The organism is Pseudomonas sp. A-1 (assembly GCF_004801855.1).
GTDB lineage: Bacteria > Pseudomonadota > Gammaproteobacteria > Pseudomonadales > Pseudomonadaceae > Geopseudomonas.
Window position 1 is genome coordinate 1 of record NZ_SSTC01000041.1, and the last position, 41,010, is coordinate 41,010.

The window sequence follows — 41,010 nt, forward strand, 5'->3', positions numbered from 1 at the left end:
AAGCTCTCTTCCGGCTCCAGGTTGCCGAGCATCGAGCAGCCGGTGCGCATGACGTCCATCGGGTGGGCGCTGGCCGGAATGCGCTCGAGCACTTCCTTGAGGGCCTGGGGCAGGTCGCGCTGGGTCTGCAGCTGAGTCAGGTAGGCGTCCAGCTGGGCCTGGGTGGGCAGTTCGCCGTAGAACAGCAGGTGGGCGACTTCCTCGAACAGGCAGTCCTTGGCCAGCTCGCGCACGTCATAGCCGCGGTAGGTCAGGCCGGCACCTTCCTTGCCGACGGTGGACAGGGCAGTCTGTCCGGCGATCTGACCACGCAGACCAGCGCCACTCAGTACTTTTGCTTCAGCCATTGCGTTGTTCCTCTTTTCGAATTTTTAGACGGATACAGCAACCAACAACAGGAGTCTCAATCGGGAGACTCGAATCCTTCCATGCTGCTTTAGTTAGCATTCCCGCGGTTGGATCTTTTCCTGCTTCTTCTGGGCGAACAGCTCGTCGAGCTTGTCCTCGTAGGCGTGGTAGCCGAGGTATTTGTACAGATCGGCACGGGTCTGCATGATCTCGACCACGTTCTTCTGGGTGCCCTGCTCGCGGATCGCCTGGTAGACCTTCAGCGCCGCGGCGTTCATCGCCCGGTAGGCGCCGCAGCAGTACAGCACCATGTCCACGTCGACCGAGGCCAGCTCGTCGCAGGTGAACAGCGGGGTGTGGCCGAACTCGGTGATGTTGGCGAGGATCGGCACGTTCACCGCGGCGCGGAACTGCTTGTACATCGGCAGCTCGGTCATCGCCTCGGGGAAGATCATGTCGGCGCCGGCCTCGACGTAGGCGCAGGCGCGGTCGATGGCGGCCTGCAGGCCCTCACCGGCCAGCGCGTCGGTACGCGCCATGATCACGAAGCTGTCGTCCTGACGGGCGTCGACGGCGGCCTTGATGCGGTCGACCATCTCCTCGGTGCTCACCACTTCCTTGCCCGGACGATGGCCGCAGCGCTTGGTGCCGACCTGGTCCTCGATGTGCACGGCGGCCACGCCGACCTTCTCGAACGAGCGGATGGTACGGGCGATGTTGAAGGCGCCGCCCCAGCCGGTGTCGATGTCGACCAGCACCGGCAGGGTGGTGGCATCGGTCAGGCGGCGGGCGTCGGTCAGCACGTCTTCCATGGTGCTGATGCCGAGATCGGGAATGCCCAGCGAGTTGGCGGCCACACCGCCCCCGGAGATGTACAGCGCCTTGAAGCCGGTGGCCTCGGCCATGCGCCCGGCGTAGGCGGTGATGGCACCGACGATCTGCAGCGGGTTCTCGCTGGCGACGGCGTCGCGGAACTTCTGGCCGGGAGTCTTCTTGGTCATGACTTACCTCGTTGCTTGGCGTTCTTGGGGGAAGCGTCCTGGAAGTGACGCTCGACGTTGCGCTTGGATGCCGCGATGTGCCGGCGCATCAGCAGCTCGGCCAGCTCGCCGTCACGCTCGGCGATGGCGTCGAGAATGCGATGGTGCTCGGCGAAGGCCTGGCGCGGCCGGTTCGGCATGGTGGAGAACTGGATGCGGTACATGCGCACCAGCTGGTACAGCTCGTTGCACAGCAGATTGGCCAGGGTGCGGTTGCCGCTGCCCTGGATGATCCGGTAGTGGAAGTCGAAATCGCCTTCCTGCTGGTAGTAGCCGCGGCCCGCCTGGAACGCCTCGTCGCGCTCGTGGGTGTCGAGCACCCGGCGCAGCTCGTCGATCTCCGCCTCGCTCATGCGCTCGGCGGCCAGGCGGCAGGCCATGCCCTCCAGCGACTCGCGGATCTCGTACAGCTCGAGCAGCTCGGCCGGGCTCAGCGACACTACCCGCGCACCGGCATGCGGCACGCGCACCAGCAGGCGCTGGCCTTCCAGGCGGCGGATCGCCTCGCGCAGCGGGCCGCGACTGATGCCGTAGGCACGCGCCAGCTCCGGCTCGGAAATCTTGCTGCCCGGGGCGATCTCGCCGCGCACGATGGCCGACTGGATGCAGCGGAACACGTGGTCGGAGAGAGTTCCGGACTCCTCGTCCGCCAGCAGACTTTCGGCAAGGGCTTCGCTCATGATTGTCGACATATCAACGATTCGGATGACCAAAAACTAGGGCAAACCCCATTTCATGTCAAACCCACTTAGACGATTGTCGACAATTTTGTGATGGGCGCCCATCCCGTCACGATTCTTGCGTGCCCCTGTCACAGGCCGTGCCAGAGTGGGCAGTCAGCCGGTACCGGCTGTCGCCCACCCCAGACCCGCGTGCTAGAATGCAGCCCGCCCGCGCGGCAGCCGGCCGAGCATCGCCGCCCGCTGCCGCCCCGCCCTTCGGCCCCATCACGCGCCATCGCACAGGACCTATGAGACTCAAGCCCCTCGTCTTGCTACTCAGCCTGCTGATGCCCTGCAGCCTTAGCCTGGCTGCCGAAAAGACCGTCTACGGTCTCAACGAATATGCCCAGCTGCCGGAACTCGGCAGCGTTCTGGCTGCCAAACTCGACACCGGCGCCAAGACCGCCTCGCTCAGCGCGCGCAACATCAAGCGTTTCAAGCGCAACGGCGAGGCCTGGGTACGCTTCAACCTCGGCACCGACGAGGACAGCGCGGCGCCGCTCGAGAAACCCCTGGCCCGCATCAGCAAGATCAAGCGCCGTGCCGGCGACTTCGATCCCGACGAGGGCAAGACCTACACGGCAAGGCCTGTGATCGAACTGGATGTCTGCATGGGCAACACGCTACGCACCATTGAAGTGAACCTGACCGACCGCAGCGCCTTCCAATACCCGCTACTGATCGGCTCCGAGGCGCTCAAGCGCTTCGGCGCCCTGGTAGACCCCAGTCTCAAGTACGCAGCCGGCAAGCCCGCCTGTTCCAACGTTGCACACTCGAACGAGTAAACTCGATGCGCTCTCTCACACTGCACCTGAAAGTCCTCATCGCCATATTGGTGAGCCTGGGCGTGGCGATCACCGCCTACCAGATTTTCGTTCTCGGCATCCCGGTGACCGAGGCGGAAACCGACAATGTCTGGAACATCGACGCCAAGGTGGAATTCCAGGCCAACCCGCGCAACCCGGTCAAGGTGCAGATGTTCGTGCCGCCGCTGGGCCAGGACTTCGTCAGCCTCAACGAGAGCTTCATCTCCAACAACTACGGCGTCAGCGTCAACAACGTCGACGGCAACCGCCGGGTGACCTGGTCGGCGCGCCGCGCCAACGGCCCGCAGACCCTGTACTACCGCATGGTGCTGACCCAGCGCTACAGCACGGAAAAGCCCAAGGAAACCGGGCCGATCTACCGCGAAAGCCTGCCGATCGCCGGCCCCGAGCAGATCGCTGCCGAAGCCCTGCTGGCCCCCATCCGCCAGCACTCGGCCGACGTCGAGACCTTCGTCACCGAGACCATCAAGCGCGTCAACAACCTGAATGACGACAACGTCAAGCTGCTGCTGGCCGGCGACACCTCCATCGAGAAGCGCGCCCGCGTGATCGACCTGCTGCTGTCCATCGCCCACGTGCCGCTGGAGCAGGTCCGCACCATCCGCCTGATCGAGAACCAGGCGCAGACCCCGGAGCTGTGGCTGCGCAGCTTCAACGGCGAGAACTGGCTGTACTTCAACCCGGCCAACGGCCAGCAGGGCCTGCCGCGCGACCGCCTGATCTGGTGGCTGGGCGACGCCCCGCTGCTCAGCATCGACGGCGGCAAGCAGGCGCAGGTCAGCTTCACCCTCAACACCAGCGAGCTGAACGCCATCCGCCTGGCCAAGCAGTCCGACGAGTCGGCCGACGCCGGCTTCCTCGAGTACTCGCTGTACGGCCTGCCGCTGCAGACCCAGCAGACCTACCAGATCATGATCATGATCCCGATCGGCGTGCTGGTGATCCTGATCCTGCGCAACCTCGGCGGCCTGCAGACCCTCGGCACCTTCACCCCGGTGCTGATCGCCCTGGCCTTCCGCGAGACCCAGCTGGGCTTCGGCATCGTGCTGTTCACCATCATCACCGCGCTGGGCCTGTCGCTGCGCTCCTACCTGGAGCACCTCAAGCTGCAGATGCTGCCGCGCCTGTCGGTGGTGCTGACCTTCGTGGTGGTGCTGATCGCGGTGATCAGCCTGTTCAGCCACAAGCTCGGCCTCGAGCGCGGCCTGTCGGTGGCGCTGTTCCCGATGGTGATCCTGACCATGACCATCGAACGCCTGTCGATCACCTGGGAAGAGCGCGGCGGCAGCCATGCCTTCAAGGTCGCCGTCGGCACCCTGATCGCCGCCACCCTGGCGCACCTGCTGATGAGCATCCCGGAGCTGACCTACTTCGTGTTCACCTTCCCGGCGGTGCTGCTGATCCTGGTGGGCTTCATGCTGGCGATGGGTCGCTACCGCGGCTACCGCCTGACCGAACTGTTCCGCTTCAAAGCCTTCCTCAAGGACTGATGCCATGTTCGGCCTGATCAAAACCTGGAAGGCCCTGAGTGCCAAGGGCATCATGGGCATCAACCGGCGCAACGCGGACTACGTGCTGAAGTACAACAAGCGCAGTCTGTACCCGGTGGTGGACGACAAGATCCTCACCAAGGAGCGCGCCATCGCCGCCGGCATCCACGTGCCGGAGATGTACGGCATCATCTCCACGGAGAAGGAGATCGAGAACCTCGACAAGATCATCGGCGAGCACAACGATTTCGTGATCAAGCCGGCGCAGGGCGCCGGCGGTGACGGCATCCTGGTGATCGCCGACCGCTTCGAGGGGCGCTTCAAGACCGTCTCCGGCAAGATCGTCAGCCGCGACGAGATCGAGCAGCAGCTGTCCAGCATCCTCTCCGGCCTGTACTCGCTGGGCGGCGGCCGCGACCGCGCGCTGATCGAGTACCGGGTGACCCCGGACCCGATCTTCAAGAGCATCAGCTACGAGGGCGTGCCGGACATCCGCATCATCGTGCTGATGGGCTACCCGGTGATGGCCATGCTGCGCCTGCCGACCCGCCAGTCCAACGGCAAGGCCAACCTGCACCAGGGCGCCATCGGCGTCGGCGTCGACCTGGCTACCGGCCTCACCCTGCGCGGCACCTGGCTGAACAACCGGATCACCAAGCACCCGGACACCGCCAATGCGGTGGACGGCGTGCAGCTGCCCAACTGGGACGGCTTCATGAAGCTGGCCGCCGGCTGCTACGAGCTGTGTGGCCTCGGCTACATCGGCGTGGACATGGTGCTCGACGTCGACAAGGGCCCGCTGATCCTCGAGCTCAACGCCCGCCCCGGCCTGAACATCCAGATCGCCAACGACTGCGGCCTGACCCATCGCGCCCACGCCGTGGAAGCGCGTCTGGAGGAGCTCAAGGCCAAGGGCATCAAGGAAACCCCGGAACAGCGCGTGCGCTTCTCCCAGGAAGTGTTCGGCCACGTCAAGCCGGTCGAACTCTGACCTGCCAGGCGGGTAGCCTCCGGGCCACCCGCCTGCCCTCCCCCCGTTGCCGGGCGCCAGCCCCGGCACCGCCCTGCGACGCCTCCTGTGCAAACCACACACGCCACAGCGGCCGGAGTTCCGGCAGGCCTGCCGACGGCAAAAGGCGCCTCACGGGCGCCTTTCCTTCTGCGGTGGCGGTCAGGCGATCAGCGCCTCGATCTGCTCCTGCGCCGCGGCGAAGGCCTTGTCGACACCGACCGCTCCCATGGACAGGCCTTCGGCATAGACGAACTCGACCTCGGTCATGCCGAGGAAGCCCAGCATCGTCTTCAGGTACGGCACCTGGGAATCGGCCGGGGTGTCGCGGTAGATGCCGCCGCGGGCCAGGGCGACGTAGACGCGCTTGCCCTTGAGCAGGCCTTCCGGGCCGTTCTCGGTGTAGCGGAAGGTCACCCCGGCGCGGGCGATGGCATCGAACCAGGCCTTCAGCTGCACCGGCACGCCGAAGTTGTACATCGGCACGCCGAGCACCACGACGTCGGCGGCCTGCACCTGGGCGATCAGCGCGTCGTCGAGGGCCACGCGGGCGGCCTGCGCGGCGTCACGCTGCTCGGCGGGCGTGAACAGCGCGCCCAGCGCGGCCTCGTCGAGGACGGGATGCGGCTCGCTGGCCAGGTCGCGCAGCTCGACCACGGCGGCCGGGTGCTGCGCCAGCAGGCGCGCGACAATCGCATCGGCCAGGCGGGTGGAGTTGGCGCCGGCGGAGCGGGCGCTGGCGTTAATCTGCAGGATTTTCATGGTCATTTCTCCTCTGGGGTTCAGTACATCGGCAATTCGTGGGGACGCAGGTCGAACAGCAGCACCTCGGCGTTCTCGCCGGCGCCGAAATCGATCGCGCGGACATCGCGCAGGCGGGCGCCATCGCCGGCCGCCAGGCGCCGGCCGTTGACGGTCAGCACGCCGCGGGCGACCTGCACGTAGGCGTGGCGGCCGGCCGGCAGCTCGAAGCGCTGCGCCTCGGCGCCGTCGAACAGCCCGGCGTAGACGCGCGCGTCCTGGTGGATCGACAGCGAGCCCTGGGCACCGTCCGGCGAGATGATCAGGCGCAGCCGGCCGCGCTTCTCCGCGGCGGCGAAGTGGCGCTGCTGATAGCGCGGGGCGACGCCGCGCCGGCTGGGCACGATCCAGATCTGCAGGAAGTGCACCGGCTCCTCGCGCGAGGCGTTGAACTCGCTGTGCCGCACGCCGGTGCCGGCGCTCATCACCTGCACGTCGCCGGGACGGATCACCGAGCCGTTGCCCATCGAGTCCTTGTGCTCCAGCGCCCCGTCCAGCACATAGGAGAAGATCTCCATGTCGCGATGGGGATGGCTGCCGAAACCGCGTCCCGGCCGCACGCGGTCGTCGTTGATCACCAGCAGGTCGGAAAACCCCATGTGCTCCGGGTCGTAGTAGCTGCCGAAGGAAAAGCTGTGCTGGGAGTGCAACCAGCCGAAGTTGGCGAGGCCGCGCTCCGCGGCAGGTCTGATGTCCAGCATGTCGATCTCCTCTGTATCGGTTCGATACGCGCCGCGCCGAGCTTCGGGGCCTGGCGCTGCGTCATTGGCGATGGAGTCACTCTACCTGCGCACACTGATGCCAAATAGAGGACAATCAAGAACACTCTGTTGCCATTGGAATCAACAATGAACCGACTCGAGGCCATGAGCCTGTTCGCGCGGGTGGCCGAGCTGGGCAGCTTCACCGCGGCGGCCAGCCAGCTCGGCGTGGCGCGCTCGGTGGTCACCCGCCAGATCGCCGCACTGGAAGAGCACCTGGGCGCCAAGCTGATGGTGCGCAGCACCCGGCGCCTGTCGCTGACCTCGGCGGGCAGCGCCTACCTGGAGAAATGCCGGACGATTCTCGCCCTGGTGGAGGAAGCCGAAGCCGGCGTGATGGAGGAGCGCCTGACGCCCAGCGGCCAGCTGCGCATCAGCCTGCCGCTGAGCTTCGGCCTGCGCCGGCTGGCGCCGCTGCTGCTGGAGTTCACCCGCAGCTACCCGGCGATCCGCCTGGCGATGGACTTCAGCGACCGCCAGCTGAACCTGATCGAGGAAGGCATCGACCTGTCGATCCGCATCACCGGCCAGCTCGCCCCGGGGGAGATCGTGCGCCGGCTCGGCAGCAGCCGCCTGCTCACCGTTGCCGCCCCGCAGTACCTGGCCGAACATGGCCGGCCGCAGCACCCCGGCGAGCTCGCCGGCCATGCCTGCCTGGGGTACTCGCCGCAGGCCAACAACCGGCCATGGACCTTCCAGGTGGAAGGCCGCCCGGAGTCCTTCTACCTCCCCTTCCGTCTGCAGGCCAACAACGGCGATGCCCTGGCCGCGGCCGCCGTGGAGGGACTGGGCATCAGCATGCAGCCGGACTTCATCGTCGCCGAGCCGCTCGCCGCGGGAAGGCTGGTCACCCTGCTGGACGACTACGCCCCGCCGCCGCTGGGCATCTACGCGGTGCTGCCGAGCAACCGCTACCTGCCCCACCGCGTGCGGGTGCTGATCGACTTCCTGTCCAGCCGGCTGGCGGATGCCCCGGCCGCGGCCGGCGGCTGAGCCGCCGACGCCCGGCCTGGGGTAGAATTGCGCCGGCCTGCGTTCTTCCGAGCCACACCATGCCCACCTGCGTCATCCATCCCCTGCCCTATCACGCCGACCCGCGCCCGCGTTTCGCCCGCGTGCACGCCGCACCCGGTGCCTGCCTGTTCGACGGCGGCCGGCCGACCAGCCAGCGCAGCCGCTTCGACCTGCTCAGCGCCTGGCCCGAACGGACCCTCGGCCCCGCCCGCGACGAGGACGGCCGTGCCTTCCTCGGCCGCTGCCGGGAGGCGCTGGCGCAGCTTGGCCGCGCCGAGGCGCCGGCGGGCGTCGACCTGCCGTTCACCGGCGGGCTGCTCGGCTATCTGGCCTACGACTTCGGCCGGCGCCTGGAGCGCCTGCCCGAACAGGCCGAGGACGACCTCGCCCTACCCGATGCCGCCCTCGGTCTGTACGCCTGGGCGCTGGTCAGCGACCACGTGCGGCGGACCTCGCAGCTGGTGTTCCACCCGAGCCTCGCCGCCGAACGGCGCGCGGAGCTGATCGCCCTGTTCGAGGCCGATGCGGCCGGCCCGGCCGGCGACTTCCGCCTGCTGGCTCCGTTCGCCGCGGCCATCGATGCCGCGCAGTACCGCGCCGCCATCGGCAAGGTGCAGGACTACATCCGCGCCGGCGACTGCTACCAGGTCAACTTCACCCAGCGCTTCCAGGCGCCCTGCCAGGGCGACCCGTGGCTCGCCTATACCCGCCTGCGCGACGCCTGCCCGACCCCATTCGCCGGCTACCTGGCGCTGGACGACGGCGCCGTGGTCAGCCTGTCGCCGGAGCGCTTTCTCAGCGTGCACCAGGGACAGGTGGAAACCCGGCCGATCAAGGGCACCCGCCCGCGCGGACGCGACGAAGCGGAGGACCGGCTGCTGGCCGCGCAGCTGCAGGCCAGCACCAAGGACCGCGCCGAGAACCTGATGATCGTCGACCTGCTGCGCAACGACCTGGGGCGCAGCTGCCGAATCGGCTCGGTGAAGGTGCCCGAGCTGTTCGCCCTGGAGAGCTACCCCAACGTCCACCACCTGGTGAGCAGCGTGACCGGCGAGCTGGCCGCGGGCCTCGACGCCTTCGACCTGCTGGCCGGCGGCTTCCCCGGCGGCTCGATCACCGGCGCGCCGAAGATCCGCGCCATGCAGATCATCGACGAGCTGGAGCCGACCCGCCGCGCGATCTACTGCGGCTCGCTGCTGTACGTCGACTGCCGCGGCGAGATGGACAGCTCGATCTGCATCCGCACCCTGCTGATCCGCGGCGGCCGCGCCAGCTGCTGGGGCGGCGGCGGCATCGTCCTCGACTCCGACTGGCAGGCCGAATACGAGGAGTCGAAGACCAAGGTCCGCGTGCTGCTGGAAACCCTGCAGGCTACCCTGCCCGCCTGAACACGCCGCTCAGGCGCGCCAGCAGCCAGGGCCAGCGCAGCGCCAGCAGCAGCGCCGCCGCCGCGGCATAGACCAGCCACTCGCCGAGGTCCGAGCGCACCACCCAGAGAAAATGCAGCAGGGCCAGCACGAGGGCCAGGTAGACCAGCCGGTGCAGGCGCTGCCAGCCAGCGCCGAGGCGGCGCATGCTGGCGCGATTGGAGGTCAGCGCCAGCGGCAGGAGCAGCGCCCAGGCGGCGAAGCCGACCAGGATGTAGGGCCGCTCGGCCAGCTCCGTGCCCAGCGCGCCCGGATCGAAGCCGAGCAGGAACGCCAGCCAGGCGAGCAGGTGCAGGCAGGCATAGGCGAAGCACCACAGGCCGAGCTGGCGCCGCAGGCGCAGCCAGCCGGGCCAGCCGCTCAAGCGGCGCAGCGGCGACAGCGCCAGGGTCAGCAGCAGCAGGCAAAGAGCGCCCTGCCCCAGTCGCTCCAGCAGCACCTTGCCCGGATCGGGACCGAGCAGCCCGCCCAGCGCCTGATACAGCCAGAACCCCGGCACCGCCAGGGCGGCGGCGAACACCGCCAGACGCACGGCCAGCAACATGCTCAGTACTCCCGGTGCAGGTCCATGCCGGCATAGAGGCCGGCGACCTCCTCGGCATAGCCGTTGAACATCAGGGTCGGGCGGATGTTCGGGCTGAACAGACTGCTCGGCAGACGCCGCTCGCGGGCCTGGCTCCAGCGCGGATGATCGACCTGCGGGTTGACGTTGGCATAGAAGCCGTATTCCTGCGGCGCCATGCTCTGCCAGGTGGTGACCGGCTGCTCGGCCACCAGGCTGATCCGCACGATCGACTTGATGCTCTTGAAGCCATACTTCCAGGGCACCACCAGGCGCAGCGGCGCGCCGTTCTGGTTGGGCAGGATGCGCCCGTACATGCCGACCGCCAGGATGGTCAGCGGATGCATCGCCTCGTCCAGGCGCAGCCCCTCGACGTAAGGCCAGTCGATCCGCGCGAAGTTGGACGTCACGCCGGGCATCACCCGCTCGTCGACCAGCGACTCGAAGCGCACGTAACGCGCATTGGCGGTCGGCTCCACCTTCTTCAGCAGCGCGGCCAGCGGAAAGCCCAGCCAGGGGATCACCATCGACCAGGCCTCGACGCAGCGCAGGCGGTAGATGCGCTCCTCCAGCGTCTGTTCGGAGAACAGCTCCTCCAGGCCATAGCGCCCCGGCCTGGCCACCTCGCCGTCGACCTGCACCGTCCAGTCGGCCGTCGACATCCGTCCGGCATTGGCCGCCGGATCGCCCTTGTCCGGGCCGAATTCGTAGAAGTTGTTGTAGTCGGTGGCCGCCGACCAGGGCGTCAGCGCCTCGTCTTGCGGCGCGTCCTGCCAGCGCACGCCCTGCAGCTGGCGGGCGAACCATTCCGGCGCCGCGGCTTCCGGCACCTGCCCGTAGCGCGCCGTGCCGGCCAGCAGCCAGTCCGGCAGCAGGCTGCCGGCGAGCAGCACGCCGCTGGCGGCCATGAAGCGTCGCCGCTCGCGGTAGACGACTTCCGGGGTGATTTCCGAGGATTTGCAGTCCGCGCGGGAACTTCGTCTGATCAGCATGCGGCACTCCGAAGAACAGTAAGAATCACCGGCCGATGGTAGCCAAGCCCACCCGGCCGCGCATCCGCCGCCGCGAATCCCGGCGATGAGACGAACAGCATTCCCCCCGCGCCGGCGGATGCCTAAAATCAGTGCTTTTGCCGCCCAGCAAGGGAGCTGCATGCCCAGCCTCAACCGCATCATCCTGATCAACACCCACCTCGCCGGCGTGGTCGAGCTGCTGGTCGACGACCACACCAACATCTGCGGTACCAACGCCTCCGGCAAGACCACCCTGCAGCGCCTGGTGCCGGTGTTCTACGGCGAATACCCGAGCCGCGTGGTGCCGGCCACCCGCGACAGCTTCGAGCGCTGGTACCTGCCGACCGAGCAGAGCTTCATCGTCTACGAATACCAGCGCATGGACGGCGAGGCCTGCCAGACCATCCTCGCCGCCAGCAGCGACGGCCGCGGCGTCGACTACCGCCTGGCGCACAAGGCCTTCGAGCTGGACGACTACATCAGGAGCCGCCAGGGCGATGTCGTGGTCTGCCGCAGCATGGCCGAGCTGGGCCGCCACTTCCGCCAGAGCGGCGTGGCGGTCAGCAACCAGCTGAACACCCGCCAGTACCGGGCGATCATCCAGAACGACCGCAGCCTGCTGGCCGCCGACAGCCAGCGCGGCGAGCTGCGCCAGCTGGCCCGGCAGTTCTCGCTGTGCGCCGGCGAGCACAGCCTGCGCCACATCGAGAAGCTGGTGCGCGCCGTGCACTCGCGCGAGGGCAAGATGGAGACGGTCAAGTCGATGGTCGCCGCCATCCTCGAGGAGGACGGCGTGGCGCCGCCGACCACCGGGCTCAGCCCGCAGCGGGTCGAGGACTGGATCCGCGACAGCCAACTGATCCAGGGCTTCGCCGCGCTGCGCCCGCAGTTCGCCCGCCTGGAGCACGACTTCGCCGAGCTGCAGGCCGGCGAGACGCGCCTGGCCGGCCTGCTGCAGGCCTTCCAGACCGACCAGCCGCTGCTGTTCGCCCGCCAGGAGCAGCTGCGCCTGGCACTCGAGCAGAGCGGCTTCGAACTCAAGCTGCTGGAGGACGACTGGAAGGACCAGCGCGATGCCCTCAGCCTCGAGCTGTCGCAGGTACAGGCACGCATCGGCAGCGCGGAAACCCAGCTGCAGCACATCGAGGAGCAGTACCAGCAGTACCTCGACGCCGACATCGACCAGGCCAAGGCCGACCTGGAGAAGCTCGACGGCTGGCGCCTGGAGCTGGACAACCACAAGGAACGCCTGCGCCTGCTCACCGAACAGCACGCCGATGTGCAGAACGCCTACCTGGAGCGCAAGCAGATCGTCCAGGAGCGCCAGCAGGAAGCCGTCGACCGCCTGCACGAGCAGGAAAGCCGGGTGCGCGACGAACTGGCCGAGCGCACCCAGCACAAACACGAGGCCCTCGCCCAGCTCGACCGCGCCTTCGCCAACCGCCGTCAGGAGGCGGAAAGCGCCAGCCGCGAGCGCCGCCACGCCCTCGAACTGGAGAAGAGCCGCCAGGAACAGCTGATCGCCAGCTTCGCCTACAGCGAGGAGGAAGCGCTGAGCCTGGAGATCCTCGACCGCCGCCAGGAGGAGGCCGAGGAGCAGCGCGACGCCGCCGCCCAGCAGCTCGACGCCCTGCAGCAGCAGGAGCGCCTGCAGCTGCGCCAGCGCGAGGAGGCTGCCCGGCAGCTCGCCCAGGCCAGCCGCCGGGTCGCCGAACGCCAGCGCGAGCTGGACGACGCCGAGCGCCTGCTCTACCCCGGCCAGCACAGCCTGCTGGAGTTCCTGCGCCGCGAGCAGCCGGGCTGGGAGCAGCAGCTCGGCAAGGTGATCGAGCCGAGCCTGCTGCAGCGCAGCGACCTCAAGCCGGCCCTCAGCGAGGCACCGGCCGACAGCCTGTACGGCGTGCAGCTCGATCTCGCCGCGCTGGCCACCCCGGAGCACGCCGCCGGCGAGGCCGAACTGCGCCATCGTGTGCAGTTGGCCGGCGACAACCTGCAGGACGCCCGCAACCAGCAGGAGCAGGTGGAGAGCCAGCTGGGCGAACACGGCGCCGCGCTGGAAGAGCTGAACACCCGCCTGGTGCTGGCGCGCACCGCCGTGCAGACCGCCAAGGACAACCGCCAGCGCCTCAGGGAGGAACGCGCCGCCCTCAAGGAGCGCCTCGACGCCGCGCTGGCCGAGCGCCGCCAGATCGCGCGCCAGCAGCTCGCCGGCCTGGATGCCGCCCTCGCCCAGCTCAAGCTGGAGCACGCCAGCCTGCTGGAGGAGCTGGACAGCCAGCACCGCGAGGCGCGCCTGGACACCAGCGCGCACTGGCAGCAGGTGATCGGCGACCTGGAACAGCGCCTGGCCCAGCTGCGCGGCCAACTGGAGGAGCAGCGCGCCCAGGGCAAAGCCGAGCTGGCCGCCTGCGAGAGCTGGTACCGCAACGAGCTGAAGTCGCGCGGCGTCGACGAGGCGCAGCTGATCCAGTTGAAGAGCGGCATCCGCGAGCGCGAGCAGCGCATCCGCGACACCGAGGCGCGGCGTGCCGAGGTGCACCGCTTTGATGAGTGGTACGCGCTCACCTGGCTCAAGCGCAAGCCGCAGCTACAGGAGGATCTGATCGAGCACCGGCGCGAAGCGACCGACCTCAAACTGCGCCTGGACACCGCCACCCAGGCCTTCAAGAGCCGCCGCGACGCACTGGAGCAGCAGCGCCGCGAGGCCCTGCAGGCCCAGGGCCGGCTCGGCGAGCAGCTCGACAGCCTCAAGGGGCTGATCAAGCGCCTCGGCGAACTCAAGCTGCCGCGCGACGGCCAGACGCCGGCCGGCGAGCTGGACGAGCGCCTGCGCCTGGCCCAGGAGCTGCTGCACGGCCGCGAGAACCTGCTCGCCGCCATCCGGCAGCACGTCGAGCGCTTCGACAGCCTGATCGCCGGCAAGGCCGGCTCCAGCCTGACCGAGACCTGGGAGCGCAGCCGCGAGGAGTGCAGCCTGGTCAGCGAGCGCGGCGTGCCGACCCTCGACTACCGCCGCCTGGTGCCGGCGCTGGCCCAGCTGCTCAACGTGCTGGTGCCGCAGAGCATCACCGCGCTGCGCGAGCAGGGGCGGATCTTCGGCAAGGACCTGTTCGACTACTTCGCCGTGCTGGCCGACATCGACCAGCGCATCGCCAGCCAGAGCGCGCGGATCACCCGCGAGGTCGGCGAGGAGCTGTTCCTCGACGGCGTGTCCAACTCGGCAGTGACCATCCGCTCGAAGATCACCGAACTGGAGTTCTGGCCGGAGCTGCGCGCCTTCGTCGCCGCCTACCGCGAATGGGAGGACAGCGGCTTCAGTGATCTGCCCGGCGAGGACTACACCGGCAGCATGCGCCGCGCCCTCGAGGTGCTCGGCCGCTCGGCGCTGACCAGCGGCATCGCCGGCCTCTTGGAGATCGAGCTGCGCCTGCGCGAGGGCAACAGCGACCTGGTGATCCGCACCGACCGCCAGCTCAACGAGTCGTCCAGCCACGGCATGGCCTACCTGATCCTCTGCAAGTTCCTGCTCGCCTTCACCCGCCTGCTGCGCGGCCGCGCCCCGGCGACCATCCACTGGCCGATCGACGAACTGGGCACCCTGCACCACAGCAACGTGAAGAAGATCTTCGACGCCTGCGCCAGCAACGCCATCCGCATCCTCGGCGCCTTCCCCAACCCGGACTCCGAGGTGCTCGCGCTGTTCAAGAACCGCTACATCGTCGACAAGCAGAGCCGCCGGCTGCAGGTGGTCAAGCCGCGCCTGGACGTGATCGGCGAACGCCTGAAAGCCCGCCTGAGCGAGGAGACCGTCTGATGCTGTCGAACAAGGGCAAGGTCATCGAGCGCCTGCTGCAGGGCGCCTTCATCTGCCGCACCAGCGACGAGGAAGGCTGGCGCTTCTTGAAGAATCCGGCCAACCGCGAGCAGGTCGACGACTACCTGGCCACCCTCAACCGCAGCGTGGCCGCAGTCGGCGCCGGCAGCGAGGCCGAGGTGTTCTACTGCGCCTATCGCCAGCTCGGCGAGGCCGAGCGGCGGGTGGTCGGCCAGCAGTTCCGCGACGTCTGCAACGCCCTCACTCCGCTGGTCGAGTGGCTGCTGCTGGTCCAGCAGGCCGGCGCCCAGGACGCGCCGCTCACCGAGGGCAGCCCGATCCGCCTCAACGAGCTGCAGAGCATCGTCGAGGACACCCCGGCGTTCCGCGAGCAGCTGGCGCGCATCAGCCACTACCGGCTGTTCGGCTCGACCAGTTCCAGCGTCGACGCGCAGATCAAGCAGGTGTTCAAGCGCCTGTGCGAACTCGGCTACCTGCTGCGCCCCAACCCGGAGAAGCAGATCTACCTCGGCACCGGCAAGCTGGACTACCTGTACGAGGTGATCCGCTTCATCGACGAGGCCGAGGGCCTCGCGCTCGAGGAGCGCGCCGAGCTGGCCAGCCAGGGGAGCCTGCTGTGAGCGGCAACCTGCACCAGGCCGGGGTGCGTTTCCTGCGCCAGCTGGGCCGCCACGCCGAGACCATCATGGACGCCTACCTGGCCGGCGCGGTCGGCGACGACGCCCTCGAGCCCGGCGTGCAGGAGCGGCTGGTCAAGGACGGCGTGCTCTACCGCCCGGAGCCGGGCGCCGACCTGCACCTGCGCCGGGTGGTGCGCGCCCTGCTCGAGGAGGCCCTGCGCGACGACCGCAACCGGCAGATCGACGCCAACACCGGCAGCACCCTGGCCACCTTCAAGACCCTCGCCGCCCACTACAAGGAGGCGCGCCACCAGGGCGACTTCGCCGCCGCCGACGCCTACCTGGCCGACCTGCGCGAGCACGTCTACAGCTTCTGCGAGGGCCTCGGCCACAGCGTGCGGGTGCTGTGGGGGCGGATCAACAACGAGTTCGGCTACGTCGGCAGCCTCGGCGCCAAGATCCGCGAGAACGAGCTGGCCCAGGCCCAGGTCAGCGAGCTGCTGGCCGGCCTGGAGCTGATCGACTTCAGCGAACTGGCGGAAACCGCCGGCGAACTGCGCGAGCTGCGCCGCCTGCTGGTCACCCGCCTGCAGCGCCAGGTCAGCGGCTGCTGCCAGGAGCTGGGCGTGGTGCAGGCTCGCCTGCTCGAACTGCTCGGCCGCTTCCGCAAGATCCAGGGCCGCACCCGCCTGCTGCGCGGCTGGCTGCTGCACGCCGAACAGCAGCCCGACTACCGCCCGGGCAGCCACACTGCGCGCCCCGAGATGCCGCAGCTGCTCAACCTCGCCGAGGCGCTGATCGCCCCGGCGACGGCCAACCTTCACGACGGCAGCCAGGAGGCCGAGCTGCTCGCCCTCGCCGCGCAGATCCGCGCCCAGCGCGAGGAACGCCCGGCCGCGCCGCTGGCCGAGGCCGGCGAGCTGACCCTGGGCGAGGTGGAAAGCTTCGAGGTACAGCCGAGCCCCATCCAGCTCGCCGTGCAGGAGTACCTCTGCGCGGTGATCGAGAGCGGCCAGCCGGTGTCGGCGCTGACCTGGTGGCGCGAGCACGAGCTGTCCTGCGATCCCGAGAGCTGGCTGTACCAGGTGATCGGCGGCTACGAGGCGCTGCCCGACGAGCAGCGCGCCTGCTTCCAGCTCGACCCCGACGGCGAGCCGCACCCGGTGTTTTCCGGCAACTTCATCGTGCGGGACCTCTCGCTGTGGCTGGCCTGAGCCGCAGCCACCACAACGCCGTGCACCGCCTGCTGCGCGAGCGTCTGGACAAGGTGGAACTCAACCGCACCTGGCAGCAGCTGCACGCCCACTTCGAGCTGGGCCGCCCCTCGGGCAAGTGGCTGCACTTCGACGCCGAGACGCGCCGGCTGCTGCAGCGCCTGGCGCGGGACGAGTGGGGCTTCGATCCGCTGGCGGGCGTACCGGAGGGCAGCCGCCGCGAGGTCGCCTCGCGCGCCGTCGACGAGAAGATCGCCCGCCGCCGCCCCGACGACGACTTCGTGCTGGTCAAGGGCACCCTGCCCGCGCCGCTGCCGACCCTCGCCCGCGGCCTGAGCCTGCGCGTGGCGCTGCCGCAACTGGACACCGCGGCCATCGCCCGGCTGGTGCTGATCGAGAACCTCGACAGCTTCGACGACTGGGAGGACTACCCGGCAGCGGCCGAACTGGCCGGCAGCCTGATCGTCTACCGCGGCCATCGCGGCCTGGCCCGCGGCGCCCGCCAGTTGCTGGAACGGCTGCCGGCGGCCACGCCGGTGGTGGTCTTCCCCGACTACGACCCGGCCGGCCTGGCCATCGCCGCCAGCCTGCCGCGCGCCGATGCACTGCTGCTGCCGGAGCTGGACGAGGCACTGCTGGCTTGCGGCAGCCGAGCCCACTTCGACCGCCAGTTCCGCCAGGCACTCCAGCTGGAGGAAGCCGAGCTGGGCGGCTGGCGGGCCGTATGGGAGGAAATGAAGGGGCAGCGGGTCAGCATCAAGCAGCAGCACATGCTGGCGCTGGAGGTCAGGTTGCGACTGGCATGGCGACATCAGAGGGCAGGCAACGCTCCCTTACTGCATACGGCTGACTTCGGCAGCTAGCTAGCAGGTCCACAATCGTCATGGTGCATTGTGCGGGCATGGCAGCTATTCCTGCGCCGCGAGTACGGGACTTTTCACACGCTGTGGTAACCAGACATTGAGTGCCAGCCCGCCCAGCACTATGGCCCCGCCAAGCAGGACGCCCGTACTCGGTGTTTCGCCCAGCAACCACCAGACCCACAGCGGGCCCAGGACAGCCTCGAGCAGGATCAGCAAGCCAACCTCGGCCGGGCTTATGCTCTGCGGCCCCAGCTGGACCAGCATGAAGCCCAGCGGCAGCAACACGCCCGCCATCACCAGCAGGACCAGCCACTGCTGCCCATCCAGACTGGCTGGCTCACCTCCCCCCCAGGAGAAGGCCGCAGCCATGAAGGCTCCCAGCATCAGGCCCGGACTCATGTCGACGGCCGGCCGGCTTCTGGCCAGCGTCAGGTTGCCCGCCAGCAGCAGAGCCGCCAGCAACGCCAGCAGGCAGCCGGCCAGGCTGGCGCCCTGCAGGTCGTCACCGACGATCAGCAGCACGCCGACCATGCACACCCCTATGGACAGCAGCGTTTGCCGGGGCAAACGTTCGCCTAGGCAACACCAGGCCAGCAGGGCGGCGAACGCCGAAGAAACGCTGAACAGCAGCAGGGTGACGGCGGCGCCAACCTTCTGCATCGCCGCCAGGAAGCACAGGGTGCTGCTGGCATAGCACAGTCCGCACCACAGCCCCGTGGAGCCGCAAGCCCTGAGCTGCGCCATGAAACCGCCGCGGTAGCGCCAGACCAGCAACAGCGCCAGCCCCACCCCCATCAGCAGGCCACGCCAGGCCAGCAGGGCCATCGCCTCGAGATTCAGCCAGCGTTGCACCAGTGCATCGGGAGACAGCAACAGCACACCGGTTGCCGTGAGCAGCAGCCCCTTGCTTCTCGCATCCATGATCAACTCTCCACTCCACCCACGGGTGACTGGTCCGCCAGGAGTCTGCCGAAACCGGGTACCGGGCGCGCGAAGCCGACGCTCCGGAGCGCATGCCAGAACATCGCCTGGTTGCTGGATACCACCGGAATCTGCAGCTCGGCTTCCAGCTCCTCAAGCACGTCGAGGGTCCTCAGGTTGGTGCAGGCGAGGAACAGCGCATCCACCTGCTCCATGGCCAGCAGCACGCGAGCGGCGGCCACGATATCGTCCGCGCCTATCCTGGGGATCGCCGCATCCTCGAGTACGGCAAAGGTGCCGCAGCAGGCCACGGCGAAACCGGCCTCCTCCAGACCCGCGCACAGCGGCTGGTTGACCGCCGCGATGTAGGGGGTGAGCACCGCGATCCGCCGTGCGCCCAGATGGCGCAGGGCCGCCTTCACCGCCGTCCAGGGATTGCTCACGGCGATACCGGGACGGGCACTGCGCAGCAGGCGCGCCACCTCGCCCTCGCCGATCAGCATGCTCCCGGAGGTGCAACCGAAGACCAGCACATCCAGCTCCAGTCCCGGCACCAGCAATTCGGCCGAACTGGCCAGGCCGTCCGCCAGACCGCGCAGCTGCTCAGGAGCCACAGTGGGGCTGCACGGCGTGCGCGTGCTGTACAGTTCCAGGCCATCGACCAGCAGCTGGCGCCACTCGTTCTCGAGGGTGAAGTCGCTGGCCAGCTGGATCAGCCCCAGGCGCAACGGCCGTCCAGCAGCTGCCGGGCGGTGCCGGAACACCCGCTGCCAGGCCTCGAAATCCTCGGCGACGGCGCTCATTGTCCGTCAACCTCGAGCCGGCTTGCCGCATAGTTGGCGATCGCCGTGTCCTGCACCCCGGTGCCGGTCAGGTCGCAAACCGTGATCTGTTCCACGCTGGTGCGCAGATGCCGCTCCTCGGCGATCAGGGTGCCCAGCTCGAACACCTCGCGCTGCAGCGCCGGCGCATGGTGAAGCTCGCCCAGCGCGCGGGACTGGCTGAGGCGGTCCACCACCACGACGTCGGCGCTGGCCAGGATGGTCGGCTCCAGTTCATTCTTGTGCGGGTTGTCCGCCCCCATGGCGGTCACATGGATGCCCTTGGGCAGGTCGCTCCACTGGAGCACCGGGGTACGCGACGGCGTGGTGGTCACCACGATGTCGGCCAGGGCGCATGCACTGGCGGTGCTGTCATGGACGATCACCGGCAGGCCGTGGACCTCGCCCATGCGTTGGGCATAGGCTTCGGCCTTGGCACTGTCGCGGGCGTGCACATGGACCTCCTCGATACCACGCACCAGGCGCAGCGCCGCCACCTGCAACTCGGCCTGCAGGCCCGCGCCGATCACCGCCACGCTGCGCGCGTCCTCGCGAGCCAGATGCTTGGCGGCGATCGCTCCGGCCAGGGCGGTGCGGATGTCGGTCAGGTAGCCTTCGTCGAACAGCACCGAGTCGACCAGTCCGGTCTTGGCCGAGAACAGCAGCATCAGGCCGTTGAGGCTGGGCAGACCAAGCCTGGGATTGTCGAAGAAGCCGGGACTGATCTTGATGGCGAAACGCTGCCAGCCCTGGATGTGGGCGGTCTTGACGTCCACCTCGCCGTTGCTCTCGGCGATGTTCATGCTGAGGATCGGCGGCATCACCACCTCGCCACGCCCCAGGGCGGCGAAGCCGGCCTCCACCACCTCGAGGGCGGCGTGATCCAGTCTGACCTTCTCGGCAATCTGCTGACGATCGTAGATTTTCACAGGGACTCTCCGGCGAGGCGGCAAGCCTCGGTAAAGGTGGCGGTGGACAGGTTCTGGCCGCTGATCACGAAGGCCACGCGACGCCCCTGCAGGTCCAGTCGATGCTGCTCGACGGCAGCCACGCCGACGGCGGCGGCGCCCTCCACCAGCAGTTTTTCCTCGCGCAGCAAATGCAGCATCGCCCGGCCGATGTGCGCCTCGTCGACCCTGTAGCCACGATCCATGTAGCGCCGGGTCATGCCGAAGGTCCAGGCGTTGTCCAGGCCGATGCCGCCGCCCAGGCTGTCGGCCAGGGTCGGCACTTCCGGCACCTGCACCGGGTGTCCGGCGGCCAGGCTTTCCAGCATCGCGGCGCCCTCGGCCATGCTCACGCCGACCACTTCCGCGGCAGGGTTGATGCTCTTGACCGCCAGGCCGATGCCGGCAACCAGGCCGCCGCCGGAGAGGCCGGCGAACACCAGATCGATGTCCGGCTGCTCCTCGAGGATATCCAGCCCGCAGGTCCCCTGGCCGGCGATCACCAACGGGTGGTCGAACGGTGGAATGTAGGCCAGTCCCTGCTCACTACTCAGCCGCCGGGCCTCGACGTCGGCCTGGTCCTGGGACTCGCCACAGATCACCAGGGTGGCGCCGCTGTCGCGCAGCGCCTGCACCTTGTTGTCCGGCACCAGGTGCGAGATGCACACGGTGACCGGGATGCCGATCCGCCGGCCGGCCCAGGCCAGCGCGCGACCGAAGTTGCCGGTCGACATGGTCACCACGCCACGCGCCCGCTGCTCCTCGTCCAGGCCGAGTAGCGCATTCAGCGCACCACGCAGCTTGAAGGAGCCGGTCGGCTGCAGGTTGTCCAGCTTCAGCCACGCCTCGCAGCCGAAGCGCCGCGACAGGGATTCGGAGCGTACCAGCGGGGTACGCAGGACCTGCCCGGCGATGCGCCGACGGGCCCGGAAGATGTCCTGCAGGGTCAGTTCTTGTTGTTGCATGCCAATCCCCCAATCGGTCGATCACCAGGGGGCCGGCAACCTGATCGGTCACGGCCCCCTGGCGCTGGCTTACTTGGCCTGCCAGGCGCCGCTGCTGATCAGCTTGTCGGTAACGCGATTCACGGCACGTTCGGCGCGGGCGACGATGTCGTCCACCTCGTCACGGGTCACCACCAGCGGCGGAGCGAAGCCGAGGATGTCGCCGTGCGGCATGGCGCGGGCAATCAGACCCTCCTCGAGGCAGGCCGCGGAGATCTGCGGGCCGACCTTCAGGCTGGGGTCGAAGTGCTGACGCTTGGAGCGGTCGCTGGAGAACTCCAGGGCAGCCAGCAGGCCGATGCCGCGCACCTCGCCGACCAGCGGATGGTTGGCGAAGGTCTCCTGCATGCGCTGCTGCAGGTAGGCGCCGGTGTCGCGCGCATTGCCGGTGAGGTTCTCGCGCTGGATGATGTCCAGGTTGGTGAGCGCCGAGGCGATGCCCATGGGGTGGCCGGAGTAGGTGTAACCGTGGCCGATCGCGCCGTAGGTGTCGGTGCCCTGCTCCAGCACCTGCCAGACGCGCTCGCCGACGATCACCCCGGACAGCGGCTGGTAGGCCGAGGTCAGGCCCTTGGCCACGGTGATCAGGTCCGGCTTCATCTCGTAGTACTGCGAGCCAAAGTCGACGCCCAGCCGGCCGAAACCGCAGACCACCTCGTCGGCGATCAAGAGGATGTCGTACTTGTCCAGCACCTTGCGGATCTCCGCCCAGTAACCCTGCGGCGGCGGCACGATGCCGCCGGTGCCGAGCACCGGCTCGCCGATCATCGCAGCCACGGTGTCCGGTCCCTCGGCGAGGATCATTTCCTCCAGCTTGGCGGCGCAGTAACGGGAGAACTCCAGCTCGCTCATGGCGTCGTCGGGACGACGGTAGTAGACCGGCGCCACTGTGTGCTTGATGCGCTCGAGCGGCAGATCGAAGTGGGCGTGGAACAGCGGCAGGCCGGTCAGCGAGCCGGAGGCGATGCTCGAACCGTGGTAGCCGCGGTCGCGGGAGATGACCTTCTTCTTCTCGGGGCGGCCGAGGATGTTGTTGTAGTACCAGACCAGCTTGAGCTGGGTTTCGTTGGCGTCCGAGCCGGACATGCCGTAGTAGACCTTGCTCATGCCCTGGCCGGCGAGCTTGACGATGCGCTCCGAAAGCATGGCCAGCCCCTCGGTGGTGTGACCCACGTAGGTGTGGTAGTAGGCCAGCTGCTTGGCCTGCTCGTAGATCGCCTCGGCCATCTCGGTGCGGCCGTAGCCGATGTTCACGCAGTACAGGCCGGCGAAACCGTCGATCAGCTGATTGCCCAGCGAATCCTCGATGCGGATGCCCTTGGCGCCGGTGATGATGCGGGCCGGGCTCTCGCCGTGGGCGTGCTGCTTGAGGTGGGTGGACGCGTGGAAGACGTTCTGGCGGTCGATCTCGATGATCTTCTGGGTGTCGATAGTCATGGCATTGCCCTCGTTGCAATAGATGCGGATAGGTTTGGCGCAGCTGTGCGGAAATCAGCTGCCGCTGGCGCTGGGCAGGCCACCCAGGCAGTAGTACTTGATCTGGCTGTATTCATCGAGGCCGTGACGCGAGCCTTCGCGACCGAGGCCGGACTGCTTGACGCCACCGAAGGGCACCGGCGGGCCGGTCATCTTCACCGAGTTGACGCTGACCATGCCGTACTCCAGACCGCGCAACAGCTTCCACACCAGACGGATGTCGTAGCCGTAGACGTAGGCGGCCAGTCCGTACTCGGTGTCATTGGCCTGGGCGATCAGCTCCTCGAGGTCGCTCCAGGCCAGCACTCCGGCGACCGGCGCGAAGTTCTCCTCGCGGTACACGCGCATCGCGGGGGTCACGTCGGCCAGCAGGGTCGGCATGAAGAAGTTGGCGCCCGGCGCCTCGCTCTGGTCGCCGACCAGCAGGCGGGCCCCCTTGGTCACGGCGTCCTCGACCAGCTCGCGCGCCTTGGCCACCGCCCGGGCATTGATCAGCGGGCCCTGATTCACGCCACGCTCCAGGCCGTCGCCCACGGTCAGCTCGCCCATGCGGCGGGCGAACACCTCGAGGAACGGCTCGTAGAGCGAGCTGTGCACGAAGATGCGGTTGGCCGCCAGACAGTCCTGGCCGGTGGTCTGGAACTTGGCATCGATGGCCGCCTGCGCGGCCTGCTCCACATCCATGTCCGGCAGCACGATGAAGGGCGCATTGCCACCCAGTTCCATGGAGCACTTCTTCACGGTGGGCGCAGCCTGCTCGAGCAGCAGGCGACCGACGCGGGTCGAGCCGGTGAAGGACAGCGCCTTGACCTTGTCGCTGGCGCAGAGCACCTGGGAAACCATCACCGGCTCGCCGGTGATGACGTTGAACACCCCGGCCGGAAAACCGGCGCGCTCGGCCAGTTCGGCCAGCGCCAGCGCCGAGAACGGCGTCTCGCCAGCCGGCTTGACCAGCACGGTGCAGCCGACGGCCAGGGCCGCGGCGGCCTTGCGGGTGATCATCGCGCAGGGGAAGTTCCACGGTGTGATCAGCGCGGCGACACCGATCGGCTCGCGGACGCTGCCGAGCTGGGCGTTGCGGATGTGGCTGGGGATGGTCTCGCCGTAGGCGCGGCGGGCCTCCTCGGCGAACCAGCGGATGAAGGAGGCGGCGTAGTCGATCTCGCCGCGCGCCTCGTCGAGCGGCTTGCCCTGCTCGAGGGTCATCAGCCGCGCCAGGTCTTCCTTGTTGGCCAGCAGCAGATCGTGCCAGCGGTGCAGGATGGCGCCACGGGCGTCCACCGACAGAGCACGCCAGGCCGGGAACGCCGCTTCGGCCGCATCGATGGCGCCACCCACTTGCCCTTCGTCGAGCAGCGTGCAGCGGCCGAGAATCGCTTCGCTGGCCGGATTGCTGACCGCTTCGTCGCGGCCATCGTTGCCAGCCACCCATTTGCCGTTGACGTACGCCAACTGGCGGAACAGGCGCGGATCGTTGAGGTTGTTCATGTGTGCAGCTCCCCTGAGCGGACCGGTTGCGTCACGGGGTGGCAACCGATTGTTCTTGTTGACGGCTCTACTTTAGGGGGGTGGGTGAGGTGATGTTTTCTCTTCACCAGCACGCGGAAAGCGCTTTTTTCTGTTGTCCCGGGAGTCTCAGGCGCTTTTTTCGGCAGGGCCCGCCGACTCGACGTCCAGGGGTGGTTCACTCTGCTTGATCGTCTTGGTGACGATGTAGGTGAAGTAGCGCTCGATGCCCAGATCGGCCATCAGCCACTGGTCCACGAGCCGCTGGTACTGATCGATGTCACGGGTCATGACCTTGACGATGTAGTCCACGCCTCCACCGGTGGCGTAGCACTCGGTGACCTCGGCACAGGCCTCCATGGCCCTTTCGAAGCGGACGAAGGCTTCGCGATTGTGCTGCTTGAGGGTGACCTCCACCAGGACGGCCACCCGTTTGAGCAGCACCTCAGTGTCGATCCAGGCACCATAGCCGCGGATGATGCCTGCCTCCTCGAGGCGCTTGACGCGCTCCCAGCAGGGGCTGACCGACAGGTTGATCGCCTCGGCCAGGCTGGATTTGGTGATGCGTCCGTTCTGCTGAAGGATGCGCAGAATCTTCAGGTCGTAACTGTCCAGGCGCATGTTGCAACTCCTGCGCGGACGGGGCCGCGCCAGATGAAAAAAAGGCCGGCGAACTGCATCGCCGGCCAAAGTCAGGATCGGTTCGAGCTCTCGGGCAGCGACTGGTTGCGCGCCCCCGTCATCCCACTCAGCGCTTTTCCAGTGCGGCAATTTCCTCCTCGATCTGGTCGAGCATCGCACGGGTTTCCTGGCCGGCCAGCTTGGTTAGGGTGTCACGCAGCGGCTGGCTGGCCTTGCGGAACGCCTCCTGCTCTTCGGCCGAGAGCCTGACCAGGCGGATACCCGGCTTGGTCTGCTGGATCTTGGCCAGACGCTCGTCGCTGTAGCGGGCCTGGACGTCGAAGATATAGGGCGACAGCTCGGCGATGGTCTCGTCGATCAGCTTGCGGCGTGCCTCGGGCAAGCCTTGGTACCAGGACTCGCTGGACAGTACGCCGACCGTGAACTGCTGGTGGCCCGGCCAGGTCAGCACGTCAGTCACCTCGTAGAACTTCATCTCCTCGATGGCGAAGATCGGGTTCTCCTGACCGTCGATCATCTTCAACTGCAGAGCGCCATAGACTTCCGAGTAGGGCAGCGGAGTCGGGACTGCGCCGAATGCCTTGTAGGTCTCGACCAGCATCGGCGAAGCCATCACCCGCATCTTGAAGTTGGCGAAATCGGCAGGTTTGCGGATCTCCTTGTTGGTGGTCCAGACCATCTCCCCTTCCGGATACATGCTCATCAGCCGCAGGTTGCGCTGCTTGAGCTTGTCGGCCAGGGGGCCGTAGATAGTCGGACTGGAAGACAGCACCTGTCGATTGACCCGGTTATCCTGGGAAAGCAGGTAGGGCACCGTGAACAGCTGCATTTCCGGCACAGTGGAGCCGAGGATGCCGGTGGAGCCATGGGCGAACTGCAGCACCCCGTTGGCGACCAGTTCGGTCAGATCCTCGGACTCGCCGAGCGCCCCATAGGGATAGACGGTGACCTTGACGTCACCACCGCTCTTCTCCTCGATCAGCTGCTTGAACTTCTGTGCGTAGGCGTCCTGCACGCTGCCGCTGACCTCCTCCAGGGCGAACTTCCATTCCTCGGCCGCAGCCAGGCCAGCCTGCCCCAGCAGCGCCAGTCCCATCCCGGCGACCAGTGCTGCGCGCTTGAAGCGACTAACGATCTTGCTCATCGTGATGCCTCCACAGTTCTTGTGTTTTTCTTGTTTTTCCGGACGCGTGGGGGGTGCGACCCTTACGCGTCACAGCACATCGGCAATCACAGCCACCGTATCGCCGATGGCGACCAGGGCGGGAAAACGCCGGGCGACCAGCACGCCGTCCCGCTCGGCGCGATACTCGGCCGGCGACACGCCGGTGCGCTCGAGGGTATGCACACGAGCGACCAGATCGCCGCGCCTGACCCGCTGACCGAGACTGCAGGTCAGCTCGAGAATGCCCTCATGGATGCTCTGCACATAGCAGCTGGCATCCGGCATGTCGAGCTGTAGCGGCGCCTCGTCCGGCAGCTCCGGCTCCCCCTCGATGATGCCGGCGAAGCGCAGGAAATTGCGCACGCCGCGATCGGCGATCGCCATGGTTTCCGGCGTGGTGGTGCCACCGCCGCGCAGCTCCGTGGTCACGAACACCTTGCCCTGCGCCTCGACCGCCGTGTCGTACAGCGAGGCGGCATCCAGCTCGAACAGCACCATGCAGGCCGGTGCCCCGAACAGGCGGGCGCCCTCGATGCAGCGCGCCTCCTGGGCGGCATCCGGCAGGCGATGAGCCGCCGCGAAGGGCACGAAGTCCAGCGTCTTGCCGCCGGAGTGGATATCCAGTGCGTAGTCGCACATCGGTACCAGATAGCGCTGGAAATAGTCCGCGATGCGCTCGGTGATGCTGCCGTGCGGGTGGCCGGGGAAGGCGCGATTGAGATTGCCCTTGTCGATCGGCGAAGTACGGCTGCCGTTGCGCGCCGCCGGGAAGTTCATCGCCGGGACGATGATCACCCTGCCCTGCACGTCCTCGGCGCGCAGCTCGGCGGCCAGCTTGAGCAGCGCGGTGATGCCTTCGTATTCATCGCCATGGTTGCCGCCGGTCAGCAGGGCCGTCGGCCCGCTGCCATTCTTCACCACGGTGACCGGCAGCATGATGCAGCCCCAGGCGGACTGGTCGTGGGAGTACGGCAGCTTGAGGAAGCCGTGCTGGACACCGTCACGTTCGAAGTCGACCGTCGCGCTGATGGTCGTGGCCGGCAGAGCGGCGCCTCCCAGCGCCGCCAGACCTGCCTTGTTGGATGTAGTCATCGCACACTCCACTCAGGGCTTGACGAACAGTTGTCGCGGGAAATCGCAGAGGGTTTCCACGCCCGTCTCGGTGATCAGGATGCTCTCCGTGGTTTCCAGCCCCCAGTCGTCCAGCCAGAGTCCCGGCATGAAGTGGAAGGTCATCCCCGGCTTGAGCACCGTCTGGTCGCTTTCACGCAGACTCATGGTGCGCTCGCCCCAGTCCGGCGGATAGCTCAGACCGATGGGGTAGCCGCAGCGATTGTCACCGCGGTCGTAGCCGTAGCGACGCAGGGTGCTGTTGAGCTCGCGGGCGATATCGCCGCAGGTGTTGCCGGGCTTGGCCACCGCCAGGCCGGCCTCGAGACCGGCATTGATCGCCTCTTCGGCCCTGCGGAACGCCGCCGGCGGCTCGCCCAGGTACAGCGTGCGCGACAGCGGGCAGTGGTAGCGCTTGTGGCAACCGGCGATCTCGAAGAAGGTGCCCTCACCCTTGCGGAACGGACGATCGTCCCAGGTCAGGTGCGGCGCCGAGGCATCCTTGCCGGAGGGCAGCATCGGCACGATGGCCGGGTAGTCGCCGAACTTGCCGTCGTGCCCCTCACAGGCCACCCGGTAGATCTCGCCTACCAGAACGTTCTTGGGCAGGCCCGGCTCGACCATTTCGATGATCGCCCGATGCATGTTCTCGACGATGCGCGCAGCGACGCGCATGTACTCCACCTCGGTCGGCGACTTGATCGCCCGGCACCAGTTGACCAGGCCGGTGGCGTCGACCAGGCGAGCCTCGGGCAGGCCGCGCAGCAGCGCCTGGTGCGAAGTGGCGCTGTAGTAGTAGTTGTCCATCTCCACGCCGATCGTGCCCTGCGTCCAGCCGCGACCGGGCAGAACTTCCTCGCAGAGGTAATCGAGCGCGTGATGCGGCGGATTCATGACATAACGGTCGCTGTAGGAGGCGATATCCTCCTCGGGCAGATAGACCGTGCGGCGCGCGCCATTGGCATCGATGCCACGGCCATACCACAGCGGATTGCCCGACTGACCGACCACCACGCACTGCGGGGTGTAGAAGGACCACCCGTCATAGCCGGTGAGCCAGGCCATGTTGGACGGGTCGTGCACGATGAGGACGTCCAGACCGCGCTCGACCATGGCGCGGCGCACCTTGGCAAGGCGTTGGGCGTACTCCTCCCGACTGAAGCTCAGAGTCGTTTCATTCATGACTACATCTCGGAATGGACATTTTGTTCACTGCATTGTACTGAGATGGGCTAGAATGATTTTCAAAAAGACAAGTCAATCCGGCCTGGTGCGCAGTATTCATACCAGTACAAATTGCCGTCAAGGAAAATATTGAACCATGACAATTGACCTGAAGCCCTTCATCCGCAATGGGCAGCCCAAGTACCTCGCCATCGGCAACGCACTGACCGAAGCCATCAACAGCGGCGCACTGCAACCCGGCAGCCGCCTGCCCACTCATCGCGAACTGGCCGAACAACTGGGCGTGAGCGTACAGACGGTGAGCAACGCCTACGCCCATGCCGAGAAGGAGGGCGTGATCTACGCCCAGGTCGGCAACGGCACCTTCGTGCGCAGCCGCACCCTGAACAGCGAGGCGGACTACCTATCCACCGACGAGCAGGACAACCCGCATCGTGGCATCGACCTTTCCACCGCCCATCCGGTGTGCACGCCTCGTCATGTGCGCCTCTACCGCGAGTCACTCGAGCGCCTGGCACGCGAGGGACGCGAGGACTTCATCACCTCGTTCCATCCCACCGAGGGCCTGAGCCGGCATCGCGAGGTGGTCTGCGACTGGCTGAGCCACCAGCAGAAAATGCCAGCCAACCCGGACCACATGCTGTTCTGCAACGGTGCGGCTCACGCCCTGACCATTGCCATGGCCACGGTGGTCAAGCCTGGCGAAACCGTGCTGTGTGAGCGGGAAACAGGCATGCTGCCGATGGCCCTGGCGCAGACCCTGCACTTCAAGCTCAAGGGCGTGGACACCGACGAGCAAGGACTGCTGCCGGAGGCCCTGGACGCCGCCTGCCGGCAAGGCGGCGCAAGGGTGCTGTTCTGCACGCCGACGATGAACAACCCGACCAGCGACACCATGGGCCCTGCACGTCGCCAGGCGATTGCCGAAGTGGTCGAGCGGCACGACCTGCTGGTGATCGAGGACGATGTCTATGGCTCGCTGGAGCCGAACCGCTCGGCGCCACTTTCTGCCCTGCTGCCCAATCGCAGCTTCTATGCCACCAGCCTGACCAAGGTGACCCTGCCGGGCATGCGCGCCGGGTATCTGATCACCCCGCCCAACCTCGTGCACCAAGCCGTCGGCCGCCTGCGCAGTACCACCTGGATGGCCACCCTGATGCCCTTCGAGATCGCCAGTTGGTGGATGCAGGACGGCACGCTCGACCAGATGATCGCCTACCAGCAACAGGAATTCGCCGCGCGCCAGCAGATGGCTCGCGAGCTGCTCGGCCCCTGCCGCTACAAGGCCCACCCCAACGGTATGCTCATCTGGGCCGAGCTGCCCGAGCACTGGCAGGCAGAGAAGTTCGTTCGCTACGCCCGCCAGGAAGGCGTGATGATCCATCCGGCCGAGCCTTTCCTGCCCGGCCCCAATCAGGACAACCGCCACGTACGCATCACCCTGGGAGCCGAACAGAGCCGCTCACGCCTGCAGGTGGGGCTGCGCACCCTCAGGGAACTGCTGGATACCTCGCCGGCGCCATTGCACTTCGTGTTCTGAGAGCGCAGCAAAAACCACAACAATATCGGATCAATTCAGAAAGAATCATGACAAGCAAAAATTGACGTGATTTTTAGCCAGGGATAAGGTCGGAGACGTAAAACAAAAACAACTGCCCGCCTTGCCTGGCGGCTGGAGGTCCCCATGGTTTACTTGCGAAAACTGGACTGGGTGCTGGACAAACTGGAGGCTTGTATCCTGGCTGCCTCGGTTCTGTTGATGGCCCTGAACTCGGTCGTCAACGTCTTCGGACGCTACCTGTTCAACCAGAGCCTGTACTTCTCCGAGGAGCTCAACCAGTTCCTCGTCATCTTCATCACCTTCGTTGGCTGCAGCTTCGCCGCCCGCCATGCCCGCCACATCAGCATGAGCGCCTGCATCGAACATTTGCGCGGGCGCAGCGCAGCCCTGGCCCTGCTGCTGATCAACCTGCTCACCGCCGGCCTGATCCTCTGGCTGACCTGGGCATCGATCGGCTACGTCCAGAGCGCGGCCCGGATCGGTCGCGCCTCATCGGCCCTGCAGCTCCCCCTCCATTACATCTACATGGTGATTCCCCTTGGCCTTGGCCTGACCGGCCTGCAGTTCCTGCGCCATGCCAGCCTGCAGCTCATGGTGCTGAGTGGCTGCATCGACGCGTCGCGCTGCAACCCCCACACCTCTCTCCCGCCCCAAGCCTGAGCCCGCCGCCATGGACATGACAACCGTACTGCTGATCGTGATGCTCAGCCTCCTGCTGCTGGGCTTCCCGATGATGACCACCCTACTGGCCGCGGCCGGGATCGGCTTCGTCGCCTTTTTCAACATGGGACCGGAATTCATCATCCAGCAGATGATCGCCGGCATCCGCCCGGCCGCCCTGGTCGCCGTGCCGATGTTCATTCTCGCCGCCGACATCATCACCCGCGGCGCCACCGCCAACCGTCTGCTCGATGTCGCCATGGCCTTCGTCGGCCACATGCGCGGAGGCATGGCCATCACCACGGCGGTGAGCTGCGCCCTGTTCGGCGCGGTCTCCGGCTCCACCCAGGCCACCGTGGTCGGCGTCGGCAGCATCATGCGGCCCAAGATGCTGCAGCAGGGCTACAAGGACAGCTTCGTGCTCGCCCTGATCATCAATGCCTCCGACATCGCCCTGCTGATCCCACCAAGCATCGGCATGATCATCTACGGCGTGGTGTCGGGAACCTCGGTGGCCGAGCTGTTCATCGCCGGCATCGGCCCCGGCCTGATACTGATGCTGCTGCTCTCGGCCTACTGCTACTTCTACGCGCGCCGCGAAGGGATTCCGCAGGCTCCGGCCATGCCGTGGAGTGAGCGGCTGCGCCTGTGCCGCCGCGCCATCCTGCCCATGCTGCTGCCGGTCATCTGCATCGGCGGCATCTATTCCGGGGCATTCAGCCCGACTGAAGCCGCCTCGATTTCAGTGCTCTACGCGCTGGTGCTCGAAGTCGTGATCTTCCGGCGCCTGCATCTGAAGGAACTGGGTTCCATCGCACTGTCCACCGGACTGATCACTGCCGTGGTCTTCATCCTGGTCGCTGCAGGCTCCGCGTTCTCCTGGGTCATCTCCTTCGCACAGATTCCCCAACAGATCCTCGCCGGCATCGGTCTGATGAGCGCCTCGCCAACCGAACTGCTGATCATCATTTCGGTAGCCTTCTTCATCGGCTGCATGTTCGTTGACCCGATCGTGGTGATGCTGATCCTCGTGCCAATCTTCACCCCGGCGATCAAGGCCTCCGGCCTGGACCCGGTGCTGGTTGGCACCATCATCACCCTGCAGGCGGCCATCGGTTCGGCGACGCCACCATTCGGCTGCGACATCTTCACCGCGATCGCCATCTTCAAGCGCCCCTACTTCGAGGTGATCCGCGGCAGCCTCCCTTTCTTCGCCATCCTGCTACTGATGTCGGCGCTGCTGATCGTCTTCCCCCAAATCACCTTGGCACTCAGGGATCTGGCATTCCGCTAAGCCGTCTGGCGGAGCCCTCTCCCTGAGAAGCACGGGCTCCATTTCTACATCTGCCGCCGCCCTGTACTTCCGTCCGCCAGAAACGACGAGGCCCGCACTATGGCGGGCCTCGCTTTCACATCAGTCAGCGCTTACAGGCTGAGCTTGCGGCTGGACGCCTTGAGGAACTCCTGCTTGAGGTCCTCGTAGGTGTGCACCGCCGGGAACTGCGGGAACTCGCGGATCACGTTGTCCGGGGCATGGAACAGGATGCCGGCGTGGGCCTCGCTGAGCATGGTGGTGTCGTTGTAGGAGTCGCCGGCGGCGATCACCCGGTAGTACAGGCTCTTCAGGGCGATCACCGACTGGCGCTTGGGATCCTTCTGGCGCAGCTGGTAGTCCACCACGCGGTCGGTCTCGTCGGTGACCAGCTTGTGGCACAGCAGGGTCGGGAAGCCGAGCTGGCGCATCAGCGGCTGGGAGAACTCGTAGAAGGTGTCGGAGAGGATGATCACCTGGAAGCGCTCGCGCAGCCAGTCGACGAACTCCACCGCGCCGTCCAGCGGCTTGAGGGTGGCGATCACTTCCTGGATGTCGCGCAGCTTGAGGCCGTGCTCGTCGAGGATGCGCAGGCGCTGCTTCATCAGCACGTCGTAGTCGGGAATGTCGCGGGTAGTCGCCTTGAGCGCGTCGATTCCGGTTTTTTCGGCGAAGGCGATCCAGATTTCCGGGACCAGTACGCCCTCGAGATCAAGGCAGGCGATTTCCACAGCAGACTCCTCGATGAACAGACAGAAATTGAGGCGGCACTCTAGCCGCTTGCCCGGCGGGGCGCAACGCGGCGCAGGGAGGCGCGCGACAGAAATTCGCCCGAACCGCCGCCACATATTCCACATGGTTAGGTGAATAGCGGCATTTGGTTATTTCATCGCATAAACAGCTTGCTGGTACCATCGCTGCCACGCCTTACCCACGAATCTACCGGACATCCCGATGAGCCAGACCCTCGATGTTGCCGCCCTGGCGGCCGCCTATGCCGACAAATCCCCGCAGGAGGTGCTCAAGCTCGCCTTCGAGCACTTCGGCGACGACCTGTGGATCTCCTTCAGTGGCGCCGAGGACGTGGTGCTGGTGGACATGGCCTGGAAGCTGAACAGCAACGTCAGGGTGTTCAGCCTCGACACCGGCCGCCTGCACGCGCAGACCTACCGCTTCATCGAGCAGGTCCGCGAGCACTACGGCATCCAGATCGAGGTACTGTCCCCCGATCCGCGCCTGCTCGAACCGCTGGTACGCGAGAAGGGCCTGTTCAGCTTCTACAAGGACGGCCACGGCGAGTGCTGCGGCATCCGCAAGATCGAGCCGCTCAAGCGCAAGCTGGCTGGCGTCAGCGCCTGGGCCACCGGCCAGCGCCGCGACCAGAGTCCCGGCACCCGCAGCCAGGTGGCGGTGCTGGAACTGGACGGCGCCTTCTCCACGCCCGACAAGCCGCTATACAAGTTCAACCCGCTGGCCAACATGAGCAGCGAGGAAGTGTGGGGCTACATCCGCATGCTGGAGATCCCCTACAACCCGCTGCACGAGCAGGGCTACATCAGCATCGGCTGCGAGCCCTGCACCCGCCCGGTGCTGCCCAACCAGCACGAGCGCGAGGGGCGCTGGTGGTGGGAGGAAGCCACCCACAAGGAATGCGGCCTGCACGCCGGCAACCTGATCGCCAGGAACTGAGTCAGGGTGCAATCAACAAGGCCCGGACGCGCTGCGTCCGGGCCTTGGCGTTTCCGGGCCGCTGTAACCCGGCGTTAACCTGGGCGCTCTAGACTGCCGGGCATCGGCAGATCAGGAGAGACCGCCATGCATCGCGAACAACCGCAAGCCACCCCCATCCAGACCGCACGCAAGCTGCGCCACCTGCACCTGGGCGCGATCATCGACGCCCAGGGCCGCGAGATTCCGATCACCGAGCAGATGATCCTGCAGGCCTGCCGCCAGCTGGAGAAGGACAGCCAGCCACGCCGCCGCCTGTTCGGCTGATTCAGACCAGCTGCACGCCCAGCGCCGCCAGCTGGCGGCGCAGCTCCGGCCCCTCCCCTTCCAGCCGTACCCGCAGCTCGGGCAGCTCGCGGCGCATCGGGTAGTGCTTGCGCAGCGCATCGAAGCCGGCGCGGCGCGCCTCGGCAGCGCCGACGAGGCTGCGGCGGAAATCGGCATCGTCGCGGCGCGGGTCGTACACCGCGCGACACAGGGTGGCCAGCGCCCAGGCCGGATCGGCCGACTCGTGCAGCACCAGCTCGCCCAGCCAGGGCGCCGGCAGCAGCTCGGCCAGGCGCACGCTCGCCGGCTCGCCGCGCCAGGCGCAGAACGCCTGGTAGATCTGCTCGGTGCCACGCAGCTTGCCGTCCAGGCTGTAGCCGGCGATGTGCGGGGTGGCCAGCCGGCACAGCGGCGCCAGCTCGGCATCCACCAGCGGCTCGCCTTCCCAGACATCCAGCACCACCTCCAGATCGGCGCCGCCGGCGAGGTGCGCCTTGAGCGCGGCGTTGTCGACCACCGCGCCGCGGCTGGCGTTGATCAGCCAGCAGCCGGGCTTGAGGCTGTCGAGGCGTGCACCATCCAGCAGGTGCCAGGTGGCATCGCTGCCCTCGCGGGTCAGCGGGGTGTGCAGGCTGATCACGTCGCAGCGGCGGATGATCTCCTCCAGCGCGACGAAGTCGCCGCCCTCGGCGGCCTGGCGCGGCGGATCGCAGACCAGCACGCGCCAGCCCAGGCCGCGCAGCAGCTCGACCAGCCGGCCGCCGACCTGGCCGGCGCCGACCACGCCGTAGGTGCGCGCGGCCAGCTCGGCGCCGTGGCGCTCGCCCAGCGCCAGCAGCGCGCCGAGCACGTACTCCACCACGCCGCGGGCGTTGCAGCCCGGGGCGCTGGACCAGGCGATGCCCGCCTCGGCGAAGTACGCCAGGTCCAGATGGTCGGTGCCGATGGTGCAGGTGCCGACGAACCGGACCGGGCTGCCCTCCAGCAGCACGCGGTCGACACGGGTCACCGAGCGCACCAGCAGCGCGTCGGCGTCCATGACGGCGGCACGGTCGATGCCGCGCCCCGGCAGACGGCGGATCTCGCCGAAGGACGCGAAGAAGGGGTCGAGCAGGGGGATGTTTTCGTCGGCCAGCAGGCGCATGGGGGTGTCCGTCAGGAAATTTGTCCAACTTTAGCGCAGATGGCCCGGCCGGCGGCAGCCGCGCGCTGGCCCCATTGCGGTGCATGGCCTAGACTGGCCGCCTGCTTTCCGAGGCCCGTCATGTCCGCCCTGCCCGCTCCACCCGCGCTCTCCCCCGCCCGCCGCACCCTCCACGAAGTCAAGGCCCTGCTCGCCCTCGCCGGGCCGATCATCATCGCCCAGCTGGCCAACACCGCCATGGGCTTCGTCGACACCCTGATGGCCGGGCGGGTCAGCCCGCGCGACCTGGCGGCAGTGGCGCTGGGCAACTCGATCTGGATTCCGGTGCTGCTGCTGATGAACGGCATCCTGATGGCCACCACCGCCAAGGTGGCGCGCAAGGTCGGCGCCGGCAACCATGCGCTGATCGGCCCGCTGGTGCGCCAGGCCCTGTGGCTGGCGCTGGGCATCGGCCTGCTCGCCACCCTGCTGCTGTTCGGCGCCGAACCGGTGCTGACGCTGATGGGGGTGGAGGACTCCCTGCGCGCCACCGCCATGGGTTACCTGCAGGCGGTGGCGGTCGGCTTCCCGGCGCTGGCGCTGTACCAGGTGCTGCGCGGCTTCAGCGACGGCCTGGGCAGCACCCGGCCGAGCATGGTGATCGGCATCCTCGGCCTGCTGCTGAACATTCCGGCCAACTACATCTTCATCCACGGCAAGCTCGGCCTGCCGGCCATGGGCGGCGTCGGCTGCGGCTGGGCCACCGCGCTGGTCATGTGGTTCATGCTCGGCGCCATGCTGTGGTGGGTGCGCTGGGCACCGGTGTACCGCTCGAGCCAGCTGTTCGCTCACCTGGAGCGACCGCAGTGGCCGGCGATCCGCGACCTGCTGGCCATCGGCCTGCCGATCGGCATCGCCATCTTCGCCGAGGCCAGCATCTTCTCGGTGATCGCCCTGCTGATCGGCAGCCTGGGCGCCAGCGTGGTGGCCGGCCACCAGATCGCCCTGAACTTCTCCTCGATGGTGTTCATGATCCCCTACTCGCTGGCGATGGCCGCCACGGTGCGGGTCGGCCAGGCGCTGGGCCGCGGTGCGCCGCGCGCGGCGCGCTTCTCGGCGGGGGTGGCGATGGCCACCGCGCTGGCCTACGCCTGCGTCTCGGCCAGCCTGATGCTGCTGCTGCGCGAGGACATCGCCCGCCTGTACACCCCGGATGCCGAGGTGCTGGCAGTGGCCGGCGCGCTGCTGGTGTATTCGGCGCTGTTCCAGTTCTCCGACGCCATCCAGGTCACCGCCGCCGGCGCCCTGCGCGGCTACCAGGACACCCGGGCGACCATGCTGATCACCCTGCTGGCCTACTGGGGCATCGGCCTGCCGATCGGCTACGGGCTGGGGCTCAGCGACTGGCTGGGTGTACCCAGCGGCCCGCAGGGCCTGTGGCAGGGACTGGTGGTGGGGCTGACCTGCGCTGCCGTGCTGCTCGGCGTGCGCCTGCAGCGCATCGGCCGGCGCGCGGTGCGGGCATAGCCCCCTCAGTCGAGCTTCTTGCGGATCCAGTACAGGTAGGTGCCGGCGTCCTGCTGCTGCTCGAGCAGCTCGTGGCCGAGGAACAGGCAGAACTTGGGGATGTCGCGCCAGGTCGAGGGATCGGTGGCGATCACCTTGAGCAGACCGCCGGCCGGTAGGTCACGCACCTTGTTGTGCAGCAGCATCACCGGCTCGGGGCAGCTCAGGCCGGTGGCGTCGAGGATGGCGTCGGGTTGCTGGGACATGGGGGCTCCTGTGGGCAGGCGGGCATTGTCGCGCAAAGCGCAGGCGCGGCCAACCAGACGGCAGGCGGGTGGCGAACCGACTAGGCTTGAGGATCGAGTCCCGCCGCCCGGCCCGCCTGGAGGACACCGCCATGCCGCATCCGGACAGTTTCGCCTGCCGCCGCCAGCTCGAGGTCGACGGCCGCACCTACCACTATTACAGCCTGCCCGAGGCGGCCCGTCAGCTCGGCGACCTCCGCCAGCTGCCCATTTCGCTCAAGGTGCTGCTGGAGAACCTGCTGCACAGCGAAGACGGCCGCAGCGTCAGCGCCGCCGACTGCCGGGCGGTGGTGGAGTGGCTGAAGAAGCGCAGCTCGGAGCGGGAGATCCAGTTCCGCCCGGCGCGGGTGCTGATGCAGGACTTCACCGGCGTGCCGGGCGTGGTCGACCTGGCCGCCATGCGCGACGCCATGGCCGGTGCCGGCGGCGATCCGCAGAAGATCAACCCGCTGGCCCCGGTGGACCTGGTGATCGACCACTCGGTGATGGTCGACCGCTTCGCCGATCCCAGCGCCTTCGCCGACAACGTGGCCATCGAGATGCAGCGCAACCACGAGCGCTACGCCTTCCTGCGCTGGGGGCAGCAGGCCTTCGCCAACTTCCGCGTGGTGCCGCCGGGCACCGGCATCTGCCACCAGGTCAACCTCGAGTACCTGGCCCAGGTGGTGTGGAGCAGCGACGAGGGCGGCGAAACCCTGGCCTACCCCGACACCCTAGTCGGCACCGACTCGCACACCACCATGATCAACGGCCTGGGCGTGCTCGGCTGGGGCGTCGGCGGCATCGAGGCCGAGGCGGTGATGCTCGGCCAGCCGCTGTCGATGCTGATCCCCGAGGTGGTCGGCGTGCGCCTGTCCGGCAAGCTGCGCGAGGGGGTGACCGCCACCGACCTGGTGCTGACCGTCACCGAACAGCTGAGAAAGCGCGGCGTGGTGGGCAAGTTCGTCGAGTTCTACGGCCCCGGCCTCGACCACCTGCCACTGGCCGACCGCGCCACCATCGCCAACATGGCCCCGGAGTACGGCGCCACCTGCGGCTTCTTCCCCGTCGATGCGATCACCCTCGACTACCTGCACCTGTCCGGCCGCGATCCGGCGCGCATCGCCCTGGTCGAGGCCTACTGCAAGGCCCAGGGCCTGTGGCGCCAGGCCGGTGACGAACCGACCTTCAGCGACAGCCTGGCGCTGAATCTCGCCAGCGTGCAGCCTTCGCTGGCCGGGCCGAAGCGGCCACAGGACCGCGTCGCCCTGGAGGACATCCGCGCCCAGTTCGACCTGCTGCTCGAGCTCGGCGGACGCCAGGCCGAGCTGGACAGCGACTTCGCGGTCGCCGGCGAACCCTACGCCCTGCACCACGGCGACGTGGTGATCGCCGCCATCACCTCCTGCACCAACACCTCCAACCCCAGCGTGCTGATGGCCGCCGGGCTGCTGGCCAGGAACGCGGTGGAGCGCGGCCTGAGTCGCCGCCCCTGGGTCAAGTCGTCGCTGGCGCCGGGCTCCAAGGTGGTCACCGACTACCTGGCCAAGGCTGGCCTGACGCCTTACCTGGATCAGTTGGGCTTCAACCTGGTCGGCTACGGCTGCACCACCTGCATCGGCAACTCCGGGCCGCTGCCGCCGGCGATTGCCGACTGCGTCAACGCCAACGACCTGATCGTCAGCTCGGTGCTGTCCGGCAACCGCAACTTCGAGGGCCGCGTGCATCCGCAGGTCAAGGCCAACTGGCTGGCCTCGCCGCCGCTGGTGGTGGCCTTCGCCCTGGCCGGCACCACGCGCATCGACCTCACCCGCGAGCCGCTGGGCAGCGGCAGCGACGGCCAACCGGTGTACCTCAGGGACATCTGGCCGAGCGACGCCGCGGTGGCGGCGGCGGTCGCCGTGGTGGACGGCGGCATGTTCCGCAACCGCTATGCCGACGTGTTCGGCGGCGACGCGGCCTGGCAGGCGATCGCGGTGAGCGGCGGCGCCACCTATGCCTGGGACCCGGTCTCCACCTACATCAAGCACCCGCCGTTCTTCGCCGGCATCGACCAGCCGCCGGCCGTGCTGGCCGACATCGAGCAGGCGCGCATCCTCGCCCTGTTCGGCGACTCGATCACCACCGACCACATCTCGCCGGCCGGCAGCATCAAGCCCAGTTCGCCGGCCGGCCTGTACCTGCAGGGACTCGGCGTCGCGCCGGCCGACTTCAACTCCTACGGCGCACGCCGCGGCAACCACGAGGTGATGATGCGCGGCACCTTCGCCAACATCCGCATCAGGAACGAGATGCTCGGTGGCGAGGAAGGCGGCAACACCCTGCATCAGCCCTCCGGCGACAGGCTGTCGATCTACGACGCCGCCATGCGCTACCAGGGCGAGGGTGTGCCGCTGGTGGTGATCGCCGGCAAGGAGTACGGCACCGGCTCCTCGCGCGACTGGGCGGCCAAGGGCACCCGCCTGCTGGGCATCCGCGCGGTGATCGCCGAGAGCTTCGAGCGCATCCACCGCACCAACCTGGTCGGCATGGGCGTGCTGCCGCTGCAGTTCCTGCCCGGGCAGAACCGCCAGAGCCTGGCCCTCAACGGCAGCGAGCGGCTGGCCATCCGCGGTCTGGCCGGCGGCCTCAGGCCGCGACAGAAGCTGATCGTGGAGATCCGCCGCAGCGACGGCACCGAGGAGCGCATCGAGGTGCTGTGCCGCGTCGACACCGCCCTGGAGGTCGACTACTTCCAGGCCGGTGGCATCCTCCACCACGTGCTCCGGCACCTGCTGGCGGACTGAACCTCGGCGGCGGGTCTACGAGCTGCCGCCCGCTCCGCCCTGCGCGGCCAGGAAAGCGGCGACCGCCTCCGCGGCGCGCTGCAGGTGCTGCACGTGGCTGAAGCCGGAGGCCTTGAGCGGCTTGAGGTCGTGATCGGCCGCCTCCAGCCAGAGCAGGCGGATGGCCGGCGCCAGCGCATAGCCGGCCACCCGCTCGCGGTTGCCCAGGGCGTCGCGTTCGCCCTGCACGATCAGGGTCGGCGTCCGCAGGCCGGCCAGGTGCTCGGCCCGCGGCCGCTCCGGCTTGCCGGCGGCATGGAAGGGGTAGCCCAGGCAGACCAGCCCGGCCGCCCCCAGTTCGTCGGCCAGCAGGCTGGCCATGCGCCCGCCCATCGACTTGCCGCCGATCGCCCAGGCGCCCGGTTCGCGTGCGTTCACCGCACGCCAGACCGCGCGCCAGCAGTCGAGCAGTTGGGCCTGCGGATTGGGCGGGCGCTTGCCGCCGCCCTGGCGGCGGCTGGCCATGTAGGGGAACTCGAAGCGCACCACGCGCACGCCCAGCTCGCCCAGGCGCGCGGCCATCTCGTGCATGAACGGACTGTCCATCGGCGCCCCCGCGCCATGGGCGAGGATCAGGTGCCCACGGGCGCCGGTGACCGGGCCGGAGCACAAAAGTTCGGAATTTTCCATGCAAAAGACCTCACGCCCCCTAGGGCCTTGATTTGTATCAACATCTATCCGAGGCAGTTTATCCATGCTGATGCTGATCTTTTTCCGATCAAGCCCATTAGTCGTGGAACCTCGAAAATGAGCACAGAAAACACAAGGACTGCTTATAACTACAAGGTGGTCCGCCAGTTCGCCGTCATGACGGTGATCTGGGGGATCGTCGGCATGGCGGCTGGCGTCTTCATCGCCGCGCAACTGGTCTGGCCGGGTCTGAACTTCGACCTGCCGTGGACCAGCTTCGGTCGCCTGCGACCGTTGCACACCAACGCGGTGATCTTCGCGTTCGGCGGTTGCGCCCTGTTCGCCACCTCGTTCTATTCGGTGCAGCGCACCTGCCAGACCCGCCTGTTCGGTGGTCCGCTGGCCAGCTTCGTGTTCTGGGGCTGGCAGCTGGTGATTCTGCTCGCAGCCATCACCCTGCCGCTGGGCTACACCTCCTCCAAGGAGTACGCCGAGCTGGAGTGGCCGATCGACATCCTGATCGCCGTGGTGTGGGTCGCCTACGCGGTGGTGTTCTTCGGTACCGTCATGCAGCGCAAGACCAAGCACATCTACGTGGGCAACTGGTTCTTCGGGGCCTTCATCCTGGTGACGGCGATGCTGCACATCGTCAACAACCTGGAGCTGCCGGTCGGCCTGCTGAAGTCCTACTCGCTGTACAGCGGCGCCACCGACGCCATGGTGCAGTGGTGGTACGGCCACAACGCCGTGGGCTTCTTCCTGACCACCGGCTTCCTCGGCATGATGTACTA

Annotated in this window: 38 protein-coding genes; 17 read left to right on the top strand and 21 right to left on the bottom strand. The window is 67.7% G+C overall.

What is annotated here, in order from left to right; genetic code table 11:
- The 3 genes from E5198_RS11255 to E5198_RS11265 all read right to left on the bottom strand — a co-directional run.
- A partial coding sequence (locus E5198_RS11255; protein WP_305956038.1) for a citrate/2-methylcitrate synthase occupies positions 1 to 347 on the bottom strand: 347 nt, incomplete at its 3' end.
- Between the two features lie 93 nt (positions 348 to 440).
- On the bottom strand, positions 441 to 1,349 hold the full coding sequence (gene prpB / locus E5198_RS11260; RefSeq protein WP_136490087.1) for a methylisocitrate lyase: 909 nt from the start codon (positions 1,347 to 1,349) through the stop codon (positions 441 to 443).
- Complete coding sequence (locus tag E5198_RS11265) at positions 1,346 to 2,068, bottom strand: GntR family transcriptional regulator (RefSeq protein WP_136490088.1); 723 nt, start codon at positions 2,066 to 2,068, stop codon at positions 1,346 to 1,348. Before E5198_RS11265 ends, prpB begins: the two co-directional genes overlap by 4 nt.
- A 290-nt stretch (positions 2,069 to 2,358) precedes the next feature.
- On the opposite strand from E5198_RS11265, the gene E5198_RS11270 reads away from it, so the two are divergent.
- From E5198_RS11270 to E5198_RS11280, 3 genes are read left to right on the top strand one after another with little or no spacing between them, the layout of a single operon-like run.
- Positions 2,359 to 2,895, top strand: a complete 537-nt coding sequence (locus E5198_RS11270) for an ATP-dependent zinc protease (RefSeq protein WP_136490089.1) — start codon at positions 2,359 to 2,361, stop codon at positions 2,893 to 2,895.
- 5 nt (positions 2,896 to 2,900) lie between these two features.
- Positions 2,901 to 4,427, top strand: a complete 1,527-nt coding sequence (locus E5198_RS11275) for an inactive transglutaminase family protein (protein WP_136490090.1) — start codon at positions 2,901 to 2,903, stop codon at positions 4,425 to 4,427.
- Between the two features lie 4 nt (positions 4,428 to 4,431).
- Positions 4,432 to 5,418, top strand: a complete 987-nt coding sequence (locus E5198_RS11280; RefSeq protein ID WP_136490091.1) for an alpha-L-glutamate ligase-like protein — start codon at positions 4,432 to 4,434, stop codon at positions 5,416 to 5,418.
- Between the two features lie 180 nt (positions 5,419 to 5,598).
- On the opposite strand, the gene E5198_RS11285 is transcribed toward E5198_RS11280, so the two are convergent.
- Together E5198_RS11285 and E5198_RS11290 are read right to left on the bottom strand one after the other, a co-directional pair.
- Positions 5,599 to 6,198, bottom strand: coding sequence for an FMN-dependent NADH-azoreductase (locus E5198_RS11285; RefSeq protein WP_136490092.1), 600 nt, complete (start codon positions 6,196 to 6,198; stop codon positions 5,599 to 5,601).
- Between the two features lie 20 nt (positions 6,199 to 6,218).
- Positions 6,219 to 6,938, bottom strand: a complete 720-nt coding sequence (locus E5198_RS11290) for a pirin family protein (protein ID WP_136490093.1) — start codon at positions 6,936 to 6,938, stop codon at positions 6,219 to 6,221.
- Between the two features lie 147 nt (positions 6,939 to 7,085).
- On the opposite strand from E5198_RS11290, the gene E5198_RS11295 reads away from it, so the two are divergent.
- Complete coding sequence (locus tag E5198_RS11295; protein ID WP_136490094.1) at positions 7,086 to 7,991, top strand: LysR family transcriptional regulator; 906 nt, start codon at positions 7,086 to 7,088, stop codon at positions 7,989 to 7,991.
- Between the two features lie 59 nt (positions 7,992 to 8,050).
- Positions 8,051 to 9,400, top strand: a complete 1,350-nt coding sequence (gene pabB, locus E5198_RS11300) for an aminodeoxychorismate synthase component I (RefSeq protein ID WP_136490095.1) — start codon at positions 8,051 to 8,053, stop codon at positions 9,398 to 9,400.
- Here the strand turns inward: pabB and msrQ are convergent.
- Both msrQ and msrP read right to left on the bottom strand, forming a co-directional pair.
- Positions 9,384 to 9,983 carry a protein-methionine-sulfoxide reductase heme-binding subunit MsrQ gene (msrQ, locus tag E5198_RS11305; RefSeq protein ID WP_136490096.1) on the bottom strand — a complete coding sequence of 200 codons (600 nt, stop codon included), beginning with the start codon at positions 9,981 to 9,983 and terminating at the stop codon, positions 9,384 to 9,386. The genes pabB and msrQ overlap by 17 nt on opposite strands.
- Before the next feature lie 2 nt (positions 9,984 to 9,985).
- Positions 9,986 to 10,993, bottom strand: a complete 1,008-nt coding sequence (gene msrP / locus E5198_RS11310) for a protein-methionine-sulfoxide reductase catalytic subunit MsrP (protein WP_136490097.1) — start codon at positions 10,991 to 10,993, stop codon at positions 9,986 to 9,988.
- Between the two features lie 160 nt (positions 10,994 to 11,153).
- Here msrP and E5198_RS11315 point away from each other — a divergent pair, with 160 nt between their 5' ends.
- From E5198_RS11315 to E5198_RS11330, 4 genes are read left to right on the top strand one after another with little or no spacing between them, the layout of a single operon-like run.
- Positions 11,154 to 14,828 carry an ATP-binding protein gene (locus E5198_RS11315; protein WP_136490098.1) on the top strand — a complete coding sequence of 1,225 codons (3,675 nt, stop codon included), beginning with the start codon at positions 11,154 to 11,156 and terminating at the stop codon, positions 14,826 to 14,828.
- A complete protein-coding gene (locus E5198_RS11320; RefSeq protein ID WP_136490099.1) occupies positions 14,828 to 15,469 on the top strand; it encodes a hypothetical protein in 642 nt (213 codons plus the stop codon). The genes E5198_RS11315 and E5198_RS11320 overlap by 1 nt, the downstream gene beginning before the upstream one ends.
- A complete protein-coding gene (locus E5198_RS11325) occupies positions 15,466 to 16,683 on the top strand; it encodes a phosphoenolpyruvate carboxylase (protein ID WP_136490100.1) in 1,218 nt (405 codons plus the stop codon). The genes E5198_RS11320 and E5198_RS11325 overlap by 4 nt, the downstream gene beginning before the upstream one ends.
- Positions 16,671 to 17,546 (top strand): hypothetical protein, encoded by an 876-nt coding sequence (locus E5198_RS11330; RefSeq protein WP_136490101.1) that lies wholly within the window; start codon positions 16,671 to 16,673, stop codon positions 17,544 to 17,546. Before E5198_RS11325 ends, E5198_RS11330 begins: the two co-directional genes overlap by 13 nt.
- Positions 17,547 to 17,591: 45 nt before the next feature.
- Here E5198_RS11330 and E5198_RS11335 read toward each other — a convergent pair whose 3' ends face one another.
- The 10 genes from E5198_RS11335 to doeA form a co-directional block, all read right to left on the bottom strand.
- On the bottom strand, positions 17,592 to 18,467 hold the full coding sequence (locus E5198_RS11335) for a DMT family transporter (protein ID WP_136490102.1): 876 nt from the start codon (positions 18,465 to 18,467) through the stop codon (positions 17,592 to 17,594).
- A gap of 2 nt (positions 18,468 to 18,469) precedes the next feature.
- Positions 18,470 to 19,270 carry an aspartate/glutamate racemase family protein gene (locus E5198_RS11340; RefSeq protein ID WP_168772519.1) on the bottom strand — a complete coding sequence of 267 codons (801 nt, stop codon included), beginning with the start codon at positions 19,268 to 19,270 and terminating at the stop codon, positions 18,470 to 18,472.
- The gene (locus tag E5198_RS11345) at positions 19,267 to 20,217 is read right to left on the bottom strand and encodes a cyclodeaminase (RefSeq protein WP_136490103.1); all 951 of its coding nucleotides are present in this window, start codon (positions 20,215 to 20,217) and stop codon (positions 19,267 to 19,269) included. Before E5198_RS11345 ends, E5198_RS11340 begins: the two co-directional genes overlap by 4 nt.
- Positions 20,214 to 21,200, bottom strand: a complete 987-nt coding sequence (gene eutB / locus E5198_RS11350) for a hydroxyectoine utilization dehydratase EutB (RefSeq protein ID WP_136490104.1) — start codon at positions 21,198 to 21,200, stop codon at positions 20,214 to 20,216. The genes E5198_RS11345 and eutB overlap by 4 nt, the downstream gene beginning before the upstream one ends.
- Positions 21,201 to 21,269: 69 nt before the next feature.
- Positions 21,270 to 22,676, bottom strand: a complete 1,407-nt coding sequence (locus E5198_RS11355; RefSeq protein ID WP_136490105.1) for an aspartate aminotransferase family protein — start codon at positions 22,674 to 22,676, stop codon at positions 21,270 to 21,272.
- A gap of 54 nt (positions 22,677 to 22,730) precedes the next feature.
- The gene (locus E5198_RS11360; protein ID WP_136490106.1) at positions 22,731 to 24,203 is read right to left on the bottom strand and encodes an NAD-dependent succinate-semialdehyde dehydrogenase; all 1,473 of its coding nucleotides are present in this window, start codon (positions 24,201 to 24,203) and stop codon (positions 22,731 to 22,733) included.
- A 147-nt stretch (positions 24,204 to 24,350) separates the two neighbouring features.
- Complete coding sequence (locus tag E5198_RS11365) at positions 24,351 to 24,842, bottom strand: Lrp/AsnC family transcriptional regulator (protein WP_136490107.1); 492 nt, start codon at positions 24,840 to 24,842, stop codon at positions 24,351 to 24,353.
- A gap of 127 nt (positions 24,843 to 24,969) precedes the next feature.
- Positions 24,970 to 26,007: a TRAP transporter substrate-binding protein DctP gene (gene dctP, locus E5198_RS11370; protein WP_136490108.1), complete on the bottom strand. Its 1,038-nt coding sequence runs from the start codon at positions 26,005 to 26,007 to the stop codon at positions 24,970 to 24,972.
- A gap of 69 nt (positions 26,008 to 26,076) precedes the next feature.
- Positions 26,077 to 27,120: a N(2)-acetyl-L-2,4-diaminobutanoate deacetylase DoeB gene (doeB, locus tag E5198_RS11375; RefSeq protein WP_136490109.1), complete on the bottom strand. Its 1,044-nt coding sequence runs from the start codon at positions 27,118 to 27,120 to the stop codon at positions 26,077 to 26,079.
- Positions 27,121 to 27,132: 12 nt separating this feature from the next.
- On the bottom strand, positions 27,133 to 28,320 hold the full coding sequence (gene doeA, locus E5198_RS11380; RefSeq protein WP_136490110.1) for an ectoine hydrolase DoeA: 1,188 nt from the start codon (positions 28,318 to 28,320) through the stop codon (positions 27,133 to 27,135).
- 139 nt (positions 28,321 to 28,459) lie between these two features.
- Between doeA and E5198_RS11385 the strand changes: the two genes are divergently transcribed.
- The 3 genes from E5198_RS11385 (at position 28,460) to E5198_RS11395 (ending at position 31,838) form a co-directional block, all read left to right on the top strand.
- The gene (locus tag E5198_RS11385) at positions 28,460 to 29,863 is read left to right on the top strand and encodes a PLP-dependent aminotransferase family protein (RefSeq protein WP_136490111.1); all 1,404 of its coding nucleotides are present in this window, start codon (positions 28,460 to 28,462) and stop codon (positions 29,861 to 29,863) included.
- A gap of 144 nt (positions 29,864 to 30,007) precedes the next feature.
- On the top strand, positions 30,008 to 30,544 hold the full coding sequence (locus E5198_RS11390; protein ID WP_136490112.1) for a TRAP transporter small permease: 537 nt from the start codon (positions 30,008 to 30,010) through the stop codon (positions 30,542 to 30,544).
- A gap of 16 nt (positions 30,545 to 30,560) precedes the next feature.
- Positions 30,561 to 31,838, top strand: coding sequence for a TRAP transporter large permease (locus E5198_RS11395; RefSeq protein WP_136490120.1), 1,278 nt, complete (start codon positions 30,561 to 30,563; stop codon positions 31,836 to 31,838).
- Between the two features lie 131 nt (positions 31,839 to 31,969).
- On the opposite strand, the gene thrH is transcribed toward E5198_RS11395, so the two are convergent.
- Entirely contained in the window at positions 31,970 to 32,587 is a 618-nt protein-coding gene (gene thrH / locus E5198_RS11400; RefSeq protein ID WP_136490113.1) for a bifunctional phosphoserine phosphatase/homoserine phosphotransferase ThrH, read from the bottom strand.
- Positions 32,588 to 32,810: 223 nt separating this feature from the next.
- Between thrH and E5198_RS11405 the strand changes: the two genes are divergently transcribed.
- Complete coding sequence (locus tag E5198_RS11405; RefSeq protein ID WP_136490114.1) at positions 32,811 to 33,545, top strand: phosphoadenylyl-sulfate reductase; 735 nt, start codon at positions 32,811 to 32,813, stop codon at positions 33,543 to 33,545.
- Between the two features lie 126 nt (positions 33,546 to 33,671).
- On the top strand, positions 33,672 to 33,851 hold the full coding sequence (locus E5198_RS11410) for a PA1571 family protein (protein WP_136490115.1): 180 nt from the start codon (positions 33,672 to 33,674) through the stop codon (positions 33,849 to 33,851).
- Between the two features lies 1 nt (position 33,852).
- Here the strand turns inward: E5198_RS11410 and pdxB are convergent, their stop codons facing one another.
- Entirely contained in the window at positions 33,853 to 34,995 is a 1,143-nt protein-coding gene (gene pdxB / locus E5198_RS11415) for a 4-phosphoerythronate dehydrogenase PdxB (RefSeq protein WP_136490116.1), read from the bottom strand.
- A gap of 120 nt (positions 34,996 to 35,115) precedes the next feature.
- Here pdxB and E5198_RS11420 point away from each other — a divergent pair, with 120 nt between their 5' ends.
- Positions 35,116 to 36,501, top strand: a complete 1,386-nt coding sequence (locus E5198_RS11420) for an MATE family efflux transporter (protein ID WP_136490117.1) — start codon at positions 35,116 to 35,118, stop codon at positions 36,499 to 36,501.
- Between the two features lie 5 nt (positions 36,502 to 36,506).
- Here the strand turns inward: E5198_RS11420 and tusA are convergent, their stop codons facing one another.
- Positions 36,507 to 36,746 carry a sulfurtransferase TusA gene (gene tusA / locus E5198_RS11425; protein ID WP_136490118.1) on the bottom strand — a complete coding sequence of 80 codons (240 nt, stop codon included), beginning with the start codon at positions 36,744 to 36,746 and terminating at the stop codon, positions 36,507 to 36,509.
- A 131-nt stretch (positions 36,747 to 36,877) separates the two neighbouring features.
- Between tusA and acnA the strand changes: the two genes are divergently transcribed.
- Complete coding sequence (gene acnA / locus E5198_RS11430; RefSeq protein ID WP_136490121.1) at positions 36,878 to 39,550, top strand: aconitate hydratase AcnA; 2,673 nt, start codon at positions 36,878 to 36,880, stop codon at positions 39,548 to 39,550.
- A 15-nt stretch (positions 39,551 to 39,565) separates the two neighbouring features.
- On the opposite strand, the gene E5198_RS11435 is transcribed toward acnA, so the two are convergent.
- On the bottom strand, positions 39,566 to 40,219 hold the full coding sequence (locus E5198_RS11435) for an alpha/beta family hydrolase (RefSeq protein ID WP_256659061.1): 654 nt from the start codon (positions 40,217 to 40,219) through the stop codon (positions 39,566 to 39,568).
- A 117-nt stretch (positions 40,220 to 40,336) separates the two neighbouring features.
- Here E5198_RS11435 and E5198_RS11440 point away from each other — a divergent pair.
- Positions 40,337 to 41,010: cbb3-type cytochrome c oxidase subunit I (locus E5198_RS11440; RefSeq protein WP_178084063.1), on the top strand; the 674-nt coding region annotated here is incomplete at its 3' end.

Bases quoted from the DNA above. Each gene is read 5' to 3' on its own strand.
- E5198_RS11385 (WP_136490111.1), top strand. From the start codon at position 28,460: ATGACAATTGACCTGAAGCCCTTCATCCGCAATGGGCAGCCCAAGTAC.
- eutB (WP_136490104.1), bottom strand. From the start codon at position 21,200: ATGCAACAACAAGAACTGACCCTGCAGGACATCTTCCGGGCCCGTCGG.
- msrP (WP_136490097.1), bottom strand. From the start codon at position 10,993: ATGCTGATCAGACGAAGTTCCCGCGCGGACTGCAAATCCTCGGAAATC.
- doeA (WP_136490110.1), bottom strand. From the start codon at position 28,320: ATGAATGAAACGACTCTGAGCTTCAGTCGGGAGGAGTACGCCCAACGC.
- E5198_RS11390 (WP_136490112.1), top strand. From the start codon at position 30,008: ATGGTTTACTTGCGAAAACTGGACTGGGTGCTGGACAAACTGGAGGCT.
- dctP (WP_136490108.1), bottom strand. From the start codon at position 26,007: ATGAGCAAGATCGTTAGTCGCTTCAAGCGCGCAGCACTGGTCGCCGGG.
- doeB (WP_136490109.1), bottom strand. From the start codon at position 27,120: ATGACTACATCCAACAAGGCAGGTCTGGCGGCGCTGGGAGGCGCCGCT.
- E5198_RS11280 (WP_136490091.1), top strand. From the start codon at position 4,432: ATGTTCGGCCTGATCAAAACCTGGAAGGCCCTGAGTGCCAAGGGCATC.
- E5198_RS11295 (WP_136490094.1), top strand. From the start codon at position 7,086: ATGAACCGACTCGAGGCCATGAGCCTGTTCGCGCGGGTGGCCGAGCTG.
- prpB (WP_136490087.1), bottom strand. From the start codon at position 1,349: ATGACCAAGAAGACTCCCGGCCAGAAGTTCCGCGACGCCGTCGCCAGC.
- E5198_RS11410 (WP_136490115.1), top strand. From the start codon at position 33,672: ATGCATCGCGAACAACCGCAAGCCACCCCCATCCAGACCGCACGCAAG.
- E5198_RS11395 (WP_136490120.1), top strand. From the start codon at position 30,561: ATGACAACCGTACTGCTGATCGTGATGCTCAGCCTCCTGCTGCTGGGC.
- acnA (WP_136490121.1), top strand. From the start codon at position 36,878: ATGCCGCATCCGGACAGTTTCGCCTGCCGCCGCCAGCTCGAGGTCGAC.
- E5198_RS11420 (WP_136490117.1), top strand. From the start codon at position 35,116: ATGTCCGCCCTGCCCGCTCCACCCGCGCTCTCCCCCGCCCGCCGCACC.
- E5198_RS11335 (WP_136490102.1), bottom strand. From the start codon at position 18,467: ATGGATGCGAGAAGCAAGGGGCTGCTGCTCACGGCAACCGGTGTGCTG.
- E5198_RS11265 (WP_136490088.1), bottom strand. From the start codon at position 2,068: ATGAGCGAAGCCCTTGCCGAAAGTCTGCTGGCGGACGAGGAGTCCGGA.
- E5198_RS11275 (WP_136490090.1), top strand. From the start codon at position 2,901: ATGCGCTCTCTCACACTGCACCTGAAAGTCCTCATCGCCATATTGGTG.
- E5198_RS11315 (WP_136490098.1), top strand. From the start codon at position 11,154: ATGCCCAGCCTCAACCGCATCATCCTGATCAACACCCACCTCGCCGGC.
- E5198_RS11285 (WP_136490092.1), bottom strand. From the start codon at position 6,198: ATGAAAATCCTGCAGATTAACGCCAGCGCCCGCTCCGCCGGCGCCAAC.
- E5198_RS11405 (WP_136490114.1), top strand. From the start codon at position 32,811: ATGAGCCAGACCCTCGATGTTGCCGCCCTGGCGGCCGCCTATGCCGAC.
- tusA (WP_136490118.1), bottom strand. From the start codon at position 36,746: ATGTCCCAGCAACCCGACGCCATCCTCGACGCCACCGGCCTGAGCTGC.
- E5198_RS11435 (WP_256659061.1), bottom strand. From the start codon at position 40,219: ATGGAAAATTCCGAACTTTTGTGCTCCGGCCCGGTCACCGGCGCCCGT.
- E5198_RS11320 (WP_136490099.1), top strand. From the start codon at position 14,828: ATGCTGTCGAACAAGGGCAAGGTCATCGAGCGCCTGCTGCAGGGCGCC.
- E5198_RS11365 (WP_136490107.1), bottom strand. From the start codon at position 24,842: ATGCGCCTGGACAGTTACGACCTGAAGATTCTGCGCATCCTTCAGCAG.
- pdxB (WP_136490116.1), bottom strand. From the start codon at position 34,995: ATGCGCCTGCTGGCCGACGAAAACATCCCCCTGCTCGACCCCTTCTTC.
- E5198_RS11340 (WP_168772519.1), bottom strand. From the start codon at position 19,270: ATGAGCGCCGTCGCCGAGGATTTCGAGGCCTGGCAGCGGGTGTTCCGG.
- msrQ (WP_136490096.1), bottom strand. From the start codon at position 9,983: ATGTTGCTGGCCGTGCGTCTGGCGGTGTTCGCCGCCGCCCTGGCGGTG.
- E5198_RS11270 (WP_136490089.1), top strand. From the start codon at position 2,359: ATGAGACTCAAGCCCCTCGTCTTGCTACTCAGCCTGCTGATGCCCTGC.
- E5198_RS11355 (WP_136490105.1), bottom strand. From the start codon at position 22,676: ATGACTATCGACACCCAGAAGATCATCGAGATCGACCGCCAGAACGTC.
- E5198_RS11360 (WP_136490106.1), bottom strand. From the start codon at position 24,203: ATGAACAACCTCAACGATCCGCGCCTGTTCCGCCAGTTGGCGTACGTC.
- E5198_RS11290 (WP_136490093.1), bottom strand. From the start codon at position 6,938: ATGCTGGACATCAGACCTGCCGCGGAGCGCGGCCTCGCCAACTTCGGC.
- pabB (WP_136490095.1), top strand. From the start codon at position 8,051: ATGCCCACCTGCGTCATCCATCCCCTGCCCTATCACGCCGACCCGCGC.